The following is a 51,009-nucleotide window of genomic DNA, read 5'->3' as shown; positions in this document are numbered from 1 at the left end:
ATCAGCGGGCCGCCTTCATGGCCGCGCAGCACACCGGTGGAGAACGTCCAGGCCACCTGCAGCTTGCCGACATTGGCTGCCGTGATCTGATTGAGCTTCGAGTATCGTTGATTGGCGTAGTTGCCGGTCGGCATCACCCAGCCCTTCGGGTTATCCGACATCTTCAGCAGTTCCTCGTTGGCACTGGCGCTGCCTACGCCAAACGTCGTGGTCGCGGCAAGACAGGTTGCAACAAGCACCTTCCGCATGACGAAACCTCCCATGTTGTTTCTCGGTTGTTTCTCGGTTCTCTCTCGGTTCACCTACCGCTGGGCTTTGCCTCGTCCAGCGTCAACTCGTGCATCGAACTTACGATGTCGGCGGCTCGCACAGTCCCGGCGCCGACAAGCATGTCGACGAGAAGGCACCGCACTCCGATGGGTGCGAACGCCTGATCCGGTCAACATGAGATTGATTGAATGTGGACGAGCTATACCGATACCGTTGTGCGCGACGGTTTCTCCTCCCGGATGCGAGCAGCGTTCGTCGAAGGACGGTCCACTTGCCCTGTTTTGTTTTTCTATCCCGAATCCCTACTCCGTTTGATCGGAGGAAACTTGCCCAAGAGAGAAGCGAACTTGCTCGAAAGCGAAGCCGATGGAATTTTTTCGAATGCCCAGGCATTGTACTCCCGCCTGCATCAGCGTCCAAACATCGCCTCCTCGCCTGCCTCGAAGCTCTCGCTTGATCCAAACAGAGGAAGGTTTCTCTTGACGGCGTCGGAAGTTAGTCCGAGGATCACGCAGTGCGGCAACGATCGGAACCAAGCTAACTTCCGCCTCAAAGCGAGCAAACGCCCTGCCCGGCGCTAATCTCGATTCACCCAAGTGATTTGGTATGCCAGATTACGTGCATTCTCTCAGCACTTCAGGACTGACGCCTAAAAAGCAAATCCAGTGCTGGACCGATGCGCTGACGGAGCTTTGCGGCCAATTCGATGTCGACCCGCTCGATGCATCCTCGCTCGAGGGACGGGTTAACTATACCAATGTCTCACGGCTGAAGCTGTGCCAGATCGAAGTCAGCCAACACCGCATCGCTCATCCCCTTTCGCGTGCCAGCACAAGCGATCATCCCTTCGTCAAGATCTTGTTCCAGACGCATGGCGCTTCACATTTTGAGCAAAATGGCAGTCATTTTGACCTAATGCCCGGGGACTGCCTGGCTTATGACGTCTCCTGTCCCCATACCATCACCAGCCCCTCGTTGACGCGTCATGAGGTGGTTATCGTTCCGACCGACTTGCTGCAGGAGCGCGGCTTTCATCCGGCAAAGTTTCCTGCCTTCAAACTTTCGGCACGCAGCGGTACCGGGCGCATCGCGCATGACTTCATGCACGCCACATTTGGCGAGGCGACGAGATTATCGCCGCAAACCGCGCAGGGCGTCGCCGACACGCTGATTGATCTGTTGCTGTTGCCGCTTCGCGAAGCCGGTGCTTCATTCGATCGCAGCGGGCCGGTTGCGATCTGCGAGCGGGCCCAGGCCTTCATCCATGATCATCTGCGCGATCCCGATCTTTCCATCGATCAGATTTCCATGGCATTGGGGTGCACCAAGCGCTACCTGCACATGGTGTTCAGCGAGAGGGGTATCACGGTCAGCGATTACATCTGGCGGGCAAGATTGCTGAACTGCCGCCAGGAGCTGGAAACCCAGTGCCACAAGACGATCACGGATGTCGCTTTCTCCTGGGGCTTCTCCAGCTCCTCTCATTTCAGCCGCGTCTTCAGAAGGCATTTCGGTGTTGTGCCGTCATCCATTCACAAGGCACATCATCCCGCCCAGGACGACTCGGCGCAGCCTCCTCCCGCCTGAGAAAATAAGCCAACATACTGTTCGCCGACGTCGTCTGCGGGCCGCAAGCTTCTCTGGCGTCGCCTTCAATCAGACCAAGCTCAAGCCTGGGGCTCGCGAGCAAAAGCCACGCCGATCCGCTTCTTTTGGATCCATATCACCTTGCACTCGCGGACCGACGAGTCGCTTGCGATGACGAGACGAAAATGTCCCGGCACGAAGGAAGGGTTCTCCACGTCGATTGCAGCGCCCTCCGGCGAGATATTCCGCACCACGCAACTCATGACCGAGCCCGCCCACGAGATGTAGGCCGGTTCGTTGAGTTCGGTCCGCTGGTGTCTTCGTCGCTCTTCCATCGGCACTGATACGGGATCGTTCGTGAGGGAAGTAGACTAGCGCCAAACCTTAAATAAATTTGCCGCAGGCCTTTTCCTCGCGAAGGTATCAGAATTCGTAAACCACGTTTAGGCCCGTGCTCATGCCCCGGGGGGGACGGGTTTTCCCGGGAACGCACAATTTGCGGTGGTTGGCTGTTCTCGGGCTTCAGCGTGCCGAATTGAAAGGTTAGCCTGCGGTCATTGTCGGCGAGATGGCGCGAACGTCCGGCGAAAAAAATCAAAAGCGCCGTAGGGAAGCGCGATGTTCGAGATACTCGATCGACGGACCAGCCTGACCGCCAACCAGATCAGCCTCGCACCTGAGAACGTCGGGCATGGGGTCGCCCTACGGCTTTGGCGGGATCGGCAAGACCATCGGGCCGCTGGGCCTCGCGCTGATCGTTGGATCGAGCAATTATCTCAAGCCTGACGTGCCTTTACCGCAAATCCCTCTTGCTTTCCTTTATCTGGGCTGCTGGTTCCTGATGGCCGGAACGGTATATTATTTCTTCGGCATCAAGACCCGGTCTCTGATGGGCACGTGCAAGCCGCGAGAGGGCATCGTGGTACGTGGGACAGAGAAGAAATATGAGGACACCGGCCGGCTTGACCTTATCGCCTTTGCCGCAACCGACGTCGAGGGCATGCGCCAACGTTTGCAGTCGAGGGGCGTCAAATTTCGCGAAAGTATCGTTCCGCGGACCGGCGATACGCAGTTCTTTCTCTACGATCCCGACGGTGTTTGCGTAGAGTTGAATTTCCCCAAGAGCTGAATTTCTTGGCCACGATCCCGGTCGGCCACGCCGCCACGATGCATTGCGCGCACTGCGCAAGGCAGATCGCGACAAGGTCATGACGCGGCCATATCTCGGGCGCGAAGCGGTCAGCTTTTCTTCAATTTTGCATGACGATTTGAAGGGCCGCACCGCTGCGGCAGGATAGCCGGGTGACTCGCCTTCCACCTACCCCAGGGCTTGTTCGCCCGGCTATTCGGCGCTCGAACTGACCGACGATTGGCCAAGTTCCAGCCTGAGATAGGGTGCTAGTCAAGCCCGCGTTCGTGGCTCAAGCGGACCATTTCCTCGATAAAGACCGCTTTTTGCTTGTCGTCGAGGCTCATGAAGAGCGGCTCGGCGGCATCGGCAACGCTGCGTTGGTCCACCGCGCGATCGTTGAGGAACTGGGCTTCGTTCCGCATCTGCTCAACGATGTCGTCCGGCGGGTCGCGCTTGGCACGCGCGATCCGCAGATTGAGGCGCTCCGCCCCATTGTGGCCGAGATAGTGCATCGCACTGTTGAATGCGCCCCAATGCTTCTCCTGCTCCGCCGTCAGCTTCAATTCAGCCTTGATCCGATCGATATTGGCGTCGCTGTTCGTGACGATCTGTTCGGCCGTCAGCTGGGGTTCGCCCGGCTGGGTCAGAACCTCCATCGACTTTGTCGACGCGGCTTTGGCGACTTTCTTGCCGGCCTTGCCTGGGGCGGTTTGGGTCTGTTTGGCGTTGTTGGCACCGGCGTTGTTCGCCGGCGCCGCGCTGCCCTCGCCGCCGACGCCGAGCACACCATTGAATACACCAACCACTCCACCAATGGCGCCCCCCAAGACACCGCCGACCGGACCCGCCGCCTTGTTGCCTGCCTCTGCTCCCTGTTGCACGCCCTTGACCAGACCTTGCGCGAACCCCGCCTGGGGCGTGCCAAGAAGCATCGCGACGACTGCCCCACAGGCAAACCACCATCTCGGTTGCATGCGCGCGGCCTGAGTCGGGCTGATCATTATTTGGGCTCCATCCGATTTCGACAGGTCGCTGGCGGCTTTGAATCACGCGTCCCAATGCTGACATTAACGTTTGAGCGCGGAGCAAGTCTACCGCCACGCCCCCGCGTCCAGAAATCGCAGGGCTTTTTCAGTGACGCTCTTCTTTGAACCCTCGGAAAGTGGAACCCGGTGGCTGCGGCGGTCCGGACGACCTTTGCTCCCGGGTCGCCCCAATGTGCAGCGCAAAATAGCTCAGGGCCGTGCATGCGGGGTCGCGGCATCTTCAAAATCGCGTCTGACGCAACGATAGTTCTAGAGTACAACCGAGCTGATTTCTCGACACCGGCCGTCAATTCTGCTCTGATCTTTTCCATCAAATCTTCGCGCCGACATGCGGATGCTGGTGGTTAACACTTGTTCTGTCGGTCAGAACGAAGTCCAAAAATTAAAGCAGCACATCTGGAGGGAATGCTATGTCAGGAAGAAAGCTGTCTCGACGGCAATTCGTAGCCGCTACTGCATTGTCGTCCGCAGCGCTGATCTCTGCGCCTTATCTTCGAACGGCGCATGCGGCCGGCAAGCTTACAATGGGTTTCTGGGATCACTGGGTCCCCGGCGCCAACAAGGCCTCCACGGAGCTTGTAAATGAATGGGCCGAGAAGGAGAAGGTCGAGGTCCAGATCGACTATATCACCAGCCAGGGCAACAAGCTGCTGCTGACCGCCACCGCGGAGGCTCAGGCGAAATCCGGGCACGACATTCTGGCGCAGCAGGCCTGGTTGCCGCACGCCAATGCCGACCTGCTTGAGCCGATGAACGACATTTTGGGGCCGATCATCAAAGAGAACGGCGAGGTGAACGGCACTGTCAAATATCTCGGCCAGGCTGACGGCAAATGGCTCGGCGTTCCCGCCTGCATCGGCAGCCAGATCAAGGGCCCCTGCTCCCGCATCGACCTGATGAAGAAATACGCCAATATCGACGTCCAGGAGTTATATCCGGCCGGCAGCCCGCCCAAGGCCGAGAACTGGACGCTCGACACCTTCCTGAAAGCGGCCGAAGCTTGCCACAAGGGTGGCTTCCCATTCGGCATCGGTCTTGGCGAAACGACCGACAGCGTGGACACCGCCGGCGCGATCTTCCAGTCCTTCGGCGCCGAGCTGGTGGATGCCAAGGGCAACCTCACCGTCAAGACCGATGCGGTGCGCCAGGCGCTGGAATACTACAAGAAACTGATCGCGTTCCTGCCGCCGGACGTTGCAGCCTGGGACGACGCCTCCAACAACAAGTGGCTGATCTCCGGCAAGGGTGCGCTCATCATGAACCCGCCGAGCGCCTGGGCGGTGGCCAAGCGCGACGCGCCGCAAGTCGCCGAGCAGTGCTGGACCCACGGCTTCCCATCGGGGCCGAAGGGCCGGTTTGCGCCCTATCTGCCCTTCTTCTGGAACGTCTGGGCCTTCTCGAAGAACAAGGAGGCAGCCAAGAGCCTGCTTGTGCACCTGTCGAAGCCGTCTTCGATCGAAAAGCTCGTCGCGGCAAGCGGCGGCTATGACCTGCCGGCGTACGAGAAGCTCACCACCTTCAAGACCTGGGCGGAGGAAGGGCCGCCGAAGGGCACCCTCTACCACTACCCCAATCCCTACAACCACCAGAAGCTATCGATTGCCGCCTCGCCGGCGCCGCCCAAGATCGCCCAGCAGATCTACGCACAGGCAACGCTGACCAAGATGTGCCTGCGTCACCATCAGGGCGAGCCGATGGAAAAGACCCTCGCCTGGGCGGAAGGCGAGTGCGAAGGCTTCATGCGAAGCTGACTTTGAGACCCGTCGCGGTCCGCCTCGTGGCGGCCGCGGCGCCGTTGCAGTTACGACTCGCCTGATCAGGCGCTCGGATAGCCTGCCGGTAACGAACGCTCTCTTCTGAGGAAGATGCACCATGGCCGATGTCGCAATCCCGCAGGGCAAGGTTTTAAGCAAGCGACGCGAAAGCAAGCGTTCCAGCCTGAGAAACGCGCTGCGGCACAAATCGACCGTTGCCTTTCTGATGGCGCTGCCGCTGATCCTGCTGATCGCGGTACTGGTCATTTATCCTGCGCTTTATGCGATCCATCTGGCGACGCTGAACAAGGCGATGACGAAATTCGTCGGGTTCGGCAATTTCGAATTTCTGTTCCGGCGCGAAACCTTCTGGCTGGTGGTGAAGCAGTCCTGCATCTTCGCGATCACCGCCGTCATCTTCAAGGCGCTGATCGGCTTCATCGTTGCGCATTTTGCGCACAACGTTCCTCCCAAGGGTCAACGCAAGTGGCGCGGTATGCTTCTGGTTCCGTGGGTCATCCCTCCCGCGATGAGCACGTTGGCCTGGCTTTGGCTGTTCGACCCCTCTTACAGCGCGTTCAACTATACGCTGTCTTTCTTCGGAATTGGGCCCATTCCATGGACCGGAGATGCCTTGTGGGCGCGCTTCTCCGTCATTCTGGTCAACGTGTGGTACGGCGCGCCGTTCTTCATGATCATGTATCTGGCGGCGCTGAAATCGGTGCCAGACCAGCTTTATGAAGCCGCGGCGATCGATGGCGCCAACTGGTGGCAGCGCATCTGGTATGTCACCCTGCCAATGATGCGCAACATCATCGCAATCACGACGCTGTTTTCGCTGATCGTGACCTTTGCGAATTTCGACATCGTTCGCATTCTCACTTCCGGCGGTCCGCTGGACCATACCCACATATTCGCGACCTGGGCGTTCCGGGTCGGCATCGAAGGCAGTGATATTCCGCTTGGCGCCAGCGTCTCGCTGTTCATGGCGCCGATCCTCGCGGTCGCGGCAATATTCATCCTCCGTGATATCTCAAAGCGCGGCAACGAAGCCTGATGAGCACGCTCGCAATCGACAAGGCCGGCCCGAGGCGCAACGTCAAATACGGCAGTATGAGCCGCGACCGCGCCTGGGCGCTGCGCTGGTCGTATTTCTTTCTCACGCTGTTTGCGATCTTCGCGCTGGTGCCGCCGATCTATATGCTGATTACGTCGCTGAAGAGCAGTGCAGAGATCTCGGCGGCGACCAATCCCTGGTGGGTGTTTCACCCGACGCTCTCGAACTACATCGAATTGCTGTCATCGAGCCAGTTCCTGAGATTTTTCTTCAATTCGGCGATTGTCTCGGTCGTCGTGGTGATCATCACCATGCTGATCAGCGTGCCGGCGGCGTTTGCCCTGGCGCGGATGAAGTTCTGGGGCTCGGCGACGCTCGCGGCCGGCGTGTTCCTGACCTATCTCATTCCCGACACCCTGCTGTTCCTGCCGCTGTTCAAGATGTTTGCGGCGTTCGGGGATCTGACGGGAATTCAGCTGATCAATCGCTGGTACGTGCTGCTGATCGTTTACCCGACGCTCACCGTTCCCTTCTGCACCTGGATCATGATCGGTTATTTCGCGTCGATCCCGAAGGAGCTGGATGAGGCAGCCATCATCGATGGTGCCTCCTGGTTTCAGACGCTGACCCGTATCTTTATTCCCGTCGCTCTTCCCGGCCTGATCGCCGCGACGATCTTCGCCTTCACGGTCTCGTGGGCGCAATTTTTGTATCCGCTGGTTTTCACCACATCAACCGATCAACTGGTGCTGCCGGTCGGCATCATCACCACCCTGATCAAAGGAGACGTGTTCAACTGGGGACAGATCATGACCGGCGCGTTGCTCGGTGCAGCACCGCCGCTGATCATCTACGCCTTCCTGATGGACTACTACATTGCCGGTCTTACCGCGGGTGCCACAAAGGGTTGAACGAAATGGCTGAAGTTGCGTTGCGCAAGGTCGTCAAGCGCTACGATGATGTCGAGGCGGTGCGTGGCATCGATCTTGACATCGCCGACAAGGAATTCGTGGTATTGGTCGGGCCCTCGGGCTGCGGCAAGTCGACGACGCTGCGCATGATCGCAGGGCTGGAGGATATCACCGACGGCGACATCATGATTGGCGGTGACATCGTCAACGATGTGCCGCCGAAAGACCGCGACATCGCGATGGTATTCCAGAATTACGCGCTTTACCCCCACATGACGGTGGCGGAGAACATGTCGTTCGGCTTGCGGCTGAAGCGCTATCCAAAGGCCGAGATCAAGGCACGGATCGATGAAGCCGCGCGAATGCTTGACATAGCCGAACTCATCGATCGAAAACCCAAGCAATTATCGGGTGGCCAGCGCCAGCGCGTGGCAATGGGACGGGCGATTGTCCGCAACCCGAAGGTTTTCCTGTTTGACGAGCCTCTCTCCAATCTCGATGCCAAACTGCGCGTGCAGATGCGGATCGAGATCAAGAAAGTGCACCAGAAGGTGCGAACCACGACCGTTTATGTAACCCATGACCAGGTCGAAGCGATGACCCTTGCCGACCGGGTCGTGGTGATGAACAAAGGTCGCATCGAACAGATCGGCACCCCCAACGACCTTTACCACAAGCCGGCCACGCGTTTTGTCGCAGCGTTCATCGGCTCGCCTGCCATGAATTTCCTGCCCTGCAGGCTTGAAGAGGTCGCGGGCAGGCTCCACGTCCGGCTGACTGATCGACTTGTGTTTCCGTTGCCTCCCGTCCGGGCGGCGCGTTATCAGAATGTGACGCGAAGCGAAAAACTTCTGCTTGGCCTGCGGCCCGAGCACGTCACCGAGGCGCACGCCCACCGGCAAGAAGGAGTCGAAGCCTTCGACGCCGTGCTCGACGTGACCGAGCCGATGGGCATGGAGACGTTGATTTATTTTGCGCTCGAAGGCAGACAAGTCTGCGGGCGGGTCAATCCCAATGCCGGCGCGCGCGATGGCGGGGCGCTCCGCCTGGCAATGGACCTCAACAACATGCACCTGCTAAATGAGGTCACCGGCGCCGTCATCTGACGGCTGGCGAGGCCGGCGGACTGGGCAGGGAAGCAGGAATGACTGCCAATAAGAAGAAAATCTTCATTACTCAAACGATGTCACCTTCGGGACGCGCCTTGCTGACGGAGCGCGACGACATCGAACTCGTCGAATTTCCAAATATGATCTCGGCGAGCGATTTCGAGTCGCTGCTGAAGGAGCACGCGCCGGTTCATGGCGTTGCGCTCGGCGCCACCCGCTTCGGAGAGGCGGAGCTTGAGGCGGCCGGGGACATGAAAGTGGTGACCCGGATCGGGGTCGGCTACGACGCCGTCGATGTCGCAGCGCTCAGCCGCCGCAAGGTTCCGCTGATGGTCGTAGGCATCGCCAATTCACCATCCGTCGCCGAGCACGCCCTGTTCATGATGTTGATGCTTGCCAAGCGCGCCAATGAGATGCACGCGCTCGTCAGGGAGGGCAAATGGGCTGCGCGTCTTGGCAAGCTGCCTTACGATCTGTTCGGCAAGACGCTCCTCATTGTCGGCTTTGGACGCATCGGTACCCGAACCGCCAGGCGCTGTCTCGCCATGGAGATGAATGTCCTCGTCTACGATCCCTACAAGTCGACCGAGGAGATCAAAGCTGCGGGTTGCGAGGCCGTAAGCGATCTCGATGCGGCGCTGCCGCGGGCCGATTTTGTCAGCCTTCACTGTCCGAAGACGCCGGAAACGGTCGGGATGTTCAACGCGGCTCGATTGAGGCGGATGAAGCCATCCAGCTATCTGATCAACACAGCACGAGGCGGCATCATCGATGAGGCAGCGCTTTACGATGCACTTTCGTCCGGCAAGCTTGCCGGCGCGGGGCTCGATGTCTTCCAGCAGGAGCCGCCGGCGGTACCCTATCCGTTGTCCGAACTTCCCAATGTCGTCGTCGCGCCGCATGTCGCAGGCGTTACCTGGGAAGCCGTCGATCGGATGAGCGAACAGACCGCGCGGAATATCCTGAGCGTTCTTGATGGCGGTCCGATCCGTCAGAACGTGATCAACCAGGACGTGCTTGGTTAATTGCAGAAAGCTGACGGGTTTGGCGGCCGGCCCGGGAAGAAGAAGATACCGCCGATTCAGCATGATGAGACAAAACTCAGCTGCATTCGCCGCCGAGGAAGTATAAGCCGGAAGGAAGCATGCCCAGCTCCCGCATCGAATCCTGGCAGCGGAGATTGAAGCATTGAGCCAGAGCGACCCGACCGATCATGCGCTCGCGACCATCGCCAGCATTCTCGACCAGGTGGCTTCGCCTCGCGAGCCTGGCGGGATGGCGGCTGAACAAGAACCCGATGTCGCCGCGCAAGTCGAGGCCGACGGCTATTCGAAGACGGGTCCCGGTCCGATGGAAGCTCTTCGCTTCAAATGGACCGTTCGCCGGCAGGCCGAGGACCAGTACTTCGTGGACGAGACCTTCGGCGATAGTTCCCGCCCCATCAGCCGCGGACCGATGTCGGCGGACGCCGCAATCCGGTTCGTCGACGATCAGGCAAGCGAGGCGCGACAGCGATTCGAAGCGTTGAGGAACGAGATGGCCGGACGGGCCGCTGCAGCGGAAATTCTGCGCGGCAAAGACGACGTCTGAGGCCGCCGAACTTTTTGAAGCCCGGTCCGATCTTTTATCCTTTTGGCTGAACCGGCTTTCCCAGAAAATCCTTCTTGGCGAGTTCGACGCCGCAATGGCGCAGGATGTCATAGGCCGTCGTGACGTGGAAAAAGAATTGCGGCACGCTGAAGGTCAACAGCAACGATCGACCGGTAAATTGTCGTGTCGAACCGTTCCGGAACGTGAAGACTACCTGCTTTTCTTCGGTGCCGTCGATTTGCGAGGGTTTTATGCTTGCCACGAAATCCTTCGCAGCCGCAATGCGTGCCTTGAGCTCGGGAATGACGGGTGCTGCTTCCGGAAAAATCGGCGGATCGATGTCGGCGAGCAGAGCGCAGGCGAGCACAGCATGCCTGATGCTCTCGCCGACCTGGCGCGTCAGATTGTACATGTTGGGGTAAAGGCGCGCGTTGAGCAGAATCGAGGGATCGATGTTGCGCTTCTCGGCGTGAGCGGCCGCATGATCGAGCAGATCGGAAAGGCTTTCCAGGAAGTGATAGAAAACCTCGACGGATGCCTGATGCATTGAGATAGTCACGTTATGATCCCCTATATTGCGATCCAAATCCAAATACACGGGATTTGATTGCAAATCCAAGGGTTCACACGTTGCGGCAGTCGGGCTGAAGCTGGAGGAAGTTTTATGCCCCGCGTTTTCCTTTGCCTTGCAGTCGTATTTCTCCTCATCGCGTCCGCGGTGCAAGCACAAGAGGCCTCGCGGCTCGAGACGATCATCCAACGCGGGACGTTGCGCGTCGGCATGACCGGCGACTACTTGCCATTCACCTATTTCGACAAGGCCGCATCGACGTTCAGGGGGTTCGACGTCGATGTCGCCGAAGCTCTGGGCAAGGCGCTCGGGGTCAAGGTCGAGTATGTTCGCACCGCCTGGCCGCAATTGTCGGCAGATTTCGAGGCCGACCGCTTCGACATGGCGATGGGAGGAATCTCGATCACGCCCGAGCGGGAAGCCAGGGGATTGTTCTCAAGGCCGATCATGCAGGAAGGCAAGACGCCAATCGCACGCTGCGCGGACAAGGGCAAATACCAAACGCTTGCGGATATCGACCAACCGGGCACCCGTGTCATCGTCAATCCCGGTGGAACCAACGAGCGATTTGTCCACGCCAATATCAGGAACGCCGAGGTCAGGATCCATGCTGACAACCTCACCATCTTCGACCAGATCGTCAGCGGCAATGCGGACCTGATGATGACGGATTCATCGGAAACGATGTATCAGCAAAAGCTTCACCCCGGGGTGCTTTGCGCGATCCATCCGGACAAGCCGTTCGACCACGCCGAGAAAGCGTACTGGCTGCAGCGTGACCCCGATCTGAAGGCGTTCGTCGACCGATGGATCGAGAAGGCCGGCGAAGACGGCAGTTTCAAGAAGATTCATTCTGCGTGGTTTGAATAGATTGGTGCCCGACAGATGCCTTGGGTTTGCCGTCATTTCTTCGCGCAATCATGAACTGCTTGGCGGACGCGCAGGTTGAACCACAATAACCGGTTTGCGACTTATAGGATGAAAGTGATGTAAATCACTTTCGAGCGTCGGCGCGAGGCGCAAGATCAAGTGAATTTTTGTCTTGCCCAGGAGGTGAGCATGAAACGGCTTTTTGCGATAGCCGCATTTCTGATGGCGAGCTCAGCAGCGCAGGCTCAATACACGTTCGAGTACGGCGGAAAGACCATTCGCATCGATCCGGATCGCGGAACCGTCTCGATCCCCGGCGTCTTTGACAATACCGGGCGACGAAACAAGCGCGCGCGAACCGGTCAGGACAGCTCACGAAAGCAGACGCCCGAGCAGGCAAAGTCCGAACCGCAAGCGCCCGCCGTAGCGCCAGGACCCATTCCTGCGCCGGCTCCTGCGCCATCAACAGCACCGGTGACAGCCGAGCCAGCGGCAGTAGCGCCGGCGCCCGCCAAGGCTCCGCCTGACTCTGCGCCTGCCACGGCCAACGTCGTGCCCCCCGATACGTCCCCGCCGGCTCAATCCTCCGCCGCTACCCCCGCGCCTCCGATTCAACAGAACAATCCACCCGCAGCCACGGCTGCGCCGCCGGTGGTTGCGACAGCACCCGGATCGCCGCCGGCGACCGCTGCTGCGCCAACACCTGTAGCCGCACCGAAACCGAATTCACCGCTTGGCCTCTGGTTGACCGAAGAAAAGGAAGGCAAGGTCAGGATCGAGCAGTGCGGCGCCAACCTTTGCGGATATTCGGTGGACCCGAAGTCGAACGAGAACGGCGAGCAGGTTCTCATCAACATGAGGCCCGGCAAGGATTCCAAATGGAGCGGGCGCATCGTCGATCCGAACACGGGCAGCACATATGACTCCACGATTGCCCTGAAGGGGCCGGACACGTTGCGGGTGCAGGGCTGCGCCTTTGGAGGCATGTTCTGTGGCGGCCAGACCTGGAGCCGGCTGAATTGACGGGCCGCTAGTGAGGGCCCGCGACCTTCAATTCGAACGGCCGCCGCTACCTGCCGCCGGTGTGACACCCATCACAGTGCCCAGGCAGTTCCCCGTGCGACGTTGATCGCACCTGAACCAAGGGGAATTGTCATGGGGTCCTTTCGCAAAGCAGTCGTCATCACTCGCCTTCTCTTGCTCGCCGGAATATCGGCTGCCACGCCCGCCTCGGCGGCGACGTTCGATGGTGCCTGGACTGTTCAGATCGCCTCGTCGAACGGGGCTTGTCCGAGCGGAGCGACCCTTTCGATCGGAATCAGCAATGGTCAGGTTGCTTCCAGCAACGGCTCGTTCAGCGCATCGGGCCATGTAGCCGAGGCCGGCAACATCAGCGTGACCCTGAATGACGGCGTGAAGCGGGCCGTTGGTTTTGGCCGCCTCACCGGCACGTCGGGATCGGGCACCTGGCGCGGCGCGATGTGCTCGGGTACGTGGACGGCGCAACGGATCTAGTGTGGCGGATTTGACGTTCCTATCAGTCTCGCCGCCAGTGCGTTACAGGAACGTCAAATCCAAAGCCCCACCAGAATCATAGAGTTGCTAGTGTCCCTTTGGTTCCGACATTCATAAAAGTGCGTGCGGCAAAGTTATACGAAGGCCGGAAGCACTCGCGCTGACCTGCCCCTTTCAACCACCGAGCTTTGCGGAGTATTCCTGGTCGGTGACCGGCTCCATCCAGGTCACGTAATTGCCGTCCAGCGATTCCTGGATCGCGACATGAGTCATGCCGTTGGTCGGAGAAGCGCCGTGCCAATGTCTTTCGCCCGGCGGAATCCACACGACGTCGCCGGGCCGGATCTCGCGTACCGGGCCGCCCTCCGCCTGCACGCGGCCCGCCCCGGAGACGACATAGAGCGTCTGACCGAGCGGATGGGTGTGCCAATTGGTGCGCGCGCCCGGCTCGAATGACACGCGGTTGGAGACCACTCGCGCCGGCGCCGGCGTCGCCACGATCGGATCCTGCCAGACGGTCCCCGTGAAATACTGCGTGGGCGCGCGCCGCGTCGGTCGCGAGCCGGCGAGATGGATCTCCATGGATCTCCTCCTCTCGGTTAGGTGCTTTGGCGCGGCCCGATCATTTTTTCGATGCCGCGTAGCGCGCTTTCGTCTCCGCATTCATCGGATAGAGGCCCGGCAACGCCGCGCCGTTATTGACCTCCTCGACGATCCAGCCTTCCATCCGCTCCTGTTCGCGGCCTTCGGCCAGAACGTGATCGAGAAACGCCTTGGGAATGACGACGGCACCGTCCTGATCCGCCACCACGACGTCGTCAGGGAAGATGGCCACGCCGCCGCAACCGATCGGTTCGCCCCAGCCGACGAAGGTCAATCCGGCAACCGAAGGCGGCGCGGCATAACCATCACACCATACGGGAAGGCCGGTGCCGAGAACGCCCTCGATGTCGCGCACCACGCCATCGGTGACGAGCGCCGAAACCCCGCGCTTGACCATGCGGGCGCACAAAATGTCTCCGAAAATCCCGGCGTCTGTGATGCCCATGGCGTCGACCACGGCGATGCAACCCTCGGGCATCGCTTCGATCGCGGTTCGGGTCGAAATCGGCGACGACCACGATTCAGGTGTAGCCAGGTCTTCGCGGGCAGGCACGAAACGCAGCGTAAAGGCTGGTCCGACCAGCCGCTTCTGGCCCGGCCGCAAAGGACGCGTCCCTCGCATCCAGACATTGCGCAGGCCCTTTTTGAGGAGAACCGTGGTGATGGTGGCGGTGGAAACGCCTGAAAGCGTCGCGATCGCTTCGGGGGTCAGGGACATCTGGGAGAGCAACTCCGGTGCGGATGGTTTGGCCGCGCATCTTGCGGGGCGGGCGCATCGCGTCAAGGGCTGTCGGCAAGGCTTGTGCGATGGAATGAATCGCAATCAGGCATGATCAGCTCAATTTATCAGGAAGGTTTGCATTAGTTTATTGAGACGACAGGCTTATTTTGCGCCAGGCCGAATTCCACTTTGCTTCAAAACGCGCTAAATCCGAACACCGACCGACGAGCAAGTTGAGGCCATGGCCGCGCCACTCTCCCCGCCCCGCCTTCTGCCAGGTGGTGACAGCGCCATCACGGTGGAATTTTCCCGCCATATCGACGATGCCGCCAACCGGCGGGTGCTGGCGCTCGACCGCGAGCTTGCGCGAGAGCCGATCGCCGGGGTGACCGAGACGGTGCCCACCTATCGGTCGCTTTTGGTTCATTACGATCCGACGCAGATCGACTTCGAAGCATTGGGCAGAAAACTGGCTGAACTTGCGCTCGCGCCGGTTCCCCCGACCGAGAATGCGCGACGATGGCGCATACCGGTTGCCTATGGCGGGGAACACGGCATCGACCTGGAAGATGTCGCCAAAACACTCGGCACCACGCCCGATGACATCGTCGCGCGGCACATTGCCAGCGAGTATCGCGTCGCCATGATCGGCTTCACGCCGGGTTGGTCCTATCTGAGCGGTCTGCATGAAAAGTTGCAGATGCCAAGGCGGCAAAACCCGCGCCTGCTGACGCCGGCGGGCACGATTTCAATCGGCGGCGTGCAGACGGGGATACAATGTCTCGCCGGCCCGAGCGGTTGGCACCTCTTGGGTCGCACCCCCGTCAGAACCTACCAGTTGCACCGCGATCCGATCTTCCTGCTGGAGCCCGGCGATCGCGTGATGTTTTACGTGGTCGATGCCAAGACATTCGTTGAGCAGGATCGTGCCGCAGAACACGGCGAACTCGTCGCGGAATTGATGGCTGCATGAGCAAGCTCGTTGTTTCATCGATCGGTCCCGCGAGTTCCGTGCAGGATGGCGGACGTTTCGGCGCCCAGCGTTACGGCCTGCCGCCGAGCGGCGCGATGGATCGGCTGGGACTTGCCGCCGCGAATTGCCTTGTGGGTAACGCGCTGATCGATGCCGCGATCGAAATCGGCCCGTTCGGCGCTTTGTTCACGGCGCGCGAAGGCGCTGTTCGGCTCGCCCTCTCCGCCGCGCCGCGCAGCGCCGATATTGCGGGACGCGCCGTTGCGTGGAATTCCTCGGTGACGCTCGCCGAAGGCGAGACCTTGAAACTCGGAATGGCACGCGGGTCTTTCAGCTATCTCGCGATCGAAGGCGGAATTGCGGGGGAAGCCATGTTCGGAAGCCTTGCGGTGAATGCGCGGGCCGGGCTTGGAAGCCCCTACCCTCGTCCGTTGCAGGCGGGCGACGAATTGAATGTAGCCGCCGCAAGCGGCAACGCCGAATGCCGGATCGATCTTCCTGACGAGGTCGCAGGTCCGATCCGCGTGGTGTTGGGCCCGCAGGATGACGAATTCGGCGACGGCATCGATGTCCTTCTGAACAGCGAATGGAAGGTCTCGGCGACCAGCGACCGCATGGGCTATCGGCTGGAGGGACCTGTGATCCAACACCTGCACGGCCACAACATCGTCTCCGACGGAACCGTCAACGGCAGCATCCAGGTGCCGGGCAATGGCCAGCCGATCGTCCTGATGCCGGATCGCGGTACGACCGGCGGCTACCCCAAAATAGCAACCGTGATATCGGCCGATCTTGGCCGCTTCGCCCAGACCCCGGCCGGGACCAACTTTCGATTCAGGGCGATCGGCATGGCTGAGGCGCAAGCGGAGGCGCGCAACTTCGCTCAACTGCTGCGAGGCCTGCGCGATCGCCTGCGCGGAATCGAGAGCTTTGATCTCAACATCGAGGCGCTGCAGGATGCTAACGTAGCGGGCGCCGCCGTGAATGCAGTTGACGCCGGGACGTGGCAGATTTCATCGCCGGACGGCGCGTTGACGCGGGAATAAGCCAGGCTGGTGCCGTCCATAGGGAAAATGGAAAACAAAATGAAAACAGTCGACCTGAATTGTGATCTCGGTGAATCCTTTGGCGCGTGGGAGATGGGCAATGATGCCGCCATGATCGAACTCGCCACCTCGGTCAACGTCGCCTGCGGCTTTCACGGCGGCGACTACAACACCATGCGCAAGACCGTGGAGCTTGCGAAAGCGCGCGGGGTGAGCGTCGGCGCGCATCCCGGCTACCGGGACATTCATGGTTTCGGCCGCCGCCCGTTCTACGGCATGAGCGCTTCCGAAATCGAAAACCTGGTCGCCTACCAGATCGGTGCCTTGCAGGCGATCGCCACCATGGCCGGCTACCAGGTGACCCACGTTAAGGCCCACGGCGCGCTCTCCAACGTCGCCTGCGAGGAGGAAACGACCGCGCGAGCGATCGCTTCGGCGATCAAGGCGGTCGATCCCAATCTCGTCTTCGTTGTTCTCGCCAACTCCAGGCTGGTGCAGGCCGGGGAAGCCGCCAATTTGCCGATGGTGCATGAGGTGTTCGCCGATCGCGCCTATGAAGACGACGGCATGCTGATGTCGCGCCGCAAGCCGGGATCGGTTCTGCATGATCCGAAGCAGATTGCCGAGCGCGTGGTTCGGATGGTGCAGGACGGCGCCGTGATTGCCGCCAGCGGCAAAGTGATCAAGATGCGCACCGACACCGTCTGCATTCACGGCGACACGCCGGGCGCTGTCGACATCGCTCGCGGTGTACGCAAGTCCCTGAAAGACGCCGGCATCGATGTCGCGCCGTTCAGGAAGGCAAGCTAGCCAGGTCTAGAACGGGTGCACCGAAAGCGAGCCGAAGATAACGGCCGCGATAAGGACGAGCGCGCCGTAAAGCGCCGCGGCATGAATTCCCGCTCCGGTTTTCCGCGACAGGGAACGCGCATAAAGGTGGAGCCGGGCTTCCGCCGAGAGTTCGCGCATGGACGTTCTCCAACGGGTGGTCGGGCTCCGACATTCGCTCTCTTGTTTCAGCGAGCGCTCCCGCGAATATCAGATCCACCCCAATGGGACATGCCGACTAATGGAATATCGGCGGCGGGTGGATTCAAGGCGCAGAGGAAAATAGCGATGCCAGCCTCTGTACAAGGCCGAATGCAGGTGAAAATTCTTTGGTGGAGATTCGAGGAAGAATTTTATTCGTAACGCAGCGGGAACCGGTTCCGTCGCTCAATAAACGTCCTGCTGGAACCGCCCCTTCTTCTTGAGTTCCCCGACAAAAATTACCGCTTCATCGGTCGAACGCGCACCATGTTGCGCGACGATATCGACCAGCGCGCGTTCGACGTCTTTGGCCATCCGCTTGGCGTCGCCGCAGATATAGACATGGGCGCCCTCGGCAAGCCATGACCATAGCTCGCGACCGACTTCGCGCATGCGGTCCTGAACGTAGAACTTCTTGTCGCCGTCGCGTGACCAGGCCAGCGACAGGCGCGTCAGAAGTCCGGCCGTTTTCATCGCGTTCAGTTCCTCGCCGTAAAAGAAATCGCACCCGCTGCGCTGGTGGCCGAAGAACAGCCAGTTCTTGCCGGTGGCGCCTGTGGCCTTTCGGTCGAGCAGAAAGGCGCGGAACGGCGCTACCCCGGTGCCGGGCCCGATCATGATGATCGGCACCTTAGGATCCTGCGGCAGTGCGAAGCCGTGCGCCTTCTGAACATAGACTTTCACTTGTTCGCCCGGCTGGATGCGCTCGGCGAGAAATGTCGAAGCCAGGCCCAGCCGCTTGCGTTTGCCGATCACGTAGCGCACGCAGTCCACGGTCAGCGACAATTTTCCAGGAGTTGCGTTGTGCGATGAGGAGATCGAATAGAGTCGCGGCTGCAGCGGCTCGAGCGCTTCGACGAAGGCTTCCGGATGCGGGCGGACGCCTGAGAATTTCTGCAGGGCCGCCATCACATCGAGCGTCGCAGCGTCCCCGTCGGGATTGTCTCCTTGCGCAAGGGCTCGCGCCTTCTCGCGCTGCGCGCCGCCGGTGATGAAGGAAATCAGCTCGAACAGCGAATCCGGCGCGGGCGAGAGCGAAACCTCGTCGGCCAGGACTTCGCGAAGCGTCCTGCCTCTCACCCTGGTGGTGTGGGATGCCCCGAGCAGCGCGATGATCTGGTCGACATGACCGAGCTCGTTGCGCGCGAAAATGCCAAAGGAATCGCCGACGACATAATCGAGGCCGCTGCCGGCAAGATCAAAATCGATGTGCCAGGTTTCCTTTTCCGATCCCGCCTTGTTGAGCAGACGCCGCGACACCAATGTCGCAGCCGCCGGATTGTCGCGCGACCGACCGGGCTCGGCGAGCTGCGCGGCGGCAACGTTCGCAGCTGGCGCCGCCGCCGGGCTTGATGCCGCGCCAGGCGATTTTTCCAGCTCTTCATGCAGCGTTTTCAGCATCCGGGCGGTTTCCTTGCCGCCGGGGACGCACAAATTGAGACGCGCTTCGGCCTTGCTTGCGATCGCCTCAGAGTAGTCGTGGCAATTATAGCCGCATTGGCCGCAATCCTGTTGCGCCATCGCGGCCATCATCCGCTGGCGCAACGGACGTCCCTGTGCAAGCTTCATCCGCTCGGCGATCGGCAGGGTCTGGTCGTGCCAGGGCGCCTCACCGTCGTCGGCGTCGCCCGCGGGCGACGGCACCAGGGCAGCGCCCTGCTCGGGGCTCAGCGGCGTTGGCGCATCGCTCAAGAGGCCAGCGAAAAAGCCGTTCAGCCATGAGCGCTGCGCCTCGGAAAAAGGCGCGCTTGGCGGAATAATTTCGATCTTCGGCGGAGGAGTGATCTGGTTCATTTCAAAGTATCTGCATCAGCGAGCCTGCGCAGCGTCTCGCCGTCATGGCGGCGCGCGAAGGTGAGAAAGGTTTCATCTTTGGAAATGCGGTGCGCGAGATAGGCATTGAGCAATTTCTCAACCGTCTTCGGGGCATCCTCCGCCTTGAGGTCGCGATAGACCTCCTGCCCGAGATCGGCATCGGGCCCGAATCCGCCGCCGGCGAACAGGTGATAGCCCTCCACCGTGTCATCGCCCGCGCCGACGGGCACCTTGGCGGCGATCAGGCCGATATCGCTGATGTAGTGCTGGGCGCAGGAGTGATGACAGCCAGTCAGGTGAATGTTCAGCGGCGTGTCGATCTCGACGCGCCCGTCGCACCAGTCGCCGATCGCAGCCGCATGACGCTTGGTGTCGGAGGCGGCGAACTTGCAGCCGGCATTGCCCGTGCACGCGATCAATCCGGCGCGGATTTGCGACGCCTTGACCGCAAGACCTGTTTTCTCGATCGCCGCAACCGCAACGCCCAGGCTCTCGTCGCGTACCCCGGAGATCAACAGGTTCTGCCAGACTGTCAGGCGAATATCGCCGTCGCCGAGATCGCGGGCGATTTTGGCAAGCGCGCGCATCTGCTCGCAGGTCGCCTTGCCGAGCGGCAATGAAACGCCGATCCAGCTCAAACCCTCCTGCTTTTGCCGGCGCACGCCGATATGGGCCATCCGGTCAAACGCAGGCCGCCTCCCCAATGCTTCCGCGGGCACGCGGGTCAGGGCGTGGCCAAGCTTCTCTTCGACGAGTGCGAGGAATTTTTCCATTCCCATTCTGTCGATGACATATTTGAGGCGGGCCTTGAGGCGGTTGGTGCGATCGCCGGTGTCAATGAATGCCCGCACGATCGCATCCGCAACCCTGGTTGCGTCGGCAGGCCTGACGATAATGCCGGTTTCCCTGGCAAAATCCTTGTGGCCGGTGATGCCGCCGATCCCGAGACGAAACCACACGCCGGGCTCGACGGAAAAACCGTCCCTCACTTCGACGGCGGCGAAAGCGATGTCATTGGTGTCTTCGAGCACCGCGATTTGACCCGCGCCATCGAACGCCACGTTGAATTTGCGCGGCAAGCCGTAGAGCGAGCGGTCGTTGAGAATGTGGTAGTGCCATTCACGGGCGTATTCGCGGGTGTCGATCAATTCCTGCGGATCGATTCCGGCCGTCGGGGTGCCGGTGACGTTGCGGATATTGTCGGCCCCCGATCCGCGCGAGCAAAGGCCGAGTTCCTGAATGCCTTCGATCAACGCAATCGCATGTTTGGGCGGAATTTCCCGCACCTGCAGATTGGCACGGGTGGTGACGTGGCAATACGGGCCGCAGAACTTCTCGGCGAGATCCGCCACCCCCGAAAGCTGCCAGTGCTTGAGCACCCCGTTCGGGATTCGCAAACGGCACATGTAAGAGTCTTGCGCCGGCGCGACATAAAACAGGCCATAATAGCGCCAGCGGAAATTGTCTGCTGGTGACGGCGACGAATTGGTCAACGCCTGTTGCTTGAGGCGCGGATAGGCGTCGAACGGATGCTCTTCCCGCTTGAACTTCTCCTGATCCGCCAATTTTTTACCCGAGGCGAGAACCTTGTCCTGTGCCTTGAGGTGTGCGGCATCCGGCCCAACCGGTTCGGTGTTCGCTTTGACGGTCACCCCGCCGCCGAAGCCGCGCCCGACCCTGCTGATCTGCAGGCCGGTCGCAAAACCTTCGAGATAGCGTTTCTGCTCGTCGGTAAAGTCGACTGAGAGGGGATCGATCTTCATGCGCGTGGCGAAACTCCTCGCGGCCCCGTGGCCTCTTTCGGAAATGCGAAAATCTGACCGCGCGGGAAATGGGGTTAGACGTGCGAACGTCGGCCTTCATTTCCGGATGCGGTCCGACCAGCCTCGTTGCTGCGGAAATCCATCCTGGACCTATGCCAGCGGGCATCTGCGACGGCTGGCTGCACCGCAACATTCAAGTTGCGTGCCATCCGCGCTGGCAGGAATTGTATTTATATTACAATTGCTTATGCCGCATAAATGGAACCGCCAAGCACCCAGCGGCATCGAATTTCGGGCAGTGTGCCGAAAAATTAGACCGCTATCAATTGCTGCCTAATTTTACGTCAGCGGGGCTTTTGGCGGCCAATCGGGAAGGATGCGAGGTAGCGAGCGACGTTTTCGGGATCGAAGGCTGGCCCGGCGAAGGCGCCGACGGAATCGGAAGCGCGAATAGGCTTTGCCGCCGACCCCAAAGCCTGATCGTAAAGATCGGGCCTGAACACCGCGTGCGCGGTTTGAAGCGCATCATGGCTCATCTCGGCCTGCCCCCAGCATACCATCTGAGCGTAAAGCCATGCGGCCTGGACCGGATCCGGTCGGGGAGCCTCTTGTCTTCCAATGAGCAGATAGCGGCGGCTTTCGCGCACCGTCCCCTCGGCTGAAATCTTCAGGCGGCCTTCCAGCGTCCGCAAAATCAGGTCGGGATCGACCCCGACATACTCCGCGCGCGCGAGAATGCGCGCGACCTCGATCCGGTTTTGCGGCTCCTCGACGAATTCGGCCGCTCGCTGTGCCGCCCGCACCAGCGCGGCGACGATGTGCGGATTTTTCGCGCACCAGCCCTCCCTGACCGCCAGCACCTTTTCCGCCGCCCGTTGCAAAATGTCCGAGCCGAAATGCAGTATCCGACCGACGCCGCGGTCCACAGCGATCGAGTTCCAGGGAGCGCCTACGCAGAATCCATCGACCTGCCCCCCGGCAATGCTCTCCACCATGAAGGGGGGCGGCAGCACGACGAGACGGACGTCCTCGTCCGGGTCCACGCCGCCGGCCGCCATCCAGAACCGCAACTGGTAGTTATGGGTCGAAAACGGAAAGGTCATGCCGAAGGTCAACGGCTCGGCTCCGTCCTTGCGACGGCTTGCGACAACGCGCGACAGGGTGGTCGCGGTCGCCATCGGGTCGAAGGGATCACCGTCGATTTCCGCCATGATGGCGGCGTGAAGCGCCGATGATACCGTGATCGCGTTGCCATTGAGGCCGAGATTGAACGGCGCCACGATCGGCACCTTGATATGTCCGAGCCCGAGGCTCGAGGCAATTGCGACCGGCGCGAGCAGATGGGCGGCGTCGAACAGGCCGATATTGAGTTTGTCGCGGACATTCGACCACGACACTTCGCGTACCAGGGTGACATCCAGCCCTTCGGCTGCGGTAAAACCCTTGTCGACGGCGACGAGAAGGGCGCCGGCGTCGATCAGTGGAATGAATCCGATCTGGAGCGTTTCCTTCATTTCAAGAGCTCCGATGCCGTCAGGATCGATTGCGCGATCTCGCCGATTTTCTTCTTCTCGCGCATCGCGGTCGATCGAAGCAGGACATAGGCCTCCTCTTCGGTGAGGCCCTTGAGCTTCATCAGAATGCCCTTGGCGCGATCGATGACCTTGCGCTCTTCCAGCGCGGATTTGGTGCGATCGAGCTCGTCCTGCAGCCTGGAAAAAGCGTTGAAGCGCGAGATGCAGAGATCAAGGATCGGCTTGAGCCGCTCTTTCTTCAGGCCGTCGACGATATAGGCGGAGACGCCGGCATCGACGGAAGCCTGGATCGAGGCGGTATCGCTCTGGTCGACGAACATCGCAATCGGCCGCCGCACCGCGCGGCTTACCTGGAACATCTGTTCGAGAATATCCCGGCTGGGATTTTCCAGATCGATGACGATGACGTCGGGATCGAGCGCGTAGATGCGGCTCAGCAAGCTCTGCATTTCGCCGATGCGCACGACCTCGGTATAGCCCGCCTCCCGCAATCCCTCTTCCAGAATTGCGGCACGGATCGGGCTTTCGTCGACAATCGCGATCCTAGGAGACGACTCGGCGCCCATCGCTCACTCGCATTCCGGCAAAAGCCTTGATAGCACGCAAGAGGCCCGCGCAAAGCCTTGTAATTGTGCGCAATCGGGATTAGTTCCTGCCCAATAATCGGACAAATTGGTGATGCAAAAGGCGGCTCCGCCCAAAGTCAGCTTTGTTTCACTCGGATGCCCCAAGGCTCTTGTGGATTCCGAGCGCATCATCACGCGCCTGCGCGCCGAAGGATATGAGCTGGCGCGCAAGCATGACGGCGCCGATCTCGTCATCGTCAACACCTGCGGCTTTCTCGACAGCGCCAAGCGGGAATCGCTTGGCGCGATCGGGCAGGCGATGGCGGAGAATGGCAGGGTCATTGTCACTGGCTGCATGGGTGCGGAACCCGAACAGATCGAGGTTGCCTACCCCGGCGTATTGTCGATCACAGGACCGCAGCAATATGAGAGCGTGCTCGATGCCGTGCATCGCGCGCTCCCTCCCCTCCACAATCCGCACATCGACCTTGTTCCGCCGCAAGGCATCAAGCTGACGCCGCGGCATTACGCGTACCTGAAGATTTCCGAAGGCTGCAACAACCGCTGCAGCTTTTGCATCATCCCGAAGCTGCGCGGCGATCTGGTGTCGCGGCCGGCTAATGACGTGCTGCGCGAGGCAGAAAAGCTGGTGTCTGCCGGCGTCAAGGAATTGCTGGTGATTTCCCAGGACACCTCGGCCTATGGCGTGGACCTGAAGTATGCGCCAAGCCCGTGGAAGGACCGCGAAGTCCGCGCAAGATTTCTTGATCTTGCCCAGGCGCTCGGCGAGTTCGGCGTCTGGGTCCGCCTGCAGTACGTCTACCCCTACCCGCATGTCGACGAAGTCATCGGCCTGATGCGTGAGGGCAAGGTGCTACCCTACCTCGACATTCCTTTCCAGCATGCCAGTGCCGAGATCCTCAAGGCCATGAAGCGTCCGGCCGCTCAGGAGAAGACACTGGCGCGGATTTCGAAGTGGCGCGAGGAATGTCCCGAGCTGACGCTGCGTTCAACCTTCATCGTGGGTTTCCCCGGCGAAAAGGATTCCGACTTTGCCTCCCTGCTTGACTGGCTCGAGGAAGCCGAGATCGATCGCGTCGGCTGCTTCAAATATGAGCCGGTCGCGGGTGCCGCCTCCAACGCGCTTGGCGGCGCGGTGGCTGAAGAGGTCAAGCAGGAACGCTGGAACGCGCTGATGGCGCGGCAACAGAAGATATCCGCCCGCCGGCTGAAGCGAAAAGTCGGCACGCGCCAGCAAGTCATCGTCGACGAGGTCGGGCCGACCGTTATCAAGGGGCGCTCAAAAGCCGATGCGCCCGAGATCGACGGTGCGGTTTATCTGTCGAGCCGGCGGCCGCTGCGCGTCGGCGAAATTGTCACCGCGAAAATCGAGCGATCGGACGAATACGATCTGCACGGCAGCGTCTCGGGATTTTAGAGGGAGCCAAATGCCACAACCGCTGAAGATCAAGATCTTCATGGATGCGGACCCAGGCAGGGTCGAAGAGCAGATCAACGCCTTCATCGCGTCCGCAAGCTCGATAACGATTATCAAAACTGAAACGGTGATTGCGGCGGTAGCCGAGAAGCCGAACGAAGGGACGCGTCCGTGTATCGTGGTGACCATCTGGTACGAGCCGCCGGCGTCGGACCGCGAGCGGCCCGGCTTTCGGGTTGGCTAAAGCACGATCCGACGAACGCGAAGGCGTTTGCGCGGAAATGACGCTTAAGGAGAACCTCCTTGACATTGCCCTGTGTCACGCTGTAAGAGCGCAGCCCATGATTTTGAACCGGACCAAAGCCCGCGCCCGTTGCCGCCGTCACGTCCGTGACGACGACGGGTCGCGCCATGTCCGACGACATCGCTGAACAAGTAGATCAGCAAGGTTTTCGAGAAGGCCGCACCCGAAAAGTGCGGCCTTCTTGCGTTTCGGGCCGCCCTCACCTCAAACCACCGGGAGTTCGACATGACCAACGCCACCCATCCGTTCGATGCGCTGATGGAGATCGCCGCGCGCCCTCGGGCCGTGTTCGTGCGCGGCGAAGGCTCCTTTCTGTGGGACGATAGCGGCAAGCGCTATCTCGATTTTGTCCAGGGATGGGCTGTGAACTGTCTCGGCCATTCACCGCCGCTTCTGGCCGAGGCGCTCGCCGAGCAGGCGAAGCGTTTGGTCACGCCGAGCCCCGCCTATTACAACGATACCAGCCTCAAGCTGGCACAGGCGCTGGTCGAACAGAGCTGCTTCGATCGCGTGTTCTTTGCCAATTCCGGCGCGGAAGCGAATGAAGGCGCGATCAAGCTCGCGCGCAAATACGGCGCGCGGCATAAAAACGGTGCGCACGAAATCATCACCTTCGAAGGCGGCTTTCATGGCCGGACACTGGCGACGATGTCGGCATCGGGAAAAAAGACGTTCGAACCTCTGTTCGAGCCGAAGGTGTCGGGATTTCCCAAGGCCCGACTGAATGACCTCGCTTCGGTCGAGCGGCTGATCAACGAGCGGACGGTCGCCATGATGCTCGAGCCGATCCAGGGCGAAGCCGGCGTGTGGTCAGCCACGGATCGCTTCCTGCGTGACCTGCGCGAATTGACGAGGGCGCATGGCCTTCTGCTCATCCTGGACGAAATCCAGACCGGCTATGGCCGCACCGGCAAGCTCTTCCACTACGAGCACGCGTGCATCACGCCCGACATCATGACGCTCGGCAAGGGCATTGGCGGTGGCGTCCCGCTTGCCGCCCTGCTCTCGACGGAAGCGTCCGCCTGCTTCGAGCACGGCGACCAGGGCGGCACGTTCTGCGGCAATCCCTTGATGTGCGCGGCGGGGCTTGCCGTTCTGCAGCAGGTCTCAGCGCCCGCTTTCCTGAAATCGGTGACTGATACCGGTCTCTATCTCGAAGGCGAGCTGCAGAGGCTTTCCGTGCGGCATGGTCTTGGCGAGGTTCGCGGCCGAGGTCTTTTGCTCGCGCTTGATCTGAAAATGCCGATCGCCGCCTCGATCGTCGGACAGGCGTTCGTGGAAGGCGTGCTGCTCAACGCTCCCAGGCCTGACGCCTTGCGCTTTATGCCGGCTCTCAACGTGACGCATCAGGAGATTGACCTGATGATCAATTGTCTTGACGCCCTGGTGATGAAGGCCGGGATTGCGCGAAGAGTGGCATAGCCATGAGCAAGTTGTTTCCGCCGGAGCTGCCGATATGCGGAGGTTGTCCCTGCAAGGCGGTGCGGTTTTCGATCGAAGCCGTGCCGCTTCTTGTCTATGTCTGCCATTGCACTGACTGCCAGCGCCGGTCAGGAAGTGCTTTCGGCCTGTCAATGCTGGTCAAAACCGAAGGCTTCACGGTGACCTGCGGCACGCCAAAGTACTGGCATCAGATTGGTGGCGGCGCTACCGAAAGCAGGCACCGGTTTTGCGGGATCTGCGGCGGCGGGATCGCCTGCGAAAAACGCTCCCTTCCCGATATTACCGCGGTGCATGCGGGGACGCTCGATGATACTTCCTGGATGCGGCCGATCGCGCATGTTCACCTTCGTCATGCACAGGCTTGGCAGCGGATTCCGAACAACACCGTATGCTTCGAGATCATGCCGGGCGACTTGGAGTCGCTTAGCGGCAAATGGCGCGATCTCTGGCACAGCGTGAGGTGGGTCACGGCTTGAGGATCGAGGCACCCGTCGTCGCCCGGCTTTCCAGATCGACATGGGCCTTGGCGGCGTCCTTGAGCGCATAGGCATGGTTGATGGGCACATGCAGTTTGCCGTTGATGACGGCAGCAAACAGCGTGTCGGCGCCTTCGAGCAGATCCGAGCGCTTGCCAATGTAGTCATTGAGTTTGGGCCGGGTCGCAAACAACGAGCCGTGATTGTTGAGTTCGGCGATCGCGAACGGCGGCACCGGCCCCGACGCGTTACCAAAACTCACGAACAGGCCGCGCGGCTTGAGGCAGGACAGCGAGCCAGGAAAGGTCGACTTGCCGACGCCGTCATAGACCACGTCGCATAGCTCGTTCCGGCTGATCTGTTTGACGCGCGCGACAAAATCCTCCTCATTGTAGAGGATGACGTGATCGCAGCCATTGGCCAGCGCGAGGTCGGCCTTGGCCTTGGAGCCGACCGTGCCGATGACGTGTGCCCCCAGCGCGCTCGCCCATTGGCAAGCGAGCAGGCCGATCCCGCCGGCCGCGGCGTGGATCAATACCCGATGGTGCGGCTCGACCCTGAAGGTCTTGTGCAGGAGGTACCAGACCGTCAGTCCCTTCAGCATCAACACCGCGCCCTGCTCGTAAGTGATGTGATCGGGCAGTTTGACCAGTTTTTCCCAGGGCATGTTACGCTCGCTGGAATAGCCGCCGAGGCTGGTGTAGTAGGCGACGCGATCGCCGGGATGGAAATTCGTCACGCCGGCGCCTACGGCGAGTACCTCGCCGGCCGCTTCATTGCCGGCGATGAACGGCAGCCCCGGCGCCTTGTAGAGACCGGTGCGAAAATAGACGTCGATGAAGTTCAGCCCGACGGCGTGCTGGCGGATGCGTATCTCGCCGGGGCCGGGCGCGGGCACGTCAACGTCTTCGTAGACCAGGGCCTCCGGGCCCCCTACCTTGTGCACGCGCACGGCCTTGGCCATCTTGCGGTCCTCTCCGGCATTTTTCACCCAAGGTGAGCGAAAGCCATCAAGGCCGCAATGTCAACTCGTTGATCTCAAGCGCGTCGCGTTAGAATCAATTGGTTAACGTCCGCTTCTTTCGGTTACGCTTGGCAAGAACGTTGAAGAATTCAACCGCCGCGGAAAACGCTATGGCAAAATAGATATAGCCGCGCGGAATATGGAATTTGAACCCGTCCGCCACCAGCGCGACGCCGATCAACACCAGAAAGGCGAGCGCCAGCATCTTGGTGGTAGGATGCTCCCCGACAAATCGTGCCACCGGACCGGACGCCACATACATCACGATGCAGGCGATGATGACCGCTGTAATCATGATTGCCAGATCCTGGGCCATGCCGATCGCGGTGATGATCGAGTCCAGTGAAAACACCATGTCGACGATGATGATCTGGACGATCACCAAGAAGAACGCCGACGATCTTCGGTTCTCGCCGTTCGTTTCGTCGCTTACCTCCACCTCGTTGTGAATTTCGTGGGTCGCCTTTGCGATCAAAAACAGACCGCCGCCAATCAGGATGATGTCGCGCCAGGAGAATGGTGAGCCGCTCACGGTAAAGACGGCTTCGGTGAGACCGATCAGCCATACCAGAATGCTGAGCAACAGGATCCGGAATACCAGCGCCAGCGCCAGCCCGATCTGCCGCGCCCGCTTCGCCTGCGCCGGCGGGATGCCGGAGACGATGACCGACAGGAAGATGACATTATCGATGCCGAGAACGATCTCGAGCGCCGTCAGCGTCAACAGCGCCGCCCACGCTTCGGTGCTGGTCAACAACTCGATCATGTGTTGAGCGATCGGACGAACCGGATGGCCGCGTCGCATCCGACCACGTAGACGGCGATTGCGCAGAGCGCCAGGTTGACGGCAGTGCCGGCCTGAAAATCGTTCGTCAACGCCACCATCGCGAGCGCCGTCCAGGCACCGATCAGGGATAACGTCAACCAGCGCAGGCGCACGACCCGGACCGGATGAATGACATGAAACGGAGCGAAGGTCAGAACGATCAGGATGGCGACGGCAAGGCTCGACCAGACCGGTGGCAAGCGAAGCAGGAACAAATAGAAAGCCGCGATGTTCCACAAGCCGGGAAAGCCGCGAAAGTGATTATCGGTGGATTTCATGCGGCGATCGGAAAAATACAGCGCGCCGGAAACGGCGATACCTATGCCCAGGAGGGGCGCTGCGATCGGCAGCAACAGACCGCTGGCGGTGATGGCGTAAGCCGGAACGAAGACGTAAGTGACGAAATCGACCACGAGGTCGAGCACGTCACCCGACCAATTGGGCTGCAGATGCACCACGTCCAGCCGGCGCGCGACCGGACCGTCTAGCCCGTCGATGACGAGAGCTGCCCCGAGCCACCAGAACATTGCAGCCCAATGTTCGCGTACCGCCTCAAGCAAGGCGATCAGGGCGACGCCGGCGCCCAACGCGGTGAAAATATGCACTGAAAATGCCGCCGCGCGCAGCAGCGGCGCACGAGAGGAATCCTGCCTGGTTGCGTGATCCATGTTGACTGCTGGTCGCCGGGTTCCGGTCAGTGCTATCAGAAATCGCCGTCATTTGTACATGCGCAGTTGTCGCGCTTTCTGACTGCCGTTTCGTTGAAAAGCCGGCCGGGCGACGGGCTTGAAATTGCCGCCGGGAATGTCATCTGTTCTGGTATGAACGACGCATCCATCGCCTATGACGTGGTCGTGGTCGGTGGCGGGCCCGCGGGACTCGCCTGCGCGATTGCGTTGGCGCAGACCGGAGCGCGCACGGCCCTGATTGCAAGGCGTGCGCACTACGCCGACAACCGGACCACCGCGCTTCTGGATGGTTCGATCGATTTTCTGCAGGCACTGCAAGTCTGGCCGCGCTGCAAGGACAACGCCGCAGGCTTGCGCGTCATGCGTCTCGTCGATGACACCGGCCGTCTGATCCGGGCCCCTGAGGTGCGCTTTTGCTGCGAGGAGATCGGGCTCGACGTGTTCGGCTACAACATCGAGAATCGCATTCTGGTATCGGCACTGGAAGAACGCGCCGCCGAGCTTTCGAACCTGACGCGGTTCGACGACGATGCGGCCACCGTTGCCCCCGAAGACAGGTTGGTGGCGATTCACCTCGTCGGTGGCGGATCCCTTTTTGCTCTGCTGGCGGTCGGCGCTGACGGACGGCAGTCGCTATGCCGTGAGGCTGCGGGTATCGGAGTCAAACGTCGGGAACTCCATCAGACCGCACTGACCTTCAACGTCAGCCACTCGCGACCCCATGGGAATATCTCCACTGAATTTCACACCCCCCAGGGGCCTTGCGTTTTCGTTCCCCTGCCCGGCGACCGCTCCAGCGTGGTGTGGGTGTCATCGCCAAGGGAAGCCGAGCGGCTGATGGCGCTTGGCGACGAGGAACTGTCGGAAGCCGCCGAAGTCCAAGCGCATTCGATTCTGGGGCGCCTGCAGGTCGAACCGGGACGCAACTTGTTTCCGCTTGCGATCGAGCAACCCAGGCAATTTGCCAAAGCGCGTGTGGCGCTCGTCGGCGAGGCCGCGCACGTGTTGCCGCCGATCGGGGCGCAGGGCCTCAACATGGGGCTGCGCGACGCTGTTGATATTGCCGATGTCGTGCGAGAGTCGCTGACGCTCGGCGAGGATCCCGGCGCGCCGGCGGCGCTGAACCGCTATGCGTCGGCTCGGCGCGCCGATGTCGTGAGCCGCACCTTCGCCATCGATATCGCCAACCGTTCGTTGCTCAGTGCATTCGTGCCGATGCAAACACTTCGCGCCGCGGGCTTGCACCTGATCGGCTCGTTCGGGCCGCTGCGGCGCCTTGCGATGCGGGAAGGTTTGGCGCCATCGTGGCGATCTTCTCGGCACGTCAGCTAGTTAGCTGTCGGATTTCACCTGTTCTCGGATAATCGAGCGAGCATTTGGAACATTTCTCGAGATTCGTTTGGGCCGGATTTGGCGTCCGATTCTGAACGGACGCGTTGACATCGGGGATGGACCGGCCACAGCAAGGTTAATTCAGCGGTTTGCCTCTAGCATCGGCCACAATCATGGTCTATCGACGAGACATGATAAAAGCTCGGACCGCCAAATTTCAGATCGGGCAAATCGTGCGCCACCGGATATTTTCTTTCCGGGGCGTGATTTTCGACATCGATCCGGAATTCAACAATACCGAAGAGTGGTGGCTGTCGATCCCCGAAGAGGTGAGGCCCCATAAGGATCAGCCGTTCTATCACCTGCTCGCCGAGAATTCGGAATCCGAATACGTCGCCTATGTCTCGGAGCAGAACCTGCTTCCTGACAATTCCGGCGAGCCGATCCGGCATTCGCAGGTCGCCGAAATCTTCGTCAAGGACAAATCGGGCGGTTACCGTCCGCGAAATCCGTCGTTGAATTGACATACCCCGCCGTGCAAGCTCGGTGAACGCGAGAGATAAAGGAAAGAAGAAAAGAGAAAAAGGCGCTCGAACAGAGCGCCTTTTTCTTTGCAGGTAAGCTCAAGTGACGTCTTGAGCTATGCTTGCATAACCTACGGCCCTACTTGGCCACCGGATTCGGCGTCGGTTGGTTGCCCTCGAGCTTCTTGCGCGCCTCGTCGGCCCGCTTCTGCAGCTCTTCCTGCAGCTTCTTCTGGGTCTCCTCGAACACCTTCGGATCGGTCGGAGGACCGTCATAGGCCTTGGCGAAGTCGCCCAGCGGCAGGGCCAGCGTGATCGGCTGCTGGTTGGAACTGATCGCCTGAATATAAAGGTTCTGCCCCTTCTTCAGGTTGGCGAGCAAGTCCGGCGTGACTTCGTAATCCGACATACAACCGTTTTGCAGACAGATCGCATAGGGCGCCTGCGCCGGAGTGTTGGTGTCGACGATGACCCGTGTGCCCTGGGCGATCAGCATGCCCAGAGGAAGCGTCACACGGAGCACCTTCTTCGTCTCGCCTTCGGGCTCGATAATGACAGCCGCGATGACCGGCTGCCCGGACTCGATACGCCCATCCTTGCCGGTAAAGCAGATCTGCTTGGCATTGGGATCTTGGGGCTTGAGACAAAATTTGGTCCAGGGCGAATAGATGAGCTGAACCTGTTGCTCGGGCTGCTGAGGCGCCGGAGCCGCCGCCGCGGGTGCCTGGGGCGCTGGCTGCGCTGAGGAGGCGGGCGCTCCTGGCGCCGCCTTCGGTGCTGCCTTGGGAGCAGCTTTCGCTTTCGGCGCGGGTGTCGCCGGCGCCGGCGCCGCTGGCGCCGCCGGCGATGGAGCCGGCGTCTGAGCTTGAAGGTCGGGGGCAAGCAATGTGGCGGTCAAAGCCGTGGCCGCCATCAGGGCGAAGAGGCGCCCACGCGGCCAGAGAGGCGCGGCCAAGATACGGAAATTCATTGCAGAAAACCCCTTCTGAACGGAAGTACCGAAACCGCTGCGGACACCGACACGTAGCCCTTTGCGGGGCTGTCTCCTTGCCAATTGAGGCGGATGCGTGACCGGCCTGCCCATCGGTTGATCGCACGCCTTCATACAGGCACGGGCGAAAAGATCAATGCCGAGGGCATCTCCGGTCAGCGCCAACGGACGCCTTCGCCTATGGTAAAATGCGCGGTGAATCATTCCGAATCAAACAAGCCGCGGCTGCCGAATTGAAAGATTTCGCATCCTGTCGGAAGATTTTCCTACAACATCGTTTCGCAAGACCAGAGGGTTCTGGGCACCAAATAATCTTATGCTTCCAGTACCGCTTTCGATCTGAAGCCCTTGGGGTGGCTCAGCCACCTTAACCGCCAGGTTCTAGCGTCGGAAGCACCGGTAAATGCAGGTTCCCTCGTGGAGTTTTGGATTTGACATTCGCTTTTCGAACTCGCGGTCGGTACGGCAGCGAATAATGCCCTCCACCAGATGGCAAGTTCCCGGATGGGGCTATGTTGCCTCTTTCGTCTCGGCCTTCCTGGCTCTCAACTTGCTGTTCGCAGGCATTGCCGATGGCGCCGCGGCGCAAAGCTACGCCATCGCCATGCACGGCGAGCCCGCGCTCCCACCCGACTTCACCCACATGCCCTATGCCAATCCTGCGGCGCCCAAGGGAGGCCGGCTGGTTCAGGGCATCCTGGGGACGTTCGACAGTCTCAACCCGCTCATCGTGAGGGGAATTGCGGTCCAGCAAATCAGGGGCTTTGTGGTCGAGAGCCTGATGGCGCGTGGCAACGACGAGCCTTTCACGCTCTATGGTCTCTTGGCCAGAAGCGTCGAAACCGACGACGCCAGAAGTTTTGTCACGTTCCGCCTCGATCCGAGGGCGCGTTTTTCCGATGGAAGGCAAGTCACCGCCGACGATGTTCTGTTCTCATGGGCCTTGTTGCGCGACAAGGGCCGCCCCAATCACCGCCAGTACTATTCGAAGGTCGCCAAGGCGGAGGCACTCGATCCGCTCACGGTGAAGTTCGATTTCGGCGGCACGCAGGATCGCGAACTGCCGCTGATCCTCGGCCTGATGCCGGTGCTGCCGCGGCACGCCATCGACGCGGCAACCTTCGAGGAAACCTCGCTGGCCGCGCCGATCGGCTCGGGTCCCTACCGCGTCGGAGCGGTGAAGGCAGGCACGAACGTCACGCTGATCCGCAATCCCGACTATTGGGGACGCGATCTGCCGGTCAACCAGGGCCTGTGGAATTTCGACGAGATCAGGCTCGATTTCTACCGCGAGTCCAATGCCCAGTTCGAGGCCTTCAAACGCGGACTTTACGATTTCCGCGTCGAGACCGAACCGCTGCGCTGGCACGATGGATATGATTTTCCGGCCGCGCGCGGCGGCGAGGTGATCCGCGACAGCATCAAGACAGGGCTGCCGCAGCCGTCCGAATTCCTGGTCTTCAACACGCGACGGCCGGTGTTTTCGGACATTCGCGTGCGCCAGGCCTTGACGCTGCTGTTCGATTTCGAGTGGATCAATCACAATTATTTCTTTGGGCTCTATGGCCGGTCCCCGAGCTTTTTTGCCGGCTCGGAGCTATCGGCCTATGGCCGCCCCGCCGACCAGCGTGAGCGCGAATTGCTTAAACCCTTCGCTTCACACATACCGGCAGAAATCCTCGAAGGCACCTACCGCCTTCCCGTGACCGACGGTTCTGGCCGGGATCGCACCACACTACGCAGCGCGCTGAATTTGCTTTCCGAGGCCGGCTACGATCTCGATGGCACGGTGTTGCGCAATCGCGCGACCAAAGCACCCCTCACCTTCGAGATATTGGTGACCACGCGTGATCAGGAGCGCATCGCGCTCGCCTGTGCCCGCGACCTCAAGCGTGCGGGAATCGAAGCAACGGTCCGCGCGGTTGACGCGGTCCTGTTCGACCAGCGCCGCCTAGGCTTCGACTTCGACATGATCCAGAACCGCTGGGACCAGTCGCTTTCGCCGGGCAATGAGCAGTATTTTTACTGGGGAAGCGAAGCGGCGGATAATCAGGGGACGCGAAACTACATGGGGGCCAAGGACCCTGCCATTGACGCGATGATCGCCAACATGCTGGAAGCGCGCGAGCGCGGTGCGTTCGTCTCGGCGGTGCGGGCGCTCGATCGCGCGCTGATGTCGGGTTTTTACGGCATCCCGTTATTCGACATCCAGGAGCAATGGATCGCGCGCTGGAGCCGGATTGAGCGTCCCGCTACAACGGCGCTGACCGGGTATCTTCCAGAGACCTGGTGGCTGAGACGTGAAGCGAAATCCCGGTGATTTCTTCCAATGACCTCTTGCAAGTGATCTCAATTCCGACCCAAATCGAAACCGACGTCAGATTAAGTGGACCCGTGATCCAGACCAGCCAATCGCCGACGCTTGACGGACTGTTTCAGCGGGTTCTGACCCGGCAGCCTGACGCACCGGCGCTGCTCGATCCGCTCAACAAGCAGCGTATCACCGGGCTGGCGCCGAGGCGGATGACCTTCGCCCAAGCCGATCGGGCCATCTCGGCGCTCGCGACCCACTTCATCGAAAGCGGACTTCCCGCCAATTCCGTCATCGGAATCCAGTTGCCGAATACGGTGGAGTTCGTGCTCACAGTATTGGCCGCCCATCGTGCCGGGTTGATCGTCGCGCTGCTTCCGCAACTCTGGCGGCAGGCGGAATTGACCATGGCACTCAATCGCACGGGCGCGCGGGCGATCGTGACCATGGCCAGGATCGACGGCGTCAATCATGCCGATCTGGCCATGAATGCGGCGGCCGAAGCCTTTTCCATTCGCCACGTCTGCGGCTTCGGCGATGACCTGCCTGAAGGCATGGCTTCGCTGGATCTTGCCATGTCCAACGGATCGGCGACCAAGCGCAAGGTCATACACGACGGCCGCAAGGCAGCGGCCGTCTCATTCGACGTGACGGCCGACGGGTTTCGCCCGGTACCGCGGACCCATCTCAATTTGATAGCCGGCGGACTTGCGGTTTTCCTCGAAAGCCGCCTGAAGCAGGGGGCGACCCTGATGTCGGCATTCGCCCCCTCCTCGTTCGCCGGTTTGACCTCTTCGCTTGTCGTCTGGCTGCTGTCGGCGGGCACGCTGAGCCTGCATCACCCCTTCGACGGCGAGGTTCTTAAACGGCAGATCGACGACGATTGCTGCGACACGCTGGTGACACCGGCTCCAATGGCGCTGCGGTTGGCCGAGATCGATTCGTCCGCGCGTCTGCCGACGCTGCGTCATGTGATCGGGCTATGGCGTACTCCGGAACAGGTCGCATCGAGTGCGCAGTGGACCTCCGAGGCTGCGAGCTTCACCGACGTCTATCTGTTTGGCGAGGTCGGCTTGTTCGGCGCCCGCCGGACCGCGGAAGGGACGCCGGTGCCGATCATGCCGGGAGCGCATGGCGCGCCGCGCGACGTCCCGGGAACGTCGAGTGCTGTCGAGACCCTCCTCACACCGAAGGGAACGTTGGCCTTGCGCGGCGCGATGGTGCCCGTCCCGGCCTATGCGCCGCCGCCGCCAGCCGGCGACTCCCTGGTATCGCAGCCGCCGCAGGACTACGCCGACACGGGCTACGCCGCACGACTCGACCGTGCGACCGGCGCGATCTGCATTACCGCGCCGCCTGCTGGAATCGTGTCAGTCGGCGGTTATCGGTTTTTGTCGCACGATCTCCAGGAATGGGCCAGGCGGCTCGGTCACGGCGCACTTCTGACGGCCTTGCCCGATCGATTGTGCGGCTACCGCCTCGCCGGGCGCGCCCAGGATCACGCGCGCGGCCGCGAGGCGCTGAGCCAGCTTGGCCTCAACCCTCTGATGGTCGAAGCATTTCGCGATCGGAACATCCTCGGCTGATCAGCAAACGGATGGCTTCGTTGACGGGGCATTAAGACGGCGCCCACTAGGATCGCGCCTCCGATTCAGGCGTTTTGGTCCGAATTTTCGATGTCCCTGCAAGGCCCCATCATCGTCGTGTCGTCGACAAGGCAGCCGGCGTTCGCGGTCGCGCTTGACCGCGCCGGCATATTTCCGATTATCGATGCGACCTGGACTGAGGTCTCACGCGCGGTCGCCAGGCTCCAGCCGGCCGGCATCGTCGTTGCGATGTCGCAGGCCCCGGAAGGAGAGTTTTCCAGGCTTGCCGAACAGATCGGCGCAATCGAGCCTTACCTGCCCCTCATCGCAATCGATCCCCAGGCCGCACTGCCCGAAAATGCGATCCCGTTTTCGCAAGGCAAGGCATGCTGGGACCGCCTGACGGCGCGTTTGCGCGCGGCACTCAGGGTTCGCGCATTGCATGCAACCGTCATGCGCCGGCGTAACGATCAGGCGCAGGCCCATCCGACCGTTGCGCAGACAGATCCGGTTCGCCACGCGACCGCGCTCTTGATCGGGCGGGGCGCCGGCTACGCTGCGCTTTCCGTTGCGCTCGGTGAGCGGATGGGAATCGTGGGCGCGCTGAGCATCGAAGCCGCTGCAAAACATCTCAACACCCGCGACATCGACGGCATCGTGCTAGGCGAAGGTTTCAGCGCACGGGTGGTGGATGCATTCCTCACCGTGCTTGGCGAGGATGCGCGCTTTCGCAACCTGCCGGTGATCGTGACGCTGGATGGCGTGGTGCCGGCTTACGATTTGCCGAACCTCGAGATCATCTGCGGCGATCCCGCCCATATTGCCGCCAATGCCTTGCCGTTGATCCGCCAGCACGCCTTCGAAACCCATTTGAGCCGCACGCTCCGTTCGATCGATGCGGGCGGTTTGCTCGATCCCTTGACCGGATTGTTGACGAGGGCCGCATTCGAGCGCGATTTCGCCACCGCGGTTCGCGAAGCGCAGTCGCGCGGCGGTGGCCTGTCGGTGGCGCGCTTTGCGTTCGATAAAAACCATGCACGCGCGCAGCTTGACGGCGCGCGGATTCTCAGTCGCCTGTTGCGTCAGATGGATTTCGGCGCGGCACGGGAAGACGGCTCGGTGATCGTGGTGTTCGCGGGGGCCGATCTGCGAAACGCGCACGCGATCGCCCGGCGGCTTTCCAGCGTGATGCGACACACCTCCCACGGCAAACGCGACGTGCGTTCCGAACCCGTCGTCACCCTGGCCGCCCTGGAAAGCTCGGACACGGTGCAATCGCTGCTCGCAAGACTCTACGACCAGGGCCGCCGCGCCGCCTCGTGAGCATGATCCGGAAAAGTGGTTAACCGGTTTTCCCTCGCGACAAACGCGGAACGCGTTTGCGCGGAGATCATGCTCCAACAAAGAGATGAGATCATGATGCGACTCCACTTAGTCGCAGCATGATCTAAGCGCGCCAACCGCCAACGGCAGCTGTTATGCCGCCTTCTTGCTTTCGGCGAGACTGGCCAGCTGTCGCAGTATTTCGGTCGTGCCCTTTAGCCGCTCTTCCGGTGTTTCCCATTCCTGGAAGAAGACGACCTTCATGTCGGGGCGGACGCGGGCGGCCTGGCCGTGCTGGCGGATGAAATAGACCAGCCGATCGGGATGCGCGAACTTGTTGTCGCGGAAGCTGATGACTGCGCCCTTCGGCCCGGCATCGACCTTCTCGACATTGGCCCTTCGGCAATAGTTCTTGATCGCAGCGACCTTGAACAGATAGCGCACTTCGTCCGGCAACACGCCGAAACGGTCGCGCAACTCGGCCGCGAAATTGTCGATCTCCTCGTCGGTTTCCAGATCGGCGAGCCGACGGTACAACGACAGCCGCACCGACAGGTCGGCGACGTAGTCTTCCGGAATCAGCACCGGCATGCCTACTGTGATCTGCGGCGACCAGCGATCGGCCGCAGGCTCGGCCACGCCTGCCTTGAGGTTGAGGATCGCCTCTTCCAGCATCGACTGGTACAGCTCGAAACCGACCTCCTTGATATGGCCGGATTGTTCCTCGCCGAGCAGATTGCCGGCGCCGCGAATGTCGAGATCGTGCGAGGCAAGCTGGAATCCGGCGCCCAATGTTTCCAGCGATTGCAGCACCTTCAACCGCCGTTCAGCCTGTGCCGTGATCTTTTGCTGCGCCGGCAGCGTGAACAGCGCGTAGGCGCGCAGCTTCGATCGTCCCACCCGTCCGCGCAGCTGATAGAGCTGCGCCAATCCGAACATGTCGGCGCGATGCACGATCAGCGTATTTGCATTGGGGATGTCGAGCCCGGACTCGATGATCGTGGTCGAGAGCAGAATGTCGTACTTGCCGTCATAGAATGCGGACATGATGTCCTCGATGACGGTCGGCGGCATCTGGCCATGCGCCACCGCCACTTTCATCTCCGGGACGCTTTTGTCCAGAAAATCCTTCACGCCCGCGATGTCCTCGATGCGGGGCGCCACGTAGAACGCTTGTCCGCCCCGGTAGCGTTCGCGCAACAGCGCCTCGCGGATCATCAGGGGATCGTGCGGGGCGACGAAGGTGCGGACCTCGAGCCGGTCGACCGGCGGCGAGGCGATGATGGAAAGCTCACGCACGCCCGTCAGCGCCAATTGCAGCGTGCGCGGGATCGGCGTCGCGCTCAGGGTCAGCACGTGCACTTCGGCCCGCAATTGTTTCAGCCGTTCCTTGTGGCTGACGCCGAAATGCTGCTCCTCGTCGACGATCAATAGGCCCAGATCCCTGAACTTGATCGATTTGCCGAGCAGCGCGTGGGTGCCGACCACGATGTCGATCGACCCGTCTGCGAGGCCCTTCTTGACCAGGGTGAGTTCCTTCGCCGGGATCAGACGCGAAGCCTGGGCGACGCGGATCGGAAAACCGCGGAAACGATCGGCGAAGGTTTTGGCGTGCTGGCGTGCAAGAAGCGTCGTCGGAACGACGACGGCGACCTGCTTGCCGTCGAGAGAGGCCGCAAAAGCCGCGCGCAGCGCCACCTCGGTCTTGCCAAATCCGACATCGCCGCAAATCAGCCGGTCCATGGGGCGGCCGCTTTCGAGGTCCTTCAAGGTCGAGGCGATCGCGCCGAGCTGGTCTTCGGTTTCCTCGTAGGGGAAGCGCGCACAGAATTCGTCATAGACATGCGCCTGCACCGGCAATTTCGGCGCTTCATGCAGATGCCGTTCGGCGGCGATCTTGATCAGTTCGCCGGCGATCTCGCGGATGCGGCTCTTGAGTTTTGCCTTCCTCGCCTGCCAGCCGCTGCCGCCCAGCCGGTCGAGTTCGACATTGGCGCTGTCGGAGCCATAGCGGGACAACAGCTCGATGTTTTCCACCGGCAGAAACAGCTTGGTATCGGCTGCATAATGCAGTTCGAGACAATCGTGGGGTGCGCCCGACACGTCGAGCGTCTGCAGGCCGACGAACCGGCCAATGCCGTGCTCGACATGGACCACGAGGTCGCCCGACGCAAGGCTCGTCACCTCGGAAATGAAATTGTCGAGTTTTCGGCTCGCCTTGCGCGGCCGCACCAGCCGGTCGCCAAGGATATCCTGCTCGCTGATGACTGCGACATGGTCGGTTTCGAAACCGGATTCCATGCCGACCACGGCCAGCATCGCCTCGTTGCGCGGCGTGGCCTGCACGGTGCGCCAGGTGTTGACGCTGGTTACGTTGTGGAGCTTGTGATCCCGCAGCATGCTGTCCATGCGGTCGCGCGAGCCCTCGCTCCACAGCGCAATCACGACTTTCTTGCGGTTTGCCTGCAGTGCCTGAACATGAGCGACGACGGCTTCGAACACGTTGACCGAACTGTCGTTGCGCTCCGGCGCGAAATTGCGTCCCTGGCGCGCGCCGGCGTCGACCACGTTGGCGGTCCCCTCCGGCATCGCGAACTGCGTCAGCCGCACCATTGCGGAGGCTTCGAGACGTTTGCTCCACTCGTCCTCAGTCAGATAAAGCCGGTCGGGCGGCAGGGGCTGGTAGATCGCGCCGGAGCCTGGGTGCTCCAGCGCTTCGCGCCGCGCCTCGTAGTAGTCGGCGATCTGCTTGAAGCGCTCGCGCGCGGCATCCTCGCCTTGCGGCTCGATGGCGATCGGTGCATCGGCCAGGTAGTCGAACAGCGTGTCCAATCGTTCCTGGAACAGCGGCAACCAGTGCTCCATGCCGGGATGGCGGCGGCCCTCGCTGACGGCCTCGTAAAGGGAATCGTCGCGTCTTGGCGCGCCAAAGGCGGCGACATAGCCCATGCGGAAACGGCGAATGGTTTCAGTGGTGAGCTGGAATTCCGAGATCGGAACGAGATCGAGCGAACGCATGTCCAGATGCGTTCGTTGGGTTTCGGCATCGAAGCTGCGGATCGATTCCAGGCTGTCGCCGAAGAAATCGAACCGAACAGGCTGATCGAGTCCGGCCGGGAAAAGATCGAGAATGCCCCCGCGCACCGCGTATTCGCCCGCTTCGCGCACGGTCGAGGAGCGGTTGTAGCCGTTGTGCTCGAGCCAGGCCAGGATGGAATCCATCGGCACGACATGGCCGGGAGCCACCGAAAGCGCCTGCGCGGCGATGACCTCGCGCGCCGGGATCCGCTGTACGATGGCGTTGACCGTCGTCAGCACGATCAGCGGCTTGTCGCTGCCTGCAAGGCGCGACAGCCGCGCCAGCGTCGTCAGCCGCTGCGCCAGGATGCCGCCATGCGGCGACACCCGGTCATAGGGCTGGCAATCCCACGCCGGGAACTGAAGAACCGGCAGATCGGGGGCGAAGAACGCCAGCGCCCGTGCCAGTTGCTGCATGCGGGAGCCATCCCGGCACACGACGGCAAGGCTGACCGCCGGGGGCCTTTCGCGCGCAGCAACTGCGCGCGAGAGGTCCGAAACGATCAGTCCCTCGGCCCCCTCGGCGACGTTGGAAAGGGTCAGCGCACGGCCAACAGCCAGGAGTTGCGCGGGCGATTGGGCAGGCGGCTTCATGCTTCGGAGCTCCGGTTCCGAAGTTCGCAAATAATCGCGGCAACCTCTGATGCGAACTTCGGAATCAAAGGAGCTCCTGCAACTTTTTGGTTCTAGTGCGGCCCTGAATTTGAAGTTCCTAAGATGATTTCGGGCGACACTAACAGGAACTTCAAATTCGCCGCGCTAGCGATCTCCAGAGCGAAACGACTTGATACGGTCGAAAACGCGACCTGCATAGTTTGGGTCCATGGTCGCCTCTCCGGTGAGCGCGGCATAGAGCTCGACGTCGGGCACCTCGACCAGCCTTTCGAGCTGCGCCAGATCCTCGTCGGTCAATCCGGCGATTTCGGCATCGGCGAAGCGGCCGAGGATCAGGTCCATCTCGCGGGTGCCGCGATGCCAGCAGCGGAAAAGGAGCCGCTTGCGGCGCTCGTCGAGGCCGCCGCTCGATCGTGTCGTTCCCGTCATCTTCCTTTTTTCCGGATGCCAACGCCAAAAGCCCGGACGTGCCGGGCGGGGCTGATATAGCGTTGGGATCGGTGAATGTCAGCCCTGGTGTCAAACGAATTACCAACTATTCCTTCGCAGACATAGGCTCGCGGTCTCGCCGCATGATCCGCGCGAGGTTTGCCCGAAATTACCCGCCTTCTCCAATCAGAGGGCGCAGGGAATGCCGGACGCTCAATGCGCCCGCAGCCTTGTGTGCAATGGTAGAAGAGCACACAAGCGTAGTCACCACGGTCACACCGGTAACACCCGGCATTCCCCGCGCAATGGTTTTAATGGCTTATAGCGCGCTCTCCCCAGTGACCGGGCTTTCTTGCCACCGTCATCGGCGCGATGCGAAGCATCGTCGCCAACTTGATATCAGCGTCGGGATATCAGGACCACACGACTTCGCCGTCCGCAGGCACGCGCCTTCGTCAGAAGCGCAGCCTGCGTCCATCGCATCCCGCCCCGCGTTCGTGACGATCGCGAGCCGCCCCTCTGTGGGACGGGACGTGCGGAATCTGCCGGTGATTTGGGGGTAGGATCAATAACGCCGGCCTGCGGCAGATTAACACGACGGGCAAATCAGGTTGGGACCGAGATCATGCCCGAACCAGAAAATCAAGGCCGCACTCGGGCTCGATGCGCCGCTTTCGGCCGACGCTGATGTTCGTCGAAGCGCGGCATGATTTCCGCAAAGTTGCAGCGCCGGGTGGGCGGCGAGAGGCAAAGTCGGCCCTGCCGTCCTGTCGTAGGTCCAACGTGTTGCGTCCACCGCATCCCGCTCTCGTCCCTTGACGATTTGGATGCACCCCCTCAAGTGGGGCGATCACGGTGCGAGATTTGGCGCAGGCTAGATTTCCTGGCTTTGGCGCCCGTAATCCCTGGAACGTCAGTCATATGCCTTGAGCGGCGCGACGCCGCGTGAGCTGATGGAGCAGATTGTCCGTTTCAAAAAAGGTTCCGTTTTCGTGGCGCCAGGTTTCTGCCATTTCCCTGATCTTGCCGGGGGTCACACCAAACCGCCGGCGGAACGCGCGGATGAAGGTGGAGGCGCTGCTGAATTGAAGATCGGCGGCCAGATTGATCAGGTCTTTGCCCTGCCACGACGGTGAAACCAGCTGCCTCAAAGCGCGATTTAGTCTCTGCTCCTGGATGAAGCGGGCAAGCCCGCCATCGGCTTCAAACAATCGGTACAGGCTCGCGCGGGAAATCCGGAAGCGGTGACAGAGATGGCTCGCGGTCAACGCGGGAGAATTGAGATTGGCTTCGATGTGACGCTTGATGACCGCGAGATAGAGATGGCGTTCGGCTCGTTCGACATCGCCGATCGAGTCCGGCGTCGGGCCAACGGTCTCGGCGACGACCCAGGCGATGGCTTCGATCATGCCGGGCAGACTTGAAGGTTCGCAGGACCCGGATTCCCAGAGCATATGAAACTGGCCGGCTAGCAGAAGTCCGCGCTGACTATCTCCCGCCAGGAATGTCGCATTTGCCGAATCCGGATGCGCCAGCTTTGGCGCGAGGACCGCGCGGGGCAACACGAGCGACCTCAGATGGAAGCGGTCTTCGCCGGTTTGCGTCAGTACCGTCCGGTTCGGCTCTGACATGTCGATCAGACAGATGTCGCCTGGTCGCAATGTCAGCTCGCGGCGTCCCGAGGAGAACCTCATCTTGCCATTCAGGCAAAGAGCCACCTGATAAAAATCAAGTGCGCCGCGCGCAACGTGCGCTGGCGTCCGATCGTACTGCACGGGAGTGATCAATGAATCCACCAGCAGGGCATTATCGACCATGAGCGTTGTCGTGGTGGCGTGAAAATGATCTTCCGCAGTGAGCGGGATCACATCGCAGATGTCCCTTGCCGAATCGCGCAGCTGTTTGAGCGCCGGCGCGCCATGCTCGCCATCCGATATGTTCTCCGTCATGTGTAATTCGCCCCATGTGATGGCTTAAGCGTCCCAGATATGCGGCGTGTAGCGTTGCGAAGATCGCCGTCCATCAACTTCGGCGTGATCGGGTGCTTTATGTTGCCAAAAATGTGTGTCGTGGGCGCAACAACCCCTGCGAGAATCTGCGGCTGAGACACTGGGCACATTGTCGATTTTTTCGACGTGCTAGAACGCTGCGCCTCGTTCGTGCCGCCTATTCGCCCAGATTGTCGGAGTGCTTTCGTGAAGACCGGATCGACGGCGCGTTTGCTCGTGCCGACCTTGCTTAATTGGCTGTCACGATTAGGCGCGGTGCCCATCAGCATTTCTCTGCTCGTCACGCCGGCGAAGGCGACGAACTGCCCCGCCAGCGATACGGCGAGCCTGGCGGCGTGCATTACAAGCGCGAACACGACCACCATCACGCTGACCCAGAACATCACACTTACAGCCGAACTGCCGGCAGTGCAGACCAACAACATCGTCATCGACGGCGGCGGCCATACGCTCGACGGTGGAAGCCAGTTTCGCGGCTTCTTCGTCGCTAATTTCACCGGCGGCGCCACCTCGCCCCAGACGGTGAATGTGACGATTGAAAACGTCACGATTCAAAATGCGGTCGCCCAGGGCGGAACCGTGGCGGCGGCAGGCTCGGCGGCGGCGGAGGTGCAGGGCTCGGTGGCGCCATTTTTGTGGCGAGCGGCGCCAGTGTCACGGTGAGCAACGTCTCGCTCTCCGGCAACAACGCCACCGGAGGCACCGGGGGTAGCAGCACTACCGGCAATCTCTCCACCGGTGGCGGCGGCGGTGGTGGTCTTGGCGGCAATGGCGGTGCGGGAGTTAACACTGCAGGCATCGCCAGTGGCGGCGGCGGTGGCGGTGCAGGTCTTGGCGCAAGCGGCGGCAGCGGCGGCCCGGGCGGCACTGGTATCATCACCGGCGTCACGATTCGTCCTGGTGGTGGCGGCGCGCCTGGCGGAGGGATCGGCCTCAGCGGCGGTGGCGGTGGTGTCGGCGGGGTCAACGGTTCCTTGGGTGGCGATGGTGGCTTTGGTGGCGGCGGCGGTGGCATCAACGGCGCGAGCAACGGTGGCGGTCAGTTCAACGGCGGCTTTGGCGGCGGTGGCGGCAGCGGTGGCGGTACAGGCGGGTTCGGCGGCGGCGGTGGTGCGGGCAATGGTGCGGGAGGTTTCGGCGGCGCGACTGCCGGCGGGATCAATGGCGGCGGTGGTCTTGGCGCCGGCGGCGCCATCTTCGTGCAAGGCGGCGGCTCGCTGACCGTCAATGGCAGTTTCACGGTCAATGGCAATTCGGTGACGGCGGGAGCCGGCGGCGGCGGCAACGCCGCATTGAACGGCTCGGCGTTCGGCTCCGGAATCTTTTCGCAAGGCGCGCCGCTCACTTTCAACCCGGGAGCCGGCAACACCCAGACCATCAGCAATGTTGTCGCTGATGGTCAGGGTCAAGCCAGCATAGCGCTGACCGGATCCGGCACATTGGCGCTGTCGGGCGCGAATACCTATACCGGGGGCACGACCGTATCCGGTGGGACACTGGTGATCGGCAACAACAGTGCGGTGGGTACCGGCCTGCTCTCGCTGGGAGCGGGTACGACGCTGTCGTTTGGTGCCGGTAATTTCACGGTCTCCAACTCGATCAGTATATCGGGTGATCCGACCGTCACGGTCAGCCCGGGCGCGACGCAGACGATCACGGGCGGGATTTCGGACGGCGCGACGCCCGGCGATATCGTCCTTACCGGCGGCGGCAAGCTGGTGCTCACAGCATCCAGGGCACCGGCGGGCTGTCGCTTAATGGCGGCATGCAGACGCTCAGCGGCATCAATACCTATAGTGGTGCAACCACGATCAACGCAGGCGTGCTGGAAGTCGATGGCTCGATCGCGGCATCGAACCTCACCACGGTCACATCTGGCAGCGCGCTCACGGGTACCGGTACGGTAGGCGCGACGCAACTCAATGCGGGCAGCTTGCTTGTTCCGGGCAACGCTGCCAATCCGCTCGGTGCACTCGCCGTTTCCGGTAATCTCGCCTTCGCCTCTGGTGCGCTTTATCTGGTGCAGGTGTCGGGCACGAGCGCCAGCAACACCACGGTTACCGGCACTGCCGCGCTCGGAGGCAACGTTACCGTCGACGTGCTGACGCGGCTGACGCAAAAGACCACCTACACCATCCTGACCTCGTCCGGACTGAACAACACCACCTTCGGCTCCGTCAATCTGCTGATCGCCAACAATTTCGCGCTTGATCCGATCCTCACCTACGCCGGCGGCGACGTGTTCCTGACGCTTGCGCCGGGGCTGTTGTCGCCGCTCCTGCCCGGGAACGCCAACGCTAACCAGACCAAAGTCGCCGGCGCAATCGACACCGGCATTCTGGCGGGCAACAGCCTGAGCAATGCGTTCAGCGCGATCTTCAACCTGTCCGGCGCCGGACTTCTCAACGGTCTGACGCAGATTTCCGGTGAGACTGCGACGGGTTCGCAGCAGACGACTTTCGATGCAATGGGCCAGTTCATGGGCCTCCTCACCGATCCCTTCATGAACCGGACGGGCGGCGCTTCTCTGCCGGGCGCGAACGGATATGCCGACGAAGCGCTCGGCTATGCGGCAAACAGGAGGACCGATGCGTTTGCAATGGTCGCAAAGGCACCGCCGACCTTCGAGCAGCACTGGAGCGTATGGGCGGCTGGCTTCGGCGGTTCGCAATCCACCGACGGCAACGGCGCGGTCGGATCGAACAGCACCACAAGCAATATCGCTGCGACCGCGGTCGGCGCCGACTATCTGATCTCGCCGACCACCATCGCCGGCTTTGCGCTGGCCGGCGGCGGCACCAGTTTTTCCGTGGCGAATGGCGGCACCGGCCGCTCCGACCTGTTCCAGGCCGGCGCCTATCTCCGCCACACCGACGGGCCTGCCTATATCTCTGCTGCACTCGCCTATGGCTGGCAGGACATCACTACCAACCGCACGGTGACGGTTGCCGGGATCGATCAGCTGCGCGCCGAGTTCAATGCGAACGCGTATTCGGGAAGACTTGAAGGCGGGTATCGCCTTGTTACGCCATGGAATGGCGGCTTCGGGATCACGCCCTACGCCGCCGCGCAATTCGTCACCTTTGATCTTCCTGCTTACGCCGAGCAGGCGATCGTCGGCACCAACAATTTTGCGCTTGGCTATAACGCCAAGGACGTCACCGATACACGGACCGAACTCGGTATCCGCACCGACAAGTCCTGGGCGCTCGCCAACGGCATCCTGACACTGCGAGGCCGCTTCGCCTGGGCCCATGACTTCGATCCCGACCGGTCCATTGCCGCAACCTTCCAGACACTTCCGGGCGCGTCCTTCGTCGTCAACGGTGCCGCGCAGGCGGCCGACTCCGCGCTCAACACGGCGTCGATCGAAATGAAATGGAGGAATGGCTGGTCAGCCGCAGCCACCTTCGAGGGCGAGTTCTCTAACGTCACCCGCTCCTACGCCGGCAAGGGCGTAGTGCGCTACGCGTGGTGAGCGCTGTCGTCTTTCCAGGATGACGCGTTGCGCAGTGCCAGAAAGCTTTCTAAAGCTTGCGGATGCGCCCCGCTTTGCTCAATCCCCTGTTTGCGCCGGTCACGAGCCTGGCCGGCGTCGGGCCGAAACAGGACAAGCTGTTTCGCTACCTGCTCGGCCGCGATGAGACGCCACGGCTGGTCGATCTGTTGCTGCATCTGCCGGCAAGCGTGATCGATCGTCGCGCGCGCCCGAAGATCCGCGATGCGGTGCCCGGAACGGTCGTGACGCTGGAAGTGACGGTCGACCGCCACCGGCCCACCCCTGCCCGCAACTCCCGCGCGCCGCATCTGGTCTACGCCAGCGACGATACCGGCGACGTGGTGCTGACCTACTTCCGCGCCAAGCCCGGCTATGTCGAAAAGCTCCTGCCGGTTGGCTCGAAACGCTACGTCTCCGGCACCTTGCAGATGTTCGACGGCGTTCCGCAGATCGTGCACCCCGACCGCGTGGTCGATGAAGTCGGCTTTGCAAAATTGACCGGCATCGACCCCGTCTACCCCCTCACGGAGGGGCTGGCGCTCGGTTCGCTGCGGCGGGCGATGGCGCAGGCGCTGCAGAAGCTGCCAAAACTCCCGGAGTGGACAAGTCCGGACGTGATCCGGCGCTGCAAGTTTCCGCCCTTCGCCGAGGCCCTCAATCGCGTTCACGTCCCGCTCGAACTCGCCGATATCCTGCCCGACGGTCCCTATTGGTCGCGCCTGGCGTTCGACGAGTTGCTCGCCGGCCAGCTCGCGCTGGCGCTGGTGCGGGCGCAGTTGCGCCGTCCTGCCGGCGACCGCAATGCCGGCGATGGTCATCTGCGCAAGAAGATCATCGACGCGCTGCCCTACGCGCTGACCTCGTCGCAGCGAAAGGCCGCGGCTGCGATCGCGGAAGATCTGCGCCAGCCCGTTCGCATGTTGCGGCTGCTGCAGGGCGATGTCGGCTCGGGCAAGACGGTGGTGGCCTTGCTGGCGGCGGCTGCGGTCACCGAGGTCGGCAAGCAGGCCGCGCTGATGGCGCCGACCGAAATCCTCGCGCGCCAGCACATCAAGACCATAGCGCCCCTGGCGGAGCGCGCAGGTCTGCGGGTCGCGATCCTCACGGGACGTGAAAAGGGCAAGGAGCGGCGCGAACTCCTGGCGCGGCTCGAGGCCGGAGAAATCGACTTCCTGATCGGCACCCATGCCTTGATCCAGGATGATGTGGTGTTCAAGACGCTGGCACTGGCGGTGGTCGACGAACAACATCGCTTCGGTGTGCGTGAGCGCCTGGCGCTGACCAATAAGGGCGCGGCCGTCGACGTGCTGGTGCTGAGCGCGACGCCGATCCCTCGCACGCTGGTGCTGACGTATTTCGGCGACATGGATGTCTCGGAATTACGTGAGAAACCGGCAGGGCGCCAGCCGATCGATACCCGCACGGTGCCGAACAGCCGGCTCAACGAGGTGATCGATGCCGTCGGCCGCGCGCTGCACGCCGGCAAACGGGTGTACTGGATCTGCCCGCTGGTGGAGGAATCCGAAGCTGAGGGCATCGAGCATCTCACCAATGCAACGGAGCGGTACGAGGGCCTGCAAAAACGTTTCGGCGATCGCGTCGGTCTCGTGCACGGCCAGATGAAGGGCGCCGAGAAAGACCGCGTGATGGGCCAGTTCGCCGTGGGCGAGATCGGGCTATTGGTGGCGACCACCGTGGTCGAAGTCGGCGTCGATGTCCCCGCCGCCACCATCATGGTGATCGAGAACGCCGAACGCTTCGGACTCGCGCAACTGCACCAGTTGCGCGGCCGGATCGGCCGCGGCTCCGAGGCTTCGACCTGCCTGTTGCTTTACAAGGAGCCGCTGAACGAAATGTCGACGGCGCGGCTCAAGGTGATCCGGGAAACCACCGATGGCTTTCGGATCGCTGAGGAAGACCTGAAACTGCGCGGTGAAGGCGACGTGCTGGGCGTGCGACAAAGCGGCCTGCCCGGTTACCGCATCGCCCGCTCCGACGTGCACGCCCAGCTCATCACGCAAGCGCGCGACGAAGCGCTGCGCATCATGAAGGATAATCCGAAGCTGACAGGCGACCGCGGCGAAGCGCTGCGGTGTTTGCTCTATCTGTACGAGCGAGATGAGGCGATCCCGCTGCTTGGGGCGGGTTGAATTAATCGCGGTCATTCCGGGGCGCGTTGAAAACGCGAACCCGGAATCTCGAGATTCCGGGTCTGGTCCTTCGGACCATCCCGGAATGACATTGTCCCTCAATCCACCTTCGCAGGCGCCGGCTGCAGCGTCGACGCTTTCGCCACCCGGGCGGCGTTCGCCATGCCGGCCAGGGCCGCAATCTTCTTCTGCGGGTCGGAGCCGGGCTGCACCACACCGGCTGACATGATCAGGGTCGCGGCGTCCTCGGCGCTCATGTCGATTTCGATGATCTTGCTTTTGGGGACGTAGAAAAAGAAACCCGTGGTCGGGTTCGGCGCGCAGGGCAGGAACACGGAAATATGCTCCTCCTGGCCGGGGAGATTGTTTGATATCTCCACGCTCGGTGCCTGCGAGATCAAGACGATCGACCACATACCCGGTGAGGGAAATTCGACGAGGCCAACCCGGCGAAGGCTTGACCCCGAGCCTGAGAACAAGGTCTCGAATACCTGCTTCAGGCCGCGATAGATCGCCCGCACCACCGGCATCCGTCCGAGCAGCTTTTCGCCGAGATCGACCAGCGTCCGTCCGATCAGATTGGCGGTCAGGAAGCCCAACAGCGTCAGCGCGATCACGGCGACGATCAGCCCGGAGCCCGGCAATCCGAACGGAAGATAGGTTTCCGGCCGATAGGCAATGGGCACAAACGGCCGTACCAGACCGTCAACCCAGGTCACGAACCACCAAGTCAGATAGAAGGTGATCGCGATGGGGCCGGCGACGATCAGGCCGGTGAGAAAATAGTTGCGGAATCGGGCCATGAACCCGCGCGGCGCATCCGGCGGGAGTTCGGTCACAGGCAGATTGTCGCGGTTCATCAGGGTTCCAGGTCGGTCGAAGCGGCCGTTGCTATGTGGGAGCTAAGCAATCCTAGCAGACTTTTGAAGACCCCACCTGACCGAAGCCAGAGGGCGGTTATTCCACCGTTACCGATTTTGCGAGATTTCGGGGCTGATCGACGTCGGTGCCCATCACCACAGCGGTATGATAGGCTAAAAGTTGTACCGGAACGGCATAGACCATCGGCGTAAAGGTGGCGGCCATGTCGGGCAGCACGATCGTCACCAGCGACTCGATGGTGGCTTCCGCCGCCCCTTTGGCATCAGTCATCAAAATAATTTTTCCGCCGCGCGCCGCCACTTCCTGCATGTTGGAGACGGTCTTCTCGAACACCCGGTCGTACGGCGCGATTACCACCACCGGCAGGTTCTCGTCGATCAGTGCGATCGGCCCGTGCTTGAGTTCGCCGGCGGCATAGCCTTCGGCGTGGATATAGGAAATTTCCTTCAGCTTCAGCGCGCCTTCCAGCGCCAGTGGATAGCTGGTGCCGCGGCCGAGATAGAGCACGTCCTTGGACTTGGCGATCTCGCGCGCGAGCTTTTCGATCTGCGGTTCGGTGGCGAGCGCCGCCGCCATCAGCCGCGGAATTTCGACGAGGCCATGCACGAGCTTGACCT

The 51,009-nt window shown here is 61.5% G+C and carries 45 protein-coding genes and 1 pseudogene; 26 read left to right on the top strand and 20 right to left on the bottom strand.

The features are described from left to right. Positions 1-248 (bottom strand): annotated as a pseudogene (locus VNX23_RS01210) (PQQ-dependent dehydrogenase, methanol/ethanol family); the annotation flags it as partial. Positions 249-876: 628 nt separating this feature from the next. Between VNX23_RS01210 and VNX23_RS01205 the strand changes: the two are divergent. Beyond that, the gene (locus VNX23_RS01205; protein ID WP_325627137.1) at positions 877-1,857 is read left to right on the top strand and encodes a helix-turn-helix domain-containing protein; all 981 of its coding nucleotides are present in this window, start codon (positions 877-879) and stop codon (positions 1,855-1,857) included. An 80-nt stretch (positions 1,858-1,937) separates the two neighbouring features. On the opposite strand, the gene VNX23_RS01200 is transcribed toward VNX23_RS01205, so the two are convergent. Then, positions 1,938-2,192, bottom strand: a complete 255-nt coding sequence (locus tag VNX23_RS01200) for a PilZ domain-containing protein (protein WP_325627135.1) — start codon at positions 2,190-2,192, stop codon at positions 1,938-1,940. Between the two features lie 356 nt (positions 2,193-2,548). Between VNX23_RS01200 and VNX23_RS01195 the strand changes: the two genes are divergently transcribed. Continuing rightward, positions 2,549-2,986 carry a VOC family protein gene (locus tag VNX23_RS01195; RefSeq protein ID WP_325627133.1) on the top strand — a complete coding sequence of 146 codons (438 nt, stop codon included), beginning with the start codon at positions 2,549-2,551 and terminating at the stop codon, positions 2,984-2,986. 269 nt (positions 2,987-3,255) lie between these two features. On the opposite strand, the gene VNX23_RS01190 is transcribed toward VNX23_RS01195, so the two are convergent. Next, entirely contained in the window at positions 3,256-3,990 is a 735-nt protein-coding gene (locus VNX23_RS01190; RefSeq protein ID WP_325627131.1) for a Spy/CpxP family protein refolding chaperone, read from the bottom strand. 455 nt (positions 3,991-4,445) lie between these two features. Here VNX23_RS01190 and VNX23_RS01185 point away from each other — a divergent pair, with 455 nt between their 5' ends. The 6 genes from VNX23_RS01185 (at position 4,446) to VNX23_RS01160 (ending at position 10,456) form a co-directional block, all read left to right on the top strand. Then, positions 4,446-5,786: an ABC transporter substrate-binding protein gene (locus VNX23_RS01185; protein ID WP_325627129.1), complete on the top strand. Its 1,341-nt coding sequence runs from the start codon at positions 4,446-4,448 to the stop codon at positions 5,784-5,786. 121 nt (positions 5,787-5,907) lie between these two features. After that, a complete protein-coding gene (locus VNX23_RS01180) occupies positions 5,908-6,846 on the top strand; it encodes a sugar ABC transporter permease (RefSeq protein WP_325627127.1) in 939 nt (312 codons plus the stop codon). Beyond that, positions 6,846-7,757 carry a carbohydrate ABC transporter permease gene (locus tag VNX23_RS01175; protein ID WP_325627126.1) on the top strand — a complete coding sequence of 304 codons (912 nt, stop codon included), beginning with the start codon at positions 6,846-6,848 and terminating at the stop codon, positions 7,755-7,757. Before VNX23_RS01180 ends, VNX23_RS01175 begins: the two co-directional genes overlap by 1 nt. A gap of 5 nt (positions 7,758-7,762) precedes the next feature. Then, positions 7,763-8,863 (top strand): sn-glycerol-3-phosphate ABC transporter ATP-binding protein UgpC, encoded by a 1,101-nt coding sequence (locus VNX23_RS01170; RefSeq protein ID WP_325627125.1) that lies wholly within the window; start codon positions 7,763-7,765, stop codon positions 8,861-8,863. 38 nt (positions 8,864-8,901) lie between these two features. Then, positions 8,902-9,891: a hydroxyacid dehydrogenase gene (locus VNX23_RS01165; RefSeq protein WP_325627123.1), complete on the top strand. Its 990-nt coding sequence runs from the start codon at positions 8,902-8,904 to the stop codon at positions 9,889-9,891. 163 nt (positions 9,892-10,054) lie between these two features. Continuing rightward, positions 10,055-10,456: a hypothetical protein gene (locus VNX23_RS01160; protein ID WP_325627121.1), complete on the top strand. Its 402-nt coding sequence runs from the start codon at positions 10,055-10,057 to the stop codon at positions 10,454-10,456. 34 nt (positions 10,457-10,490) lie between these two features. Here VNX23_RS01160 and VNX23_RS01155 read toward each other — a convergent pair whose 3' ends face one another. Next, a complete protein-coding gene (locus tag VNX23_RS01155; RefSeq protein WP_325627119.1) occupies positions 10,491-11,003 on the bottom strand; it encodes a DUF1993 domain-containing protein in 513 nt (170 codons plus the stop codon). A gap of 117 nt (positions 11,004-11,120) precedes the next feature. Between VNX23_RS01155 and VNX23_RS01150 the strand changes: the two genes are divergently transcribed. The 3 genes from VNX23_RS01150 to VNX23_RS01140 all read left to right on the top strand — a co-directional run bounded on the left by VNX23_RS01150 (position 11,121) and on the right by VNX23_RS01140 (position 13,412). After that, positions 11,121-11,897: a transporter substrate-binding domain-containing protein gene (locus VNX23_RS01150; protein WP_325627117.1), complete on the top strand. Its 777-nt coding sequence runs from the start codon at positions 11,121-11,123 to the stop codon at positions 11,895-11,897. Between the two features lie 189 nt (positions 11,898-12,086). Further along, complete coding sequence (locus VNX23_RS01145; RefSeq protein ID WP_325627115.1) at positions 12,087-12,920, top strand: DUF2147 domain-containing protein; 834 nt, start codon at positions 12,087-12,089, stop codon at positions 12,918-12,920. Between the two features lie 132 nt (positions 12,921-13,052). Further along, a complete protein-coding gene (locus tag VNX23_RS01140) occupies positions 13,053-13,412 on the top strand; it encodes a hypothetical protein (RefSeq protein ID WP_325627113.1) in 360 nt (119 codons plus the stop codon). A 174-nt stretch (positions 13,413-13,586) separates the two neighbouring features. Here VNX23_RS01140 and VNX23_RS01135 read toward each other — a convergent pair whose 3' ends face one another. Together VNX23_RS01135 and VNX23_RS01130 are read right to left on the bottom strand one after the other, a co-directional pair. Beyond that, a complete protein-coding gene (locus VNX23_RS01135) occupies positions 13,587-13,994 on the bottom strand; it encodes a (R)-mandelonitrile lyase (RefSeq protein WP_325627111.1) in 408 nt (135 codons plus the stop codon). Between the two features lie 40 nt (positions 13,995-14,034). Next, entirely contained in the window at positions 14,035-14,733 is a 699-nt protein-coding gene (locus tag VNX23_RS01130) for a ribonuclease activity regulator RraA (protein ID WP_325627109.1), read from the bottom strand. Positions 14,734-14,977: 244 nt separating this feature from the next. Between VNX23_RS01130 and pxpB the strand changes: the two genes are divergently transcribed. Genes pxpB through VNX23_RS01115 form a run of 3 tightly spaced genes read left to right on the top strand, consistent with a single transcriptional unit; the run spans position 14,978 to position 17,565 of the window. Then, positions 14,978-15,709, top strand: coding sequence for a 5-oxoprolinase subunit PxpB (gene pxpB / locus VNX23_RS01125; protein WP_325627107.1), 732 nt, complete (start codon positions 14,978-14,980; stop codon positions 15,707-15,709). Then, the gene (locus tag VNX23_RS01120; RefSeq protein WP_325627105.1) at positions 15,706-16,755 is read left to right on the top strand and encodes a biotin-dependent carboxyltransferase family protein; all 1,050 of its coding nucleotides are present in this window, start codon (positions 15,706-15,708) and stop codon (positions 16,753-16,755) included. Before pxpB ends, VNX23_RS01120 begins: the two co-directional genes overlap by 4 nt. Positions 16,756-16,794: 39 nt before the next feature. Then, complete coding sequence (locus VNX23_RS01115; RefSeq protein ID WP_325627103.1) at positions 16,795-17,565, top strand: 5-oxoprolinase subunit PxpA; 771 nt, start codon at positions 16,795-16,797, stop codon at positions 17,563-17,565. 6 nt (positions 17,566-17,571) lie between these two features. On the opposite strand, the gene VNX23_RS01110 is transcribed toward VNX23_RS01115, so the two are convergent. The 5 genes from VNX23_RS01110 to VNX23_RS01090 form a co-directional block, all read right to left on the bottom strand. Beyond that, positions 17,572-17,724, bottom strand: a complete 153-nt coding sequence (locus VNX23_RS01110) for a hypothetical protein (protein ID WP_325627101.1) — start codon at positions 17,722-17,724, stop codon at positions 17,572-17,574. Between the two features lie 246 nt (positions 17,725-17,970). Next, the gene (locus VNX23_RS01105; RefSeq protein ID WP_325627099.1) at positions 17,971-19,578 is read right to left on the bottom strand and encodes a sulfite reductase subunit alpha; all 1,608 of its coding nucleotides are present in this window, start codon (positions 19,576-19,578) and stop codon (positions 17,971-17,973) included. Next, positions 19,575-21,362, bottom strand: coding sequence for a NirA family protein (locus VNX23_RS01100; protein ID WP_325627097.1), 1,788 nt, complete (start codon positions 21,360-21,362; stop codon positions 19,575-19,577). Before VNX23_RS01100 ends, VNX23_RS01105 begins: the two co-directional genes overlap by 4 nt. 344 nt (positions 21,363-21,706) lie before the next feature. Further along, positions 21,707-22,876 (bottom strand): CmpA/NrtA family ABC transporter substrate-binding protein, encoded by a 1,170-nt coding sequence (locus VNX23_RS01095; protein ID WP_325627095.1) that lies wholly within the window; start codon positions 22,874-22,876, stop codon positions 21,707-21,709. Continuing rightward, positions 22,873-23,463, bottom strand: coding sequence for an ANTAR domain-containing response regulator (locus VNX23_RS01090; RefSeq protein ID WP_325627093.1), 591 nt, complete (start codon positions 23,461-23,463; stop codon positions 22,873-22,875). The genes VNX23_RS01095 and VNX23_RS01090 overlap by 4 nt, the downstream gene beginning before the upstream one ends. 112 nt (positions 23,464-23,575) lie before the next feature. On the opposite strand from VNX23_RS01090, the gene rimO reads away from it, so the two are divergent. From rimO to VNX23_RS01070, 4 genes are all read left to right on the top strand, one after another. Then, positions 23,576-24,901, top strand: a complete 1,326-nt coding sequence (rimO, locus tag VNX23_RS01085; protein WP_325627091.1) for a 30S ribosomal protein S12 methylthiotransferase RimO — start codon at positions 23,576-23,578, stop codon at positions 24,899-24,901. A 10-nt stretch (positions 24,902-24,911) separates the two neighbouring features. Continuing rightward, the gene (locus VNX23_RS01080; protein WP_325627089.1) at positions 24,912-25,145 is read left to right on the top strand and encodes a hypothetical protein; all 234 of its coding nucleotides are present in this window, start codon (positions 24,912-24,914) and stop codon (positions 25,143-25,145) included. A 285-nt stretch (positions 25,146-25,430) separates the two neighbouring features. Beyond that, on the top strand, positions 25,431-26,627 hold the full coding sequence (locus VNX23_RS01075; RefSeq protein WP_325627087.1) for an acetylornithine transaminase: 1,197 nt from the start codon (positions 25,431-25,433) through the stop codon (positions 26,625-26,627). A 2-nt stretch (positions 26,628-26,629) separates the two neighbouring features. Then, the gene (locus tag VNX23_RS01070; RefSeq protein WP_325627085.1) at positions 26,630-27,124 is read left to right on the top strand and encodes a GFA family protein; all 495 of its coding nucleotides are present in this window, start codon (positions 26,630-26,632) and stop codon (positions 27,122-27,124) included. Here the strand turns inward: VNX23_RS01070 and VNX23_RS01065 are convergent. The 3 genes from VNX23_RS01065 to pcsA form a co-directional block, all read right to left on the bottom strand. Beyond that, positions 27,114-28,088, bottom strand: a complete 975-nt coding sequence (locus tag VNX23_RS01065; RefSeq protein WP_325627083.1) for a quinone oxidoreductase — start codon at positions 28,086-28,088, stop codon at positions 27,114-27,116. The two genes, VNX23_RS01070 and VNX23_RS01065, sit on opposite strands and share 11 nt — an antisense overlap. Before the next feature lie 94 nt (positions 28,089-28,182). Continuing rightward, on the bottom strand, positions 28,183-28,914 hold the full coding sequence (locus VNX23_RS01060; protein WP_325627081.1) for a TerC family protein: 732 nt from the start codon (positions 28,912-28,914) through the stop codon (positions 28,183-28,185). Then, positions 28,911-29,642 (bottom strand): phosphatidylcholine synthase, encoded by a 732-nt coding sequence (pcsA, locus tag VNX23_RS01055; protein WP_325627079.1) that lies wholly within the window; start codon positions 29,640-29,642, stop codon positions 28,911-28,913. The genes VNX23_RS01060 and pcsA overlap by 4 nt, the downstream gene beginning before the upstream one ends. 153 nt (positions 29,643-29,795) lie before the next feature. On the opposite strand from pcsA, the gene VNX23_RS01050 reads away from it, so the two are divergent. Both VNX23_RS01050 and hspQ read left to right on the top strand, forming a co-directional pair. Continuing rightward, a complete protein-coding gene (locus VNX23_RS01050) occupies positions 29,796-30,995 on the top strand; it encodes a UbiH/UbiF family hydroxylase (protein ID WP_325627077.1) in 1,200 nt (399 codons plus the stop codon). Between the two features lie 191 nt (positions 30,996-31,186). Then, the gene (hspQ, locus tag VNX23_RS01045) at positions 31,187-31,519 is read left to right on the top strand and encodes a heat shock protein HspQ (protein ID WP_325627075.1); all 333 of its coding nucleotides are present in this window, start codon (positions 31,187-31,189) and stop codon (positions 31,517-31,519) included. Between the two features lie 139 nt (positions 31,520-31,658). Here the strand turns inward: hspQ and VNX23_RS01040 are convergent, their stop codons facing one another. Beyond that, on the bottom strand, positions 31,659-32,489 hold the full coding sequence (locus tag VNX23_RS01040) for an invasion associated locus B family protein (RefSeq protein WP_325627147.1): 831 nt from the start codon (positions 32,487-32,489) through the stop codon (positions 31,659-31,661). A gap of 625 nt (positions 32,490-33,114) precedes the next feature. On the opposite strand from VNX23_RS01040, the gene VNX23_RS01035 reads away from it, so the two are divergent. The 3 genes from VNX23_RS01035 (at position 33,115) to VNX23_RS01025 (ending at position 37,730) form a co-directional block, all read left to right on the top strand. Beyond that, entirely contained in the window at positions 33,115-34,830 is a 1,716-nt protein-coding gene (locus VNX23_RS01035) for an extracellular solute-binding protein (RefSeq protein WP_325627145.1), read from the top strand. 74 nt (positions 34,831-34,904) lie between these two features. Further along, the gene (locus VNX23_RS01030) at positions 34,905-36,407 is read left to right on the top strand and encodes a class I adenylate-forming enzyme family protein (RefSeq protein ID WP_325627143.1); all 1,503 of its coding nucleotides are present in this window, start codon (positions 34,905-34,907) and stop codon (positions 36,405-36,407) included. A 90-nt stretch (positions 36,408-36,497) separates the two neighbouring features. Continuing rightward, on the top strand, positions 36,498-37,730 hold the full coding sequence (locus tag VNX23_RS01025; protein ID WP_325627073.1) for a GGDEF domain-containing protein: 1,233 nt from the start codon (positions 36,498-36,500) through the stop codon (positions 37,728-37,730). Between the two features lie 153 nt (positions 37,731-37,883). Here VNX23_RS01025 and mfd read toward each other — a convergent pair whose 3' ends face one another. The 3 genes from mfd to VNX23_RS01010 all read right to left on the bottom strand — a co-directional run bounded on the left by mfd (position 37,884) and on the right by VNX23_RS01010 (position 43,801). Continuing rightward, positions 37,884-41,402, bottom strand: a complete 3,519-nt coding sequence (mfd, locus tag VNX23_RS01020) for a transcription-repair coupling factor (RefSeq protein ID WP_325627071.1) — start codon at positions 41,400-41,402, stop codon at positions 37,884-37,886. Between the two features lie 165 nt (positions 41,403-41,567). Continuing rightward, entirely contained in the window at positions 41,568-41,852 is a 285-nt protein-coding gene (locus tag VNX23_RS01015) for a succinate dehydrogenase assembly factor 2 (RefSeq protein ID WP_325627069.1), read from the bottom strand. 917 nt (positions 41,853-42,769) lie between these two features. Continuing rightward, complete coding sequence (locus VNX23_RS01010) at positions 42,770-43,801, bottom strand: helix-turn-helix domain-containing protein (RefSeq protein ID WP_325627068.1); 1,032 nt, start codon at positions 43,799-43,801, stop codon at positions 42,770-42,772. Positions 43,802-44,047: 246 nt separating this feature from the next. Here VNX23_RS01010 and VNX23_RS01005 point away from each other — a divergent pair, with 246 nt between their 5' ends. The 3 genes from VNX23_RS01005 to recG all read left to right on the top strand — a co-directional run bounded on the left by VNX23_RS01005 (position 44,048) and on the right by recG (position 49,510). Continuing rightward, on the top strand, positions 44,048-44,524 hold the full coding sequence (locus tag VNX23_RS01005; RefSeq protein WP_325627066.1) for a pectate lyase-like adhesive domain-containing protein: 477 nt from the start codon (positions 44,048-44,050) through the stop codon (positions 44,522-44,524). 1,102 nt (positions 44,525-45,626) lie between these two features. Further along, positions 45,627-47,339 carry an autotransporter domain-containing protein gene (locus VNX23_RS30905; RefSeq protein ID WP_349256117.1) on the top strand — a complete coding sequence of 571 codons (1,713 nt, stop codon included), beginning with the start codon at positions 45,627-45,629 and terminating at the stop codon, positions 47,337-47,339. Positions 47,340-47,401: 62 nt separating this feature from the next. Then, complete coding sequence (recG, locus tag VNX23_RS00990) at positions 47,402-49,510, top strand: ATP-dependent DNA helicase RecG (RefSeq protein WP_325627062.1); 2,109 nt, start codon at positions 47,402-47,404, stop codon at positions 49,508-49,510. 98 nt (positions 49,511-49,608) lie between these two features. Here recG and VNX23_RS00985 read toward each other — a convergent pair whose 3' ends face one another. Together VNX23_RS00985 and VNX23_RS00980 are read right to left on the bottom strand one after the other, a co-directional pair. Continuing rightward, positions 49,609-50,370 carry a DUF502 domain-containing protein gene (locus VNX23_RS00985; protein ID WP_414642931.1) on the bottom strand — a complete coding sequence of 254 codons (762 nt, stop codon included), beginning with the start codon at positions 50,368-50,370 and terminating at the stop codon, positions 49,609-49,611. Between the two features lie 97 nt (positions 50,371-50,467). Continuing rightward, positions 50,468-51,009, bottom strand: a 542-nt coding sequence (locus tag VNX23_RS00980) for an SIS domain-containing protein (RefSeq protein ID WP_325627060.1), incomplete at its 5' end; no start/stop codon positions are given.

Origin of the sequence: Bradyrhizobium sp. (assembly GCF_035570375.1) — a bacterium.
GTDB lineage: Bacteria > Pseudomonadota > Alphaproteobacteria > Rhizobiales > Xanthobacteraceae > Bradyrhizobium.
Note: the sequence above shows the minus strand (reverse complement) of the source record. Positions and strands in the feature narration are given on the sequence as shown.

Coding starts and splice junctions, on each gene's coding strand:
- VNX23_RS01075 (WP_325627087.1), top strand. CDS start 25,431: ATGACCAACGCCACCCATCCGTTCGATGCGCTGATGGAGATCGCCGCG.
- VNX23_RS01040 (WP_325627147.1), bottom strand. CDS start 32,489: ATGAATTTCCGTATCTTGGCCGCGCCTCTCTGGCCGCGTGGGCGCCTC.
- recG (WP_325627062.1), top strand. CDS start 47,402: ATGCGCCCCGCTTTGCTCAATCCCCTGTTTGCGCCGGTCACGAGCCTG.
- VNX23_RS01105 (WP_325627099.1), bottom strand. CDS start 19,578: ATGAACCAGATCACTCCTCCGCCGAAGATCGAAATTATTCCGCCAAGC.
- VNX23_RS01050 (WP_325627077.1), top strand. CDS start 29,796: ATGAACGACGCATCCATCGCCTATGACGTGGTCGTGGTCGGTGGCGGG.
- VNX23_RS01175 (WP_325627126.1), top strand. CDS start 6,846: ATGAGCACGCTCGCAATCGACAAGGCCGGCCCGAGGCGCAACGTCAAA.
- VNX23_RS01200 (WP_325627135.1), bottom strand. CDS start 2,192: ATGGAAGAGCGACGAAGACACCAGCGGACCGAACTCAACGAACCGGCC.
- VNX23_RS01095 (WP_325627095.1), bottom strand. CDS start 22,876: ATGAAGGAAACGCTCCAGATCGGATTCATTCCACTGATCGACGCCGGC.
- VNX23_RS01165 (WP_325627123.1), top strand. CDS start 8,902: ATGACTGCCAATAAGAAGAAAATCTTCATTACTCAAACGATGTCACCT.
- VNX23_RS01015 (WP_325627069.1), bottom strand. CDS start 41,852: ATGACGGGAACGACACGATCGAGCGGCGGCCTCGACGAGCGCCGCAAG.
- VNX23_RS01025 (WP_325627073.1), top strand. CDS start 36,498: ATGTCCCTGCAAGGCCCCATCATCGTCGTGTCGTCGACAAGGCAGCCG.
- VNX23_RS01185 (WP_325627129.1), top strand. CDS start 4,446: ATGTCAGGAAGAAAGCTGTCTCGACGGCAATTCGTAGCCGCTACTGCA.
- pxpB (WP_325627107.1), top strand. CDS start 14,978: ATGGCCGCGCCACTCTCCCCGCCCCGCCTTCTGCCAGGTGGTGACAGC.
- VNX23_RS01035 (WP_325627145.1), top strand. CDS start 33,115: ATGCACGGCGAGCCCGCGCTCCCACCCGACTTCACCCACATGCCCTAT.
- VNX23_RS01180 (WP_325627127.1), top strand. CDS start 5,908: ATGGCCGATGTCGCAATCCCGCAGGGCAAGGTTTTAAGCAAGCGACGC.
- VNX23_RS01100 (WP_325627097.1), bottom strand. CDS start 21,362: ATGAAGATCGATCCCCTCTCAGTCGACTTTACCGACGAGCAGAAACGC.
- VNX23_RS01080 (WP_325627089.1), top strand. CDS start 24,912: ATGCCACAACCGCTGAAGATCAAGATCTTCATGGATGCGGACCCAGGC.
- VNX23_RS01135 (WP_325627111.1), bottom strand. CDS start 13,994: ATGGAGATCCATCTCGCCGGCTCGCGACCGACGCGGCGCGCGCCCACG.
- VNX23_RS01120 (WP_325627105.1), top strand. CDS start 15,706: ATGAGCAAGCTCGTTGTTTCATCGATCGGTCCCGCGAGTTCCGTGCAG.
- VNX23_RS01090 (WP_325627093.1), bottom strand. CDS start 23,463: ATGGGCGCCGAGTCGTCTCCTAGGATCGCGATTGTCGACGAAAGCCCG.
- mfd (WP_325627071.1), bottom strand. CDS start 41,402: ATGAAGCCGCCTGCCCAATCGCCCGCGCAACTCCTGGCTGTTGGCCGT.
- VNX23_RS01060 (WP_325627081.1), bottom strand. CDS start 28,914: ATGATCGAGTTGTTGACCAGCACCGAAGCGTGGGCGGCGCTGTTGACG.
- VNX23_RS01070 (WP_325627085.1), top strand. CDS start 26,630: ATGAGCAAGTTGTTTCCGCCGGAGCTGCCGATATGCGGAGGTTGTCCC.
- VNX23_RS01190 (WP_325627131.1), bottom strand. CDS start 3,990: ATGATCAGCCCGACTCAGGCCGCGCGCATGCAACCGAGATGGTGGTTT.
- VNX23_RS01130 (WP_325627109.1), bottom strand. CDS start 14,733: ATGTCCCTGACCCCCGAAGCGATCGCGACGCTTTCAGGCGTTTCCACC.
- rimO (WP_325627091.1), top strand. CDS start 23,576: ATGCAAAAGGCGGCTCCGCCCAAAGTCAGCTTTGTTTCACTCGGATGC.
- VNX23_RS01205 (WP_325627137.1), top strand. CDS start 877: ATGCCAGATTACGTGCATTCTCTCAGCACTTCAGGACTGACGCCTAAA.
- VNX23_RS30905 (WP_349256117.1), top strand. CDS start 45,627: ATGCAGACGCTCAGCGGCATCAATACCTATAGTGGTGCAACCACGATC.
- pcsA (WP_325627079.1), bottom strand. CDS start 29,642: ATGGATCACGCAACCAGGCAGGATTCCTCTCGTGCGCCGCTGCTGCGC.
- hspQ (WP_325627075.1), top strand. CDS start 31,187: ATGATAAAAGCTCGGACCGCCAAATTTCAGATCGGGCAAATCGTGCGC.
- VNX23_RS01195 (WP_325627133.1), top strand. CDS start 2,549: ATGGGGTCGCCCTACGGCTTTGGCGGGATCGGCAAGACCATCGGGCCG.
- VNX23_RS01155 (WP_325627119.1), bottom strand. CDS start 11,003: ATGCATCAGGCATCCGTCGAGGTTTTCTATCACTTCCTGGAAAGCCTT.
- VNX23_RS01010 (WP_325627068.1), bottom strand. CDS start 43,801: ATGACGGAGAACATATCGGATGGCGAGCATGGCGCGCCGGCGCTCAAA.
- VNX23_RS01145 (WP_325627115.1), top strand. CDS start 12,087: ATGAAACGGCTTTTTGCGATAGCCGCATTTCTGATGGCGAGCTCAGCA.
- VNX23_RS01170 (WP_325627125.1), top strand. CDS start 7,763: ATGGCTGAAGTTGCGTTGCGCAAGGTCGTCAAGCGCTACGATGATGTC.
- VNX23_RS01150 (WP_325627117.1), top strand. CDS start 11,121: ATGCCCCGCGTTTTCCTTTGCCTTGCAGTCGTATTTCTCCTCATCGCG.
- VNX23_RS01115 (WP_325627103.1), top strand. CDS start 16,795: ATGAAAACAGTCGACCTGAATTGTGATCTCGGTGAATCCTTTGGCGCG.
- VNX23_RS01065 (WP_325627083.1), bottom strand. CDS start 28,088: ATGGCCAAGGCCGTGCGCGTGCACAAGGTAGGGGGCCCGGAGGCCCTG.
- VNX23_RS00985 (WP_414642931.1), bottom strand. CDS start 50,370: ATGAACCGCGACAATCTGCCTGTGACCGAACTCCCGCCGGATGCGCCG.
- VNX23_RS01110 (WP_325627101.1), bottom strand. CDS start 17,724: ATGCGCGAACTCTCGGCGGAAGCCCGGCTCCACCTTTATGCGCGTTCC.
- VNX23_RS01140 (WP_325627113.1), top strand. CDS start 13,053: ATGGGGTCCTTTCGCAAAGCAGTCGTCATCACTCGCCTTCTCTTGCTC.